Annotated in this window: 53 protein-coding genes (1 of these 53 running past the window's edge); 35 read left to right on the top strand and 18 right to left on the bottom strand. The window is 48.0% G+C overall.

Translation table 11 applies throughout. The features are described 5' to 3' along the window. The 3 genes in view from BCT27_RS10060 to BCT27_RS10050 are tightly spaced (at most 53 nt apart) and all read left to right on the top strand, a layout consistent with a single transcriptional unit that may run on beyond the window. Positions 1–980, top strand: the end of a protein-coding gene (locus BCT27_RS10060) for a DUF6519 domain-containing protein (protein ID WP_102395712.1). Its footprint begins 2,452 nt before the window's first position; the window shows 980 of its 3,432 coding nt (coding positions 2,453–3,432); its start codon lies beyond the left edge, outside the window; it ends in the stop codon at positions 978–980. 14 nt (positions 981–994) lie between these two features. Then, positions 995–1,420, top strand: a complete 426-nt coding sequence (locus BCT27_RS10055) for a hypothetical protein (protein ID WP_102395711.1) — start codon at positions 995–997, stop codon at positions 1,418–1,420. A 53-nt stretch (positions 1,421–1,473) separates the two neighbouring features. Then, positions 1,474–3,726, top strand: a complete 2,253-nt coding sequence (locus BCT27_RS10050) for an eCIS core domain-containing protein (RefSeq protein ID WP_102395710.1) — start codon at positions 1,474–1,476, stop codon at positions 3,724–3,726. 352 nt (positions 3,727–4,078) lie between these two features. Here BCT27_RS10050 and BCT27_RS10045 read toward each other — a convergent pair whose 3' ends face one another. Then, positions 4,079–5,014: a LysR family transcriptional regulator gene (locus BCT27_RS10045; protein ID WP_102319289.1), complete on the bottom strand. Its 936-nt coding sequence runs from the start codon at positions 5,012–5,014 to the stop codon at positions 4,079–4,081. A gap of 421 nt (positions 5,015–5,435) precedes the next feature. On the opposite strand from BCT27_RS10045, the gene dctP reads away from it, so the two are divergent. The 4 genes from dctP to BCT27_RS10025 are packed head-to-tail and all read left to right on the top strand — an operon-like array spanning position 5,436 to position 9,138. Further along, a complete protein-coding gene (gene dctP, locus BCT27_RS10040) occupies positions 5,436–6,440 on the top strand; it encodes a TRAP transporter substrate-binding protein DctP (RefSeq protein WP_074924862.1) in 1,005 nt (334 codons plus the stop codon). Between the two features lie 30 nt (positions 6,441–6,470). Continuing rightward, positions 6,471–7,043: a TRAP transporter small permease gene (locus BCT27_RS10035; RefSeq protein WP_102395709.1), complete on the top strand. Its 573-nt coding sequence runs from the start codon at positions 6,471–6,473 to the stop codon at positions 7,041–7,043. 11 nt (positions 7,044–7,054) lie between these two features. After that, the gene (locus tag BCT27_RS10030) at positions 7,055–8,356 is read left to right on the top strand and encodes a TRAP transporter large permease (RefSeq protein ID WP_017009916.1); all 1,302 of its coding nucleotides are present in this window, start codon (positions 7,055–7,057) and stop codon (positions 8,354–8,356) included. Between the two features lie 5 nt (positions 8,357–8,361). After that, complete coding sequence (locus BCT27_RS10025; protein ID WP_102395708.1) at positions 8,362–9,138, top strand: alpha/beta fold hydrolase; 777 nt, start codon at positions 8,362–8,364, stop codon at positions 9,136–9,138. Positions 9,139–9,267: 129 nt separating this feature from the next. Here the strand turns inward: BCT27_RS10025 and BCT27_RS10020 are convergent, their stop codons facing one another. Together BCT27_RS10020 and BCT27_RS10015 are read right to left on the bottom strand one after the other, a co-directional pair. Next, on the bottom strand, positions 9,268–10,167 hold the full coding sequence (locus BCT27_RS10020) for a homocysteine S-methyltransferase family protein (protein ID WP_102395707.1): 900 nt from the start codon (positions 10,165–10,167) through the stop codon (positions 9,268–9,270). A 191-nt stretch (positions 10,168–10,358) separates the two neighbouring features. Next, positions 10,359–11,261 (bottom strand): LysR family transcriptional regulator, encoded by a 903-nt coding sequence (locus BCT27_RS10015; protein WP_102309533.1) that lies wholly within the window; start codon positions 11,259–11,261, stop codon positions 10,359–10,361. Between the two features lie 154 nt (positions 11,262–11,415). Here BCT27_RS10015 and cuyA point away from each other — a divergent pair, with 154 nt between their 5' ends. The 7 genes from cuyA (at position 11,416) to cuyB (ending at position 19,015) form a co-directional block, all read left to right on the top strand. Then, the gene (cuyA, locus tag BCT27_RS10010) at positions 11,416–12,426 is read left to right on the top strand and encodes a D-cysteate sulfo-lyase (RefSeq protein WP_102319293.1); all 1,011 of its coding nucleotides are present in this window, start codon (positions 11,416–11,418) and stop codon (positions 12,424–12,426) included. Positions 12,427–12,648: 222 nt separating this feature from the next. Next, complete coding sequence (gene hisD / locus BCT27_RS10005) at positions 12,649–13,965, top strand: histidinol dehydrogenase (RefSeq protein WP_102395706.1); 1,317 nt, start codon at positions 12,649–12,651, stop codon at positions 13,963–13,965. Between the two features lie 51 nt (positions 13,966–14,016). Further along, entirely contained in the window at positions 14,017–15,201 is a 1,185-nt protein-coding gene (locus BCT27_RS10000) for a DegT/DnrJ/EryC1/StrS family aminotransferase (RefSeq protein WP_241908552.1), read from the top strand. Between the two features lie 106 nt (positions 15,202–15,307). After that, positions 15,308–16,291, top strand: a complete 984-nt coding sequence (locus tag BCT27_RS09995; protein ID WP_102395704.1) for a TRAP transporter substrate-binding protein — start codon at positions 15,308–15,310, stop codon at positions 16,289–16,291. Positions 16,292–16,359: 68 nt separating this feature from the next. After that, positions 16,360–16,866, top strand: coding sequence for a TRAP transporter small permease (locus BCT27_RS09990; protein WP_102391671.1), 507 nt, complete (start codon positions 16,360–16,362; stop codon positions 16,864–16,866). Between the two features lie 108 nt (positions 16,867–16,974). Beyond that, positions 16,975–18,255: a TRAP transporter large permease gene (locus BCT27_RS09985; RefSeq protein ID WP_017009925.1), complete on the top strand. Its 1,281-nt coding sequence runs from the start codon at positions 16,975–16,977 to the stop codon at positions 18,253–18,255. A 46-nt stretch (positions 18,256–18,301) separates the two neighbouring features. Beyond that, complete coding sequence (gene cuyB, locus BCT27_RS09980; RefSeq protein ID WP_102395703.1) at positions 18,302–19,015, top strand: cysteate racemase; 714 nt, start codon at positions 18,302–18,304, stop codon at positions 19,013–19,015. 118 nt (positions 19,016–19,133) lie between these two features. Here the strand turns inward: cuyB and BCT27_RS09975 are convergent, their stop codons facing one another. After that, positions 19,134–19,745, bottom strand: coding sequence for a TetR/AcrR family transcriptional regulator (locus BCT27_RS09975; protein ID WP_102395702.1), 612 nt, complete (start codon positions 19,743–19,745; stop codon positions 19,134–19,136). Between the two features lie 248 nt (positions 19,746–19,993). Between BCT27_RS09975 and BCT27_RS09970 the strand changes: the two genes are divergently transcribed. Both BCT27_RS09970 and BCT27_RS09965 read left to right on the top strand, forming a co-directional pair. Continuing rightward, positions 19,994–21,016: an MBL fold metallo-hydrolase gene (locus BCT27_RS09970; protein WP_102395701.1), complete on the top strand. Its 1,023-nt coding sequence runs from the start codon at positions 19,994–19,996 to the stop codon at positions 21,014–21,016. 124 nt (positions 21,017–21,140) lie between these two features. Then, positions 21,141–21,524: a DUF5329 family protein gene (locus BCT27_RS09965; protein WP_102395700.1), complete on the top strand. Its 384-nt coding sequence runs from the start codon at positions 21,141–21,143 to the stop codon at positions 21,522–21,524. A gap of 109 nt (positions 21,525–21,633) precedes the next feature. On the opposite strand, the gene BCT27_RS09960 is transcribed toward BCT27_RS09965, so the two are convergent. The 6 genes from BCT27_RS09960 to BCT27_RS25965 form a co-directional block, all read right to left on the bottom strand. Then, a complete protein-coding gene (locus BCT27_RS09960; protein WP_241905204.1) occupies positions 21,634–21,966 on the bottom strand; it encodes a hypothetical protein in 333 nt (110 codons plus the stop codon). 255 nt (positions 21,967–22,221) lie between these two features. After that, positions 22,222–23,484: an MFS transporter gene (locus BCT27_RS09955; protein ID WP_102395699.1), complete on the bottom strand. Its 1,263-nt coding sequence runs from the start codon at positions 23,482–23,484 to the stop codon at positions 22,222–22,224. A gap of 28 nt (positions 23,485–23,512) precedes the next feature. Next, a complete protein-coding gene (locus tag BCT27_RS09950; RefSeq protein WP_102395698.1) occupies positions 23,513–24,193 on the bottom strand; it encodes a LysE family translocator in 681 nt (226 codons plus the stop codon). 8 nt (positions 24,194–24,201) lie between these two features. Beyond that, a complete protein-coding gene (locus BCT27_RS09945; RefSeq protein ID WP_102395697.1) occupies positions 24,202–25,554 on the bottom strand; it encodes a JmjC domain-containing protein in 1,353 nt (450 codons plus the stop codon). Next, positions 25,544–26,314, bottom strand: coding sequence for a hypothetical protein (locus tag BCT27_RS09940; RefSeq protein WP_102395696.1), 771 nt, complete (start codon positions 26,312–26,314; stop codon positions 25,544–25,546). The genes BCT27_RS09945 and BCT27_RS09940 overlap by 11 nt, the downstream gene beginning before the upstream one ends. A gap of 96 nt (positions 26,315–26,410) precedes the next feature. Then, complete coding sequence (locus BCT27_RS25965; protein ID WP_017015440.1) at positions 26,411–26,539, bottom strand: hypothetical protein; 129 nt, start codon at positions 26,537–26,539, stop codon at positions 26,411–26,413. A 762-nt stretch (positions 26,540–27,301) separates the two neighbouring features. Between BCT27_RS25965 and BCT27_RS09930 the strand changes: the two genes are divergently transcribed. Further along, positions 27,302–27,643, top strand: coding sequence for a DUF5713 family protein (locus BCT27_RS09930; RefSeq protein ID WP_102395694.1), 342 nt, complete (start codon positions 27,302–27,304; stop codon positions 27,641–27,643). A 522-nt stretch (positions 27,644–28,165) separates the two neighbouring features. Beyond that, a complete protein-coding gene (locus BCT27_RS09915; protein ID WP_102395693.1) occupies positions 28,166–28,768 on the top strand; it encodes a flavin reductase family protein in 603 nt (200 codons plus the stop codon). A gap of 93 nt (positions 28,769–28,861) precedes the next feature. Here BCT27_RS09915 and BCT27_RS09910 read toward each other — a convergent pair whose 3' ends face one another. Together BCT27_RS09910 and BCT27_RS09905 are read right to left on the bottom strand one after the other, a co-directional pair. Next, positions 28,862–29,566, bottom strand: a complete 705-nt coding sequence (locus tag BCT27_RS09910) for a calcium-binding protein (protein ID WP_102391679.1) — start codon at positions 29,564–29,566, stop codon at positions 28,862–28,864. 408 nt (positions 29,567–29,974) lie between these two features. Next, positions 29,975–31,003 (bottom strand): SDR family oxidoreductase, encoded by a 1,029-nt coding sequence (locus BCT27_RS09905; protein WP_102319311.1) that lies wholly within the window; start codon positions 31,001–31,003, stop codon positions 29,975–29,977. A 97-nt stretch (positions 31,004–31,100) separates the two neighbouring features. On the opposite strand from BCT27_RS09905, the gene BCT27_RS09900 reads away from it, so the two are divergent. The 3 genes from BCT27_RS09900 (at position 31,101) to BCT27_RS09890 (ending at position 33,152) form a co-directional block, all read left to right on the top strand. After that, positions 31,101–31,709, top strand: coding sequence for a TetR/AcrR family transcriptional regulator (locus BCT27_RS09900; protein WP_241908551.1), 609 nt, complete (start codon positions 31,101–31,103; stop codon positions 31,707–31,709). A 185-nt stretch (positions 31,710–31,894) separates the two neighbouring features. Then, positions 31,895–32,293: a VOC family protein gene (locus BCT27_RS09895; RefSeq protein WP_102395691.1), complete on the top strand. Its 399-nt coding sequence runs from the start codon at positions 31,895–31,897 to the stop codon at positions 32,291–32,293. A gap of 85 nt (positions 32,294–32,378) precedes the next feature. Further along, positions 32,379–33,152, top strand: a complete 774-nt coding sequence (locus BCT27_RS09890; protein ID WP_102395690.1) for a nuclear transport factor 2 family protein — start codon at positions 32,379–32,381, stop codon at positions 33,150–33,152. 59 nt (positions 33,153–33,211) lie between these two features. On the opposite strand, the gene BCT27_RS09885 is transcribed toward BCT27_RS09890, so the two are convergent. The 4 genes from BCT27_RS09885 to BCT27_RS09870 all read right to left on the bottom strand — a co-directional run bounded on the left by BCT27_RS09885 (position 33,212) and on the right by BCT27_RS09870 (position 37,195). Next, complete coding sequence (locus BCT27_RS09885) at positions 33,212–34,366, bottom strand: DUF5666 domain-containing protein (RefSeq protein ID WP_102395689.1); 1,155 nt, start codon at positions 34,364–34,366, stop codon at positions 33,212–33,214. A 232-nt stretch (positions 34,367–34,598) separates the two neighbouring features. Beyond that, positions 34,599–34,907, bottom strand: coding sequence for a DUF6506 family protein (locus tag BCT27_RS09880; RefSeq protein ID WP_102395688.1), 309 nt, complete (start codon positions 34,905–34,907; stop codon positions 34,599–34,601). Further along, a complete protein-coding gene (locus BCT27_RS09875; RefSeq protein ID WP_102395687.1) occupies positions 34,904–35,770 on the bottom strand; it encodes an alpha/beta hydrolase in 867 nt (288 codons plus the stop codon). Before BCT27_RS09875 ends, BCT27_RS09880 begins: the two co-directional genes overlap by 4 nt. Positions 35,771–35,809: 39 nt before the next feature. Further along, on the bottom strand, positions 35,810–37,195 hold the full coding sequence (locus BCT27_RS09870; RefSeq protein ID WP_102395686.1) for a multicopper oxidase family protein: 1,386 nt from the start codon (positions 37,193–37,195) through the stop codon (positions 35,810–35,812). Positions 37,196–37,410: 215 nt separating this feature from the next. On the opposite strand from BCT27_RS09870, the gene BCT27_RS09865 reads away from it, so the two are divergent. Then, complete coding sequence (locus BCT27_RS09865; protein WP_102318015.1) at positions 37,411–38,673, top strand: mechanosensitive ion channel family protein; 1,263 nt, start codon at positions 37,411–37,413, stop codon at positions 38,671–38,673. Between the two features lie 209 nt (positions 38,674–38,882). Beyond that, on the top strand, positions 38,883–39,074 hold the full coding sequence (locus BCT27_RS09860; protein WP_102395685.1) for a hypothetical protein: 192 nt from the start codon (positions 38,883–38,885) through the stop codon (positions 39,072–39,074). 53 nt (positions 39,075–39,127) lie between these two features. On the opposite strand, the gene BCT27_RS09855 is transcribed toward BCT27_RS09860, so the two are convergent. Beyond that, the gene (locus BCT27_RS09855; protein WP_102395684.1) at positions 39,128–39,544 is read right to left on the bottom strand and encodes a GNAT family N-acetyltransferase; all 417 of its coding nucleotides are present in this window, start codon (positions 39,542–39,544) and stop codon (positions 39,128–39,130) included. Between the two features lie 291 nt (positions 39,545–39,835). Between BCT27_RS09855 and BCT27_RS09850 the strand changes: the two genes are divergently transcribed. From BCT27_RS09850 to BCT27_RS09830, 5 genes are all read left to right on the top strand, one after another. After that, positions 39,836–40,276 carry a GNAT family N-acetyltransferase gene (locus BCT27_RS09850; RefSeq protein WP_102395683.1) on the top strand — a complete coding sequence of 147 codons (441 nt, stop codon included), beginning with the start codon at positions 39,836–39,838 and terminating at the stop codon, positions 40,274–40,276. A 189-nt stretch (positions 40,277–40,465) separates the two neighbouring features. Then, entirely contained in the window at positions 40,466–43,228 is a 2,763-nt protein-coding gene (locus BCT27_RS09845) for a DUF2339 domain-containing protein (protein WP_102395682.1), read from the top strand. A gap of 241 nt (positions 43,229–43,469) precedes the next feature. After that, positions 43,470–43,754, top strand: coding sequence for a hypothetical protein (locus BCT27_RS09840; RefSeq protein ID WP_102318010.1), 285 nt, complete (start codon positions 43,470–43,472; stop codon positions 43,752–43,754). 225 nt (positions 43,755–43,979) lie between these two features. After that, entirely contained in the window at positions 43,980–45,356 is a 1,377-nt protein-coding gene (locus BCT27_RS09835) for an MATE family efflux transporter (protein WP_102395681.1), read from the top strand. Positions 45,357–45,516: 160 nt separating this feature from the next. Continuing rightward, entirely contained in the window at positions 45,517–46,284 is a 768-nt protein-coding gene (locus tag BCT27_RS09830) for an IclR family transcriptional regulator (RefSeq protein WP_102395680.1), read from the top strand. Between the two features lie 84 nt (positions 46,285–46,368). Here the strand turns inward: BCT27_RS09830 and BCT27_RS09825 are convergent, their stop codons facing one another. Next, complete coding sequence (locus tag BCT27_RS09825; protein WP_102395679.1) at positions 46,369–47,982, bottom strand: GMC family oxidoreductase; 1,614 nt, start codon at positions 47,980–47,982, stop codon at positions 46,369–46,371. A gap of 430 nt (positions 47,983–48,412) precedes the next feature. On the opposite strand from BCT27_RS09825, the gene BCT27_RS09820 reads away from it, so the two are divergent. The 7 genes from BCT27_RS09820 to BCT27_RS09790 all read left to right on the top strand — a co-directional run bounded on the left by BCT27_RS09820 (position 48,413) and on the right by BCT27_RS09790 (position 57,530). Further along, positions 48,413–49,576: a TRAP transporter substrate-binding protein gene (locus BCT27_RS09820; RefSeq protein ID WP_102395678.1), complete on the top strand. Its 1,164-nt coding sequence runs from the start codon at positions 48,413–48,415 to the stop codon at positions 49,574–49,576. A gap of 90 nt (positions 49,577–49,666) precedes the next feature. Next, positions 49,667–50,194 (top strand): TRAP transporter small permease, encoded by a 528-nt coding sequence (locus BCT27_RS09815; protein ID WP_017018031.1) that lies wholly within the window; start codon positions 49,667–49,669, stop codon positions 50,192–50,194. Between the two features lie 9 nt (positions 50,195–50,203). Beyond that, complete coding sequence (locus BCT27_RS09810) at positions 50,204–51,493, top strand: TRAP transporter large permease (RefSeq protein WP_102259383.1); 1,290 nt, start codon at positions 50,204–50,206, stop codon at positions 51,491–51,493. Positions 51,494–51,748: 255 nt separating this feature from the next. After that, entirely contained in the window at positions 51,749–53,053 is a 1,305-nt protein-coding gene (locus BCT27_RS09805) for a solute carrier family 23 protein (RefSeq protein WP_102395677.1), read from the top strand. A 236-nt stretch (positions 53,054–53,289) separates the two neighbouring features. After that, positions 53,290–54,657, top strand: a complete 1,368-nt coding sequence (gene guaD, locus BCT27_RS09800; RefSeq protein ID WP_102395676.1) for a guanine deaminase — start codon at positions 53,290–53,292, stop codon at positions 54,655–54,657. Between the two features lie 206 nt (positions 54,658–54,863). Further along, the gene (locus BCT27_RS25835; RefSeq protein ID WP_241908549.1) at positions 54,864–56,237 is read left to right on the top strand and encodes a helix-turn-helix domain-containing protein; all 1,374 of its coding nucleotides are present in this window, start codon (positions 54,864–54,866) and stop codon (positions 56,235–56,237) included. 462 nt (positions 56,238–56,699) lie between these two features. Further along, entirely contained in the window at positions 56,700–57,530 is an 831-nt protein-coding gene (locus tag BCT27_RS09790; RefSeq protein WP_102395675.1) for a DUF6602 domain-containing protein, read from the top strand. The last annotated feature ends 141 nt before the right edge of the window (positions 57,531–57,671 follow it).

Genomic DNA, 57,671 nt, shown 5'->3' with positions numbered 1-57,671 from the left:
AAGTATCCGCACTGCGCGTTTTGAACAACATTTTTGCAGGGCAGGCTGGCGATGAAGTCGGCGTGACAGCGTCAGAATGTATTGGCGTAAACATCGAAGGAAATACCTTTACCCAATGCAGCATTTCGGTGTTTGGTAGCCAATGTGAAGACATTCAAGTGCAAACCAACCACATCACAGAGGGTGGCGCGGCGATCATGTGCGAACGGTGTGTCCGTTTGGACGTGCTCAATAATCACATCAACAATTGCAGCCATGGCGGCATCGTGGTGGTGCTTTGTGTGATGCGCGCCGCCATCATCGGCAATCGCTTGAACTATGTTGGCGTGCAGGGCGATGGCATGTTTGCATCGTCGATCGTTTGCGTGTTTCACCTGGGTGAGAGCCACATTGAATCCAATGAAGTGCTAAACACGGGCGTCAATAAAGAGGGCGAGGTTAATGCCGAGAGAACGATCGGCATTGGCGCTGTGTTTGTGTTGGAAGCCAGAGTTGAAGGCAATCTGGTGTCTTACTCGGATTTGCTGACGCGAGAACGCATCGAAGATGATCGCGCCTTGTTGATGCAAGGGCTGGTGGAGTGGGCGTTTTTCTTTGGTGACAGTGCGCTTCGTATCGGCTATTCGGCACAGATCAACAACAACAAGTTTCTCGGTCGTGGCAGTGATACCGTCGTTGAGATCTTGTCTCGCGGCATCATCGACAACCTCAATATTCGCTTTGAACGGGTGTTCTTCAGCAACAACTATGTCGAGCACGTGGGTTTCGTGAGAGGCGAAGTTGGGCAGCATGCCACGGTCGTGCTTTCCGGATTCCGCGCCTCCGTCATGGGCAATCAAGTGAAGGCCCAAACCCGTTTCCTCCCGTCTTTTGACTTCAACAACATGCAAGGGCCTTTCATCGGCAATATCACCACTGGCCGTGTCGAAGGCCACAACGAATTCCCTGTGCCAGAAAACGCATTTAATCAGCAGGTTTGAGTTAGGAGTTTCCCATGGCAAAAGCACAAGATCTTTTAAAGAAGCACTTCTCTTTGGTGTCTGACCTGCAGAAAGTGAATCGCCCCTTGGGGGAGAAAAACCCCATCGGGCGCACCAAGGCCAATGCCGAAGCGCAACGAAGCCGTTTAGAGCGCCGAATCGCAGAGTTAGAAAAACAGCGTGAGGTGTTCAACCGCAACATTGATGAATCCATCAAGCGTGAGCAAGAACAGCTTGATGAAATTCGTAAGTTTGAAGACATGGTGACTGAACCCCAACAGAACAAAGAACAAGACAAACCTAAGCCAGCACCGAAGCCGTCACCCAAACCATCGCCTAAACCAAGGGTGAAAAACGTGGCAACAAAAACGACGCCAACACGTCGTCGAGCATCGACAACCAAAGGCAATACAACAAAGGGATCAACGCCGAAAAAATAGCAGGTAAGGGTGAGCGTTAGAGTTCGAGGTAGAGGTAGGAAAAGGATGTAACCATGCCAGAATTGATGTCTTCTCAGGCAAAAGCAACGTCCACGAAGACTGACACACGCGGCAAAGGCTTTGCGCTGACCCGACAACCAACTCTAGATAGGGGAGATGGGGGATTTGCCAAATCGGCATCTCCCATTTTGGATCGGCAAATGCGCAGTGGTGAAAATGCGTTGTCTATGCCCACAAATGTGCCGACAACGGTTTTCACATTGCAACCGCCTGATGCGCCTCGTCAATTGCCTGGAGGCAGTGACACACGACCAATGGGAATGGGGCGTGTGATCAAACGTTTTACTTCGCCATCGACAAGCCAGATGCCACCATCAGCGACTCCGCCCGCCATTCCTCACTCCGTCTCATCTGCCATTGGCGGTTGGGGGAACGCACTACTCAGTGCAGGTGCTGAGGCGCGAACTGCAACAACACCGCCAGTATCATCACCTGCGCTTCCTCATAGTCTAAATCGATTGGGATTAGAAAGTGGCGCTCCCATTCCAAGCGACATTCGACAGCCATTTGAGCAGTCATACGGGTATGACTTATCGCCAATTCGCATTCATCAGAGTGCGGCGGCGCGTCAATCTCTAAAAGCACTGAATACCGTCGCCTTCACGCTCAATGACCATATTGTTATGGATAGCCGTCTCGATCTTCGCAATCCCGCGGGTCAGCATGTGTTGGGGCACGAGCTGGCACATACGGTGCAAGGTCGATTAGGTTCCGGTGCGTCCGCTGGGGATATGCGCATCAGTCAGCCATTCTGGCATTCAGAACGCGAAGCTGAGTCCGCCGTGAATTCAGCGTTAACAGGGAAAAAGTACACAATTCGCCAAGGCGTTGACCAAGATCTCCATCAAGTTGCACCATGGCTAATTTTGGCTGGCATCGGCCTTGCTGCTGGCTTGGTTACTTGGGCTGTATCAGACAGCCCGGAAGAGAATCGCGCACGACATGCGGCTGGGGAAGACGACCCTTCGCGAAGCCTTTGGTCGCTGGTTCCGATTTATGGGTCAGTTCAACAGATAAGAGAAGCAGAGACGTATTTCCAACGCGTATTGGGTGTTGGATTTTTAATGCTAGACATGGCGACATTAGGTTCCGCGGGTGTTGCCGCGCGAGCAATGATACGTGCACCAGCCGCTTTGGTGAGAACAGCTTTTCAACGTCAGGGAACAACGCTAGTGGTGCGAGAAGGCGGGGAACTTGCAACTGAAGTTGCGTTGCGCGAAGCAGGTGAGACGTTCGCCAGAGAAGGCGGTGCGGTATTTGCCACACGCGCCGCAGCAACCGCTGAAATGAAAGCGGCGCTGCAACGTGGGGCGATGTTGTTGGTGACGGAAGGTGGCTTGAACCATGCCGTCATGTACGCGCGCAATGCTGCCGGACAGCTACTCAAAATTCACGGTGGCCCAATACGCCTATTGTTCGGCGTCGCGCCGAGGGAATTGACAGAACGCGCGGCCGCAAGCATTGGTTCTCGCGCCAATGCCTATGTGGTTATTGAAGCCGCAGAAGCGGCAATTGATATTGAAAAAGCCACCTCAATTGTTGAGCGTGGCGCCCCAGCGATCGTCCGTTGGTTGCAAGGCAATCCAACCAGTTGCGGCATATTACAAGGCGCATTACTCGAAGCGTCAGAGTTGTCAGCTGAGACACTCGCGCGGTTAATGCCAGCGAATGCGGTATCGGGGAGATTGGTGCCGATTACTATCATGGATCACATGGCTCAATCGGGCGCGGGATTAAGATTGGTGGAAGGCGGCATGACAAACATAATCGGAGGTACACTGGTTCAAGAATCAATGCTGTTAGCGGGTGGGACACTTCCCGCGATCACCTCTTCAGTGACGTCTTCAATCATGCACCTTTTATTGACCCCAGATGCGGGTGGCGGTGGCGGTGCAAGAACGCCGTCAGCGCCAGTCAGTGTAAGTGGAGGAACGCCGCAAATCATAACCGTTGAAGATGTGCCTCAATCGCAGATAGATACCACGGTCGATGTGTTTGTGGATGTACTTTCGGATGCCGATACCCAAGGTTATCGGCGTGTTGTCTTTACCTTACGCAGAACGGCCAGTGAACTTTCTCCAGGGTTTGAGAAGCTAGAGCGAGGCTCGCCGATGAGCCCTCAAGGTGAAGAGCTGCGCAGTGTTCTGCCGTTTTTTGTTGGTCGTGCTGCGCGTGAGCCTATAGGTGAATACCAAATCATCGCGACTCGAACGTCAGTGGGATGGGGGATATCGTATGGTCAATAAAGACTTCACGCGTGAGTACAAGTACGAGGTAAACGTAAAAAAATCGCTTAAAGCAACAGCAAGAAAATGAGAGAAAACGCTTTCTCGAAGAAAGAAAAAGAGGGCGAGGTGCCCTCTGATTGCCGAAAAGAGTAAGGTTATGCAGCGTCACCTTATCGTAGGCTAAGGGATAGTAAGTTCAACACCAGTCATGTTTAGGAGGAGCTAACAACCTAAACAGCGTTGACGTTCACTGGGTGGAAGCAAGACCAGTTGCTTTCCCTTTAAACCTAGTCGTTTCTTTAGCAGTAAACCAATGCCAAGTTTTTTGGTCATTATTCCGATTCGGCATAGCATGCGGTTTTGCTTGGGATTAGTGAGAACCCTGAGATTGAATTTTCAGATCATCACTGTGCGTTTGTCCCATCTGCTTTGAAATTCTCACGATGGATTTGGCCACAGCATTGTCTGGTTCGCGGTAATAAAGGCGGATTTGAAACGGAATATGCCAGCGTTCTTCCCCTGCCATTTGAAGTTCATCTCGTCTGAGTTCGTCTTTCACAAACGAATAAGGAAGCCAAGCGACGCCGTAGCCACCTAAGGCCATAGACTTTAGTGTGTGAGCAAAAGGATTTTCGTATCGTCGATTGAGGTATCCGACCTCTTTAGAGAGAAGTTGGTCGAGCGCTTTTCCAAATAAAGATTGATGTGTGTAAGCAACAAGAGGAATGGGGTCGTTTTCACTGCCAGGTAAGGTATATTTCGGCGCACCGTTGATAGAAGCAGACACGGGAACCAGCGTTTCTATGCCTATGATGGTGCTGTTAAATCTGTCTGGATCAATAGACAATCCGAGTTGTTCATGGGTATAGCAGAGTAAGTAATCCACGCTGCCTTGAGCGAAGAGGTCGATACAGTCTGCCAGTCGGTCTGACGACAAACGCACGTAGACAGGCCCGACTGTTTTTTCGACGTTCTTCATCCATGTCATAAACAGTGTTTGCACGATGGAGTTTTGCGCTGCGACGGAAATTTCATTGCTGGCTGTTTTCTTTAATGAGCGGGCAGATTCTCTTGCCATGTACAGGCGATTCAATATTTCTTCGGCATCCGTGACGAACGCGCGGCCTTGTTCTGTAAGTTCAAGTTGTTGCGACTCGCGGTTTACCAAATCCGTGCCTACCCATTGTTCAAGCGCCCGTATACGCCGACTAAACGCGGGCTGGGTAACAAATCGCTCTCGCGCAGCAGATGTGAAACTACTGGATTGCGCAAGGCAAACAAAATCTTCTAAGAGCTTAAAATCCAAGCGTCTTCTCCATATTGTGTGCATCCAAATTGCTGAGTAGGGCACGTATCCAACCAATCCATGTTGAAAGCGTTTTCATATCTGCCCTTCTTTAAAACTAACAAAGTGAATAAAACTGCATGGGCTTATGAATAAGAAAAACGGCAATCATTGAATATTTCTGTTCTTTTCAAACAGCGATATGGAGTAACTGATTAATATTTAATCGAAAAAGTCTGGAAATTAAAAAACGGAATGTCAGCCAAACGAATTGGCATGACGCACACAGGGGGATCCTGACCATGCTTAATATGACGTTTTTGTTGATTGTGTTTTCCCCTAAACACTCGAACATGACGACGTTAAAACGCATTGCCTCGTTGCTTCCCCAACACTTCACAGCAGCGAGGCAAAACAAGAAAGCGTGACAAGGAGCTGTTGTATGAAATTCCCGATCAAGACCAACGCATTAAAGCTTTCCCTAATAACTTGCGCACTCATGAGTGCCATGCCAATGGCGGTTAGCGCTGCCGAAACCATTCGCCTTTCCACCTATGTCAACGAATCTGATATTCGCTATGAGGGCTTCAAAAAATTCGCTGAACTTGCTGCAGCAAAAAGTAACGGTGATTTGAAGGTGCAGATTTTCCCTTCGGGCACCTTGCACGGTTGGAGTGAAGGTGTGGATGCGGTGCAAGGCGGTGTCTCTGACATCAGTTGGATACCGGCAGATAAACGCTTGCCATGTTACCGTGTCACGTCTTTGTATCCTGTGGCGATTGATTTAGAAAAGCAGGTCGAACTCGATGATACCTACGCGTCATTGATCGAGGCCGAGGCTGCGAAAGCTGATCTCATTCCTTTGATCAATTCCAACTACTCCTATGACCAAGAATGGTGGTTTGAAGACGCCGTAACCGATATCGGGAAGCTCGACGGTAAATTGGTGCGTTCGATTGGCCCATTGGTCAGCATGATGATTGAAACATGGGGCGGTAAGCCTGTGTTTGTCGCACCAAAAGAGGTATTCCAATCGGCAGAACGTGGTGTGGTTGATGGTATCAACATGGGTGTTGCGACATACAGCTCGTGGAAGCTTTGGTCTGTGATGCCGCATATGGTTAACGCCAACATGTTCTATGGCAACATCATCTACATGATGAACAAAGACAAGTTTGATGACTTGAGTCCGGCCAACCAAAAAGCCCTCAAAGAAGCCGCCACCGAAGCCGAAGCATGGCTCAAACCTCGTTATGAAGGCTGGGTGGATGAGCGTGTCGGTAATGCTGTGATGGCGAACGGCGGTTCAGCGGTGTCAATGTCGGAAGACCGTACGGGCGAATTGCTTGAAGGTATCGTGGCGAAATGGACACCGGAAGTGAATAACGCGTGTGGCGTTCCGCTTGCCGATAACATTCGTAGCCTGTTTGCAAAACACTCTGAATAGCGGCGTGAAGGATAAACAGGGAGCGTTTGTATGAACAAAAAGCTGTTCGACACACTCCGCCATATTTCACTGGTGCTGCTCTATGCTGGAGCAGCCGTGATTTTGGTGCAGGCGGCTTGGATAAGTTATGGCGTGGTCGTGCGTTATGTTTTCAATTCGCCTGACGGCATGGTCACCGAGGCGACGGCGCTACTCTTGGTGCCTGTTGCGTTCATGGGTGTCTCTTTTGCCTTGCTGAATGATTCGTACCCCAAAGTCACTTTGGTGCGAGACAAACTACCTCCGCACATTCAGTTCTGGGTCGATAAATTCAATATGTTTGTGATGCTGATCATTGGCTTGTTCTTCCTAGCTGCGTCTGGGAAAGCCATGTTCAAATCCTTCAGTTCCGGCGCGGCATCTGAAATTCTCCTGTGGCCTCGCTTTTACTTTTGGATCCCCGTGGTCATTGCTCTGTTGAGCTTTTCCATTACGGCATTTTGTCTCTTGGTGGCAGGCCGCCATGACCAAGGTACGCCATCTCTTCAAGACAAATCGCCTCCGCAAGATAAGCCGTCATCAAATGATGACGTGAATTCGATAGAACCCGCCGAGAAACACTAAAAGGACGCATTATGGAATGGTACGTCGTAGGGCTAGGAATGCTGGGATTGTTGATGGGTTTTATCCTGATAGGGTTGCCGATCCCATTCGCATTGGCTGCCGCTTCAATCCCTTTTTTACTCGATATATTAAGCTTCAAATCCACCTTGGTCACCGCAGAGCTCAAGCTGTGGGGGGTATGGTTTGATTACATTTTGTTGGCTGTGCCACTGTTTGTTTTCCTTGGAGAACTGATAGGGCGATCCAGCATTGGTCCCAACCTTTACTGGTTCATGCACAGCAAATTACCCATTCGTGGTGCAGCGGCATACGGCAGTATTGGCGCGTGTGCTGGCTTTGGTGCTGTGTGTGGTTCAAGCATGGTGGGTGCGCTCACCATTGGTGGTGTCGCCTTGCCGGAAATGCTCAAGCTCGGGTATGGCAAGCGCTTATCCAGTGGGGTGCTGGCGGCGGGTGGCACATTGAGTGTGTTGTTACCACCCAGTTTGATATTGCTGTTTTATGGCATCGTGACTGACCAATCCATCGGTGCCTTGTTTATTGCTGGTGTGTTACCCGGATTGTTGCTGGTGACCATGTTCTTTGTGATCATCCTGATTTGGGGAAAAGTGCGCCCCATCGACATTCCTGGTCAAGAGAATGTAACGCCGATCCCTTGGCTATTGGCACTGTCTGCCATTTTGCCTGTCATGGTGATTGGCTTGGTGATCACCATTTCCATCTATGCAGGTATTGCCACGCCGACGGAAGCAGCCGGTATCTCTGCCATGTTTACCTTAGTGTTGGCGTATTTCTTTGGCGGATTACGTATGCCGGGATTGCTTCATGCTTTGCGCTCTACCATGCAAACCATGGGTTATTTGGGGTTACTCTTGTCGTCGGGCGTGCTGTTTGGTTTTGTGATGACCTATCACCAAATTCCGCAACAGTTCACCCAATTGTTTGTCGAAATGAACCTCTCTCCGTATGCCGTGCTCGCGTTGATAGTGGTGTTCTACGTCATTCTCGGCATGTTCCTAGAACCCGTTTCCATGACCTTCATTACCTTGCCAACCTTATATCCGCTGGTGTCGGCCGCGGGGTTTGATTTGGTTTGGTTTGGGGTGGTTTACACCATCACCATGGAAATTGCGGTGCTCACACCCCCCGTGGGGTTAAACCTCTTTGTGATACAAAACCTCGCCCGTGACGAGGTGACCATTGGTGACGTCATTATTGGCTGCTTACCGTTTATTGCTGCGCTCCTTATCTTGTTAGCTGTGTTGGTGGGTTTACCCGATACCGCACTTTGGCTACCTGAATTGATGGAATAAAAACTATGAATTGCTTGCGAGTTGGCTCTGGCCCAACACTGGTGTTGGTACATGGCTTTTTGAGTGGATTAGCGTATTGGGAAAAACAGATTGAGCTGTTTTCATCGTCGTTCGATGTGGTGGCTATGGATTTACCCGGCTACAACGGAAAAGCCGACGAGGTTGGGCTCGACAGTGTCGAAGGATTTGCTTGTTATGTGTTGAATCGATTGGATGCGATGGGCATTGAGAAGTTTCACTTGATGGGGCATTCCATGGGCGGGATGATTGCGCAAGAAGTGGCGATCATGGCACCAGAACGTGTCGTCGGTTTAGTGCTTTATGCCACCGGTCCCGTTGGTAGTTTGCCGGGACGGTTTGAGTCTATTGAGCAAAGTATCGAGCGCGCCCAAACACAAGGCACAAAGCAAGTGGCGTTTGATACCGTCAGAACCTGGTTCTCTGATGGCGAAGACGATCCTGATTTCAAGGAAGGGATTGAGCTGGCAAACATGGTGCAAACCCAGACTTATGTTAACGGGTTGCTAGCCATGGCAGGCTGGCGCGCCTTGGAGAGATTAGATCAGATAGAAGCGAAAACCTTGGTGCTTTGGCCGGACAGTGATCGATCCTATTTGTGGCCGCAGCCAGAATCGCTCTGGCAAGGCATCGCAGACGCGAACTTAGCGGTTGTGCCACAAGCCGCTCACAACACACACCTTGAGAAGACCCATATCTTCAATATGCTGGTGGTGGATTTCCTCAAGAGTGAAAAAGTGAAGCTAAGGCAGAAGGCGTTTTAGAGAACCGAGAGTAGAGACTAGAGTTTCGAGATTTGAGAGTAGAGAAAGAGCAGAGGGTGATAGCGTGATGTAGGGTCATCCCGCTATCTTTTTCTCGTATCTCGTATCTCGTATCTCGCGATCTAAGACTTACTTCCTTAATCCATCAAGACGCTCAATGTGCTCTGGATAAATCGCACAACAACCGCCGACGACGTTTGAGCCTGCATCCAGCCAGGTTTGCACGAACTCGGCGTATTCCTCCGAAGACAGATCTCGCACTGTAGTCAGGGTGTTATTGGCTTCATGCGCATTTTGGATCACGGTGAAACCGTTAGCGTACGCGCCGAGCGACATGTTCGCAGTTAATGCGTCGATATTGTGTTTCGCGACTTCGATCGCGCCGAGCATGACTTCAGGCTGAGAGCAGTTAAACAAGATGCCATCGGCATTCAATTCGCAAACACGTTGAACGGCATCTTCTACTGGCTCACCTGAGCGCAAACGCGGGATGTCTGTGTCCGACTCTAACAGCGAAAAGGCGAAGAATGCGGGTTTGTTTGAACGCTCAAGCGCCGCAAACATGGTGTTGAATTCCGCAATCGAACCGATGGTTTCGGCAATCCAGAAATCAACGTGTGCTTCTTGTGCATCGATAAGCGTATTCAAGATCGGCATGGCTTTTTCAGCATCAAACAAATCAGGACGATATGAACCCAACACAGGGGGAATACATCCAGCGACTTTTACCTTGCCGATATCTTCTGTGTGGGGAGCGCTTTTTTGTACCGCCGCACGGGCGATTTTGGCGGCTTTTTCTGCCAATGCTGCACCTTGAGATTGGTACAGTTCGTCACCCAAATGGAAGGGCACACAGGCGTAGCTATTGACCGTGATGACATCGCACCCGGCTTCAATGAAATTTTTGTGGGCTTGAGACACAAACTCTGGGGCTTCAATCAGCGCTTGAGCGCTCCAAAGTGGTTGAGAAAATGGCGCGCCAATTCGCTGCAACTCTCGGCCCATGCCGCCATCCAATAGAACAAACATTGCTTACATCCTTTTACGTCACACGGTGCTGGAATTGCTATCCGCCGATCGATCTGGCGATATCGAATCTGATTTGATCGAATTTGACTCTATCAAATCTGGCTCTATCAAATCTGACAAGGGGCATTACATTTCTTGCAGGCCCATTTTCGAGCAAGATTACCTTGTGAGACGGCTGAGATAAAGCAGATTTATTGCTGTCCATAGAGCTCTGCCAAATAGAACCAAAATCGAGTCACTTCGGGCTTCACATTGTGCCTATTTCTATAGAGTAAAATCCTAAGATCTATCGGTGTTAACTTGTCATCGATAAGAACTAACTTTCCATCTTCCAACTCCTGTTGAATCAAGCTTGACGGCAGCCAAGTGGCACCAAATCCCTGAACTGCCATGGCCTTTAATCCTTCCGCCATTTCATTCTCACACACCACCTGATAGCGATAATGGGAAGGCAGCAGATTGAGTGCTTGTTCTTTAATGAGTTCGCCGAGGTAAGTGTCATCAGGAAAGGCCAATAATCGACACGGCTCATTCACATCAAGTCGGTGCATCGGATCGCCGTGTTCATTGGGTGCAGAAACCGCGACTAAAGTGTCACGCCCAACTTGAATACAAAGCTGATTCTTTTTGTGTTGTGGTGTGTTGAGTGAATTAGACGAAAACGTGAGTAGGAAATCCCCATTGCCCGCCATAAACATTTCATTGAGTGAATGAAGGTTTCCCGGCACCAATTTGACCATTGCATTATCCACGAGGGGGCTCAGGGTTTGAATCCAACTTGGAAAGAAAGAAATGGCGGTGGAGTGTTGAGACAGAAATACCAAGGAGCTGGCATTTTTTTGTTCGTGCAGCTGGTCGCGGACGTCGTGAATATCGTTCGCGATGCGTTTAGCATTTTCAACGAAGCTATCGCCCGCCTCCGTTAAGCGGGTGGGTAACGTATCTCTATTTACCAATGTCACCCCTAGCCAATTTTCGAGCGATCGAATCCGTCGACTAAATGCTGGTTGCGTCACATAGCGTGCTTCTGCGGCTTTTGAAAAACTGCCGTGCTCAGACAGCGCGATGAAATCGAGTAACCATTTTATTTCCATGAATCCAACCTGTTAGCGTCCTGCTCATTGAGATATGCAAAAAAGTAACTGCCGCTTGTTCAATATACGTATTGGCGAGGTTTGCTTCTGTCCTACAGGATTATTGTTGCAAATATGTTGCCTGCTCGTTTACTCAATTTAGGGACAAAACACTATGCACTTATCTCGCTTTCCTCGACTTCAATTTGCTCACCTTTCAACGCCACTTGAGCCAATGACGCGCTTATCTGAAGCGCTGGGTGGTCCAACACTTTGGATAAAACGTGACGACTGCACCGGCCTTGCTGGTGGCGGTAACAAAACACGTAAGTTGGAATTCTTAATGGCAGATGCCATTGCGGCAGGGGCTGACACCATCATCACCCAAGGTGCGACGCAATCTAACCATGCACGCCAAACCGCGGCCATTGCGACTAAGTGCGGCATGGATTGCAAAATTTTGCTTGAAGATCGCACCAGCTCGGACGATCCGGATTACGTGTTGAACGGCAACGTCATGTTGAACCAACTGTTTGGAGCAACCTTAGCGAAATACCCCGGCGGCACAGACATGAATGCGGCGATGGAAGATGTGGCTGCGACACTGCGTGCGGAAGGAAAGACGCCATACATTATCCCAGGTGGTGGTTCGAACCCGATTGGTGCGCTGGGTTATGTCAATTGTGCATTGGAGCTTCTCACTCAAGCCAATGACATGGCGTTACGCATTGACCACTTGGTGCATGCGACAGGATCTGCAGGCACACAAGCGGGCTTGGTAACAGGTTTAGTGGCGACAAACAGTCAAATTCCGCTGCTTGGCATAGGTGTTCGTGTACCGCAAGAACAGCAAGAAGCGAACGTGTTCGCGTTGGCAGAACGCACCTGCGATTTGTTGGGCATTCCCGGCACGGTTAAGCGTGAAGACGTGCGCGCGAACTGTAACTACGTGGGCGAAGGCTACGGCATTCCAGCTGAAAGCACGATTGAAGCGATCAATATGTTTGCCAAGTACGAAGGCATTTTGCTTGATCCGGTTTACTCGGGCAAAGGCGGCGCAGGCCTGATTGATTTGATTCGTAATGGCACATTCAAGAAAGGCGAAAACGTTGTGTTCCTTCACACAGGTGGCGGCCAAGCACTGCCGGGATATCGCGATGCCTTTGGGTTTGATAGCTACTGCTAACCCGTTTTGATTCTGGTGATGTAATCGGAAACACAATTCGCACAACCAAAAACAGACATGTCGCTAAAGATGCTTAGAACAAAGATCACTACCCAAACAAGCGATATGTGAACCCAAGATGAGTCGGTGATTGAGGTAAATCACGCATCGTCACTGACTCTGTTTACCTTCGTTGGAATGGACACTCAGCCAACGTTGTTTAGAGAGAAGAAAGGTACAGCCATGGAAATGCTAAAACGTGCGGAACGCGAAGCAGAGGTTCAAACCGATGATGAGCGCATTCAACATGTCGTGAAAGAAATTCTTGCAAAAATCCGTCGCGAAGGCACCAGTGCCGTTGAGCAATATGCCAAACAGTTTGATAACTGGCAGGGCGACTTCGTCTTGTCTGATGAAAAGAGAGCCGCGCTGATTGCCTCTGTGCCTCAGCGTGTGAAAGACGACATCGATTTTGCACACCGTCAGGTACGCCGTTTTGCTGAAGCACAGCGTGCCAGTTTGACCGAATTTGAAATCCAAAGTGAGAACGGCGTGCAGTTGAGCCAGCGCGTCATTCCTGTGGATTGCGCAGGGTGTTACATACCGGGCGGGCGTTATGCTCATGCAGCATCTGCCATCATGAGTGTCGCGACGGCAAAAGCGGCAGGTGTGCCTACCGTGATTGCGTGTTCACCACCACGTGGCGACAGCATCAATGCTGCTGTGGTGTACGCCATGGACGTTGCAGGCGCTGACATCATTTTGGAAATGGGCGGCGTGCATGCCATCGCGACCATGGCCTTTGGCCTGTATACCGGACAATCCGCTGACATTTTGGTGGGGCCGGGCAATGCATATGTGGCGGAAGCGAAGCGATTACTGTTCGGCGAGGTTGGCATTGATGTGTTTGCAGGACCAACGGAATCTGCCGTGATTGCAGATGACACCGCTGACCCGATGACTATCGCCGTCGATTTGGTGTCTCAAGCCGAGCATGGTCCGAATTCCCCGGTCTGGCTGTTCACCACAAGCCGAGAGATTGGTGAGAAAGTCATTGAGATCATTCCTAGCGTGATTGCCGACATGCCAAACGCCGATGTGTGTGAGGCTGCGTGGCGCGATCATGGTGTCGTTATCTTGTGTGAAGACCGCGAAGAAATGGCCAACGTCAGCGACGAGTGGGCGTGTGAACACGTTCAAGTGCAAGCGGCGGATCTTCCTTGGTGGAAAGGGCGACTGCGTAACTACGGCTCGCTGTTCCTTGGCGAAGGCAGCACGGTGACACACGGCGATAAATGCGCAGGCACCAACCACATATTGCCAACCAAAAAAGCGGCACGTTACAGCGGCGGTTTGAACGTGCAGAAATTCCTGAAGATCCTCACCACCCAAGAACTCAGTGCAGACGCGAACATGACGTTCAGCACCGCGGGTTCGCGTATTTCTCGTACCGAAGGCATGGAAGGGCATGCACGTGCATGTGATTGGCGCTTAACCAAGTATTTCCCCGATACCGAATGGGACTTCGATGTCTATCAACAAGCGCGTTACGACTCATGATTCAAGGTTGGGGTGACCAATATGGTCATCGCTGGAGGCAGGTGAATGTTGATGTTTAAGAAATCCTTTACGCAGCAAATGCCGATCCCCGAAGGGGCGATTGCAAGCGCAGTAGAAGTGATGCGTACAGGCCGTCTTCATCGATATAACACGCTGGATGGCGAGTTAAGCGAAACGGATTTGCTCGAAAAGCAATTCGCGGACTATTTAGACGTGAAGTATTGCCTGAGCTGCGCATCTGGCGGGTATGCCATTTACATCGCCCTGTTATGTGTGGGCGTGAAAGCGGGTGAGAAGGTGTTGTGTAATGCCTTCACCTTGGCACCTGTGCCTGGTGCAATCACCAATGCGGGTGGTGAACCTGTATTGGTGGAAACCACGGCGGACTTAACAATTGATCTGAATGATTTAGCACGCAAAGCGTCTCAACCCGAGGTGCGGTACTTACTGCTTTCACATATGCGTGGGCACGTGGCTGATATGAATGCCATTGTGGATATTTGTGATAGTTACGGCGTCACATTAATCGAAGATTGCGCGCATACCATGGGCGCAAAGTGGCGCGGAAAAGCGAGCGGTACGTTTGGCAAGGTGGCGTGCTTTAGCGCGCAGACGTATAAGCATATCAACTCGGGCGAGGGCGGTTTTCTCGTCACGAATGACGACGGTGTGATGGCGAAAGCCATTATCTACTCAGGCTCATACATGCTGTTTGATCAACATCCCACGTTGCCGCCAAAAGAATGGTTTGATGAAGTGGCGTGTTCAACACCGAACTATAGCGGCCGAATGGATAACCTGCGTGCTGCGATCTTACGCCCGCAACTGGCACGATTAGACAGACAATGTAAGCGCTGGAACTCTTTGTATGCGGCGATGGAAGAAGCCCTCTCATGGCTCCCAGGCGTGGTATTGACGAAGCGTTCTGATGACGAAGCTTTCGTAGGGAGCTCCATTCAATTTTCATTTCCTGATTTGCCCGCGGAACATTTCCCCGCCTTTGTCAGAGGCTGCCAAAGACGTGGCGTCGCGTTGAAATGGGTCGGAGCGCCAGAACCGTCGGGCTACAGCAGCAAATTTAACCACTGGCAATATTTAGCACCACCTACACCCTTGCCGCAGACCGAGAAGGTGCTTTCAACCTTAATCGATATGCGCATTCCACTGACATTTGAAGAAAGCGATGCGGAAGTTATCGCCCAAATCATTTCCGATGTTCTGAAACAAACACAGTAAATCGAACCAAGGCAACACACTAATCAATGACACACGCGGTGCAGCGCCGCGATGTGCAGGGATGCCATTCATTCACGGATGTTTTTCACGAAAAGAGGTAAAGGATATGACGCTTAAAAAATGGACCAAATATCTCGCTATTTCCTGTCTTGCTCTTCCAGTGCTTGTCAGCGCCAAAACCATGAAAGTCGGTATGGGTGACCCTATCAACTCAGACCAAGGTGCGTATGCCACGCGCTTTAAAGAGTTGGTAGAGTTTTATTCAGGTGGTGATATTAAAGTAAAACTCTATCCAAACGGTGCGTTGGGCAGTGAAACGGAAATGGTGCAAAACGCGCGCCTCGGCTCGCTCGACATGGCGCTGATTGGCATTGGTAACTTAACGCCGTTTTCGAAAGAACTCGGCGCGTTAACCATGCCATACCTGATCACCAATTCATCCGATGCCGTGAAGATCACCACGGGTGAACTTGGCGCATATTGGGCGGAATTGGCAAAGAAAGAGGCGGGTGTCGATATTCTGGGGTGGACTTACTCTAACTTCCGTCACCTCACGAATTCCAAGCGTCCTGTTAAAAACATGGAAGACGTAAAAGGCCTAAAAATTCGCGTACCTCAAAACAGCATCATGCTGAAATCGTGGGAAGTGTTTGGCGCAAACCCGATTGCCATGGCATGGACGGAAACCTTCACTGCACTGCAACAGAAAGTGGTTGATGGCCAAGACAACCCTTACATCGTGAACAACACCATGAAGTTCTACGAAGTGCAACCCTACCTCACCGAAGTGCATCACCAGTACTCTCTTCAACCTTTAGTGATGGGTGCACGTACGTTTGGGAAACTGAAACCTGAGCAACAAGAAATCCTCCTGAAAGCCGGTCTTGAAGCGCAGCAATACGCCCTTGTATTCCAGATGACAGAAGCAGAAAACGCGAAGCAAAACATGATTGCTAACGGCGTTGAAGTGTTCACGTTGGAAGATGAAGACAAATGGATTAAAGCGGCAAAAGAGCAAGTTTGGCCTGAGTTCTATGACGACATTGGCGGCAAAGCCAGCTTCGACAATGTGCTAGAGAAAATGCAGTGATTGAGCATTTGAACTAGCGATAATTCAGAAACAACAGGGGCGGTAACGCCCCTGAATAGGACTGGCTTATGCTCTCATTTTTCAAGAAGTTGGATAAGTTCGAAAGCTATGCGTGCCAAGCCTTACTGTGTTTGTTCGTTACGCTTTTGTTCTTTCAAGTGATATTGCGTGTGGTGTTCAACTACGGCATCCCTTGGAGTGAAGAACTGTCCCGATTCGCCTTTGTGTGGTTCGTGTTCCTTGGCGCATCTTATGCAGCAAGGCTTTCCGCTCACAACCGCGTGACATTCCATCTGAAATGGCTACCGCACCGTGTTCGCGTTGGTGTGGAACTGTTCGCTGATGTTCTGTGGATCATCTTCAACACCCTCATGACGATTAAAAGCATCGAAGTGATTGAAAGTTTGATGGAATTTACCTTCCTTTCACCCGCACTCGAATGGTCAATGGCCTTCCTGTATTTCATTTTCCCCATTTCCTTCACCTTGACGTCCATTCGGATCATTCAGGTGAACTACATGAAGTTGGTCATGGGTGTGGAGTTCCACGACGTGGATGACGTGAAAGTAGATTAAACAGGCTCACTCATTGAGCGCCGCAATCGGGCTTTTGTGGGGAGATGTCGCGTATTGATTCTTCCACTAAACATGCTCGTGTTGCCATCAATATGAAAGGAGCCATTCATGGCAGCTTCTGTTGTACTTTTTAGTTCTTTCTTTGGGCTTTTGCTGATTGGCGCGCCCATTGTTATCGCACTGGGTGGCTCTGCCATGCTGGTGTATCTCCTCTCTGGTGAAGATTACGTTTCACTGGTACAAACCGCATGGAATGCGGTTGATTCTTTCCCCATCATGGCATTGCCTGCGTTCATTTTGTCCGGCGCGCTCATGCAAGCCTCGGGCATTTCCCGTCGACTCGTGCATATTGCGGAATTGTTGGCTGGGCCAATGGCGGGGGGGTTAGGCTTTTCTGCCATCTTGGCGAGTATGTTCTTCGGCGCGATTTCCGGCTCCGGCCCTGCAACCACCGCCGCGGTGGGTATGTTGATGATCCCTGCGTTAGCGGATAAAGGTTACAACAAAGGCTACGCCGCAGCGCTGACCGCCTCATCGGGCGGGTTAGGGGTGGTGATTCCGCCGAGTATTCCTATGGTGATTTACGGCGTCACGGCCAGTGAGTCTATTGGGAAGCTGTTCATTGCAGGGGTGATCCCCGGCGTGATGTTGGCAGGTGGTTTGATGATTGCAAACTACATGATCAGCAAGAAAAACGGTTATGTCGGCGCATCAGAAACCCAACCCGGTGAACTGGGCAAAGCCTGCAAGGATGGCATTTGGTCGATCCTCGCGCCGTTGGTGATTCTTGGCGGTATTTACTCCGGTTTGTTCACGCCCACTGAAGCTGCCGTCGTGTCCGTTTTCTACACCTTGTTCGTTGGTAAATTCATTCACCGTGAGCTTACTTTGGACGGTTTAAAGGAATCATTGAGTTCGACCACATGGCTGACAGGCCGCGTGTTGATCATCATGTTTGCTGCTACGGCGTTTGGACGCATTCTGGTCGAGAACGATACGCCTGCGGCTATCGCCAGTTCATTGTTGGCGCTGACAGACAGCTTGGCGCTGATTTGGCTGGTGGTGATTTTGTTCCTGATTCTGATCGGCATGTTCATGGAAACCTTGGCGACCATCATGATCGTCACACCAGTGCTGTTGCCTGTGATGGTGCAATTGGGGGTTGATCCTATTCACTTTGGCGTGGTCTTGGTGTGTTGCTGCGAAATTGGCTTTTCGACACCGCCGCTCGGCGAGAACATGTTTATCAGTTCCAGTATTGCCAAGGTCACCATTGAGGAGATATCGGTAAAAGCACTGCCGTTTGTGCTTATTGAGGTTTTGGTGGTCTTCTTAATGAGTTATTTCCCCGACACCGTGCTGTGGCTGCCCAGCTTGATGGGGTATTAGCGCGAGTTGAGGCGGTAAACAGTGCAATCTAACGGCATAGAGAGGAATGGAAACAGTGAAAGAAACTGAACAAACTGTTGGTATTCTCGGTGGTATGGGGCCTGATGCCACCGTCGATCTGATGCAACGCATCATCAACGCTACCCCAGCGACAGATGATGCCGACCATATTCGATTGCTGGTGGATAACGATCCCAAAGTGCCATCGAGGATCAAAGCCTTGATCGAGAAAACAGGTGAATCTCCAGGCCCATACATGGCGCAAATGGCGCGGGGGCTTGAAGCCTCTGGCGCTGATTTTCTGATCATTCCCTGCAATACCGCCCACAAATATCTTGATGATGTGGTTAACGCAGTAGATGTGCCTGTGGTGAATCTCTTAGACATCGCCGCTGCGCACGTGAAACAAACATTGCCCCACGCCACCCGTGTCGGCTTGTTAGCTTCCACGGCGGTAAAGATCACGGACTTGTATGTGCCAGCCTGTCATGAGCAAGGGCTAGAGGTGTTGTTCCCAGAACCTGTTTGGCAAGATGGCGTAATGTCGTTAATTCGCGCGGTCAAAGCTAATGCGGGGACGAGCTCCATGTGCCGTGTATTGAATATCGCCGCCGAATCCCTCCGTGAACAAGGTGCGGATTGCATCTTGATCGCCTGCACGGAACTGTCTGTGGTGTCGAACCACCTAGAAACACCACTGCCTGTGTTTGATGCGGCTCAAATACTGGCAGAGCATGTGGTGGAAAAGGTGAAAGGCTAATGCTCAGAGAGGTCAAAGGAACGAAAGGCTAAAGCGGGTAAAAATTAAAGGGGGATAAAGGCTAAAGGGGGTAAAGGTTAAAGGAGATAAAGGGCAGAGGCGAGTTAAGCCTCGTCCATCATTTTCTGTAATGACTCAGAAAGAAGGTCGCCGTATTACGGGCTAGCTTCAGCCCTTCTTCTTCGCTGATAGGCTGACATGCACCGATAAGCTGCGGCCAAAAAGCACTGCCTTTAATCAGATTATGAAGTTGAGAGCGCGCTTGTTCGATGTTATCCATCGTTAGCGTGCTTTTTTCTTGTTGAGCAACTAACCAAGCGTGCAATGCCGTGTCTTCTTTCGACATGTTTTTCATTTGTTCTTGCAGGGCATCGGGTTGAAACAAGAAGTGACCGATAGCGACTTTTGCCATATCGAGATATTCGGGTTTCGAGAAGACAAGGATCTCTTGATAGAGCAGGGTGGTGAGCTGTTCTTCGAGTGGTTGCTGGGCAAGCTCTTCTAGTGCATCGGCGGTGATGGTGCTTTTCCAAAGCACTGATAACAGCTCCATCACTAGCGCTTCTTTCGATGCGAAGTGATTATATACGGTACGTTTGGACACATTTGCCAGTGCCGCGAGCTTATCCATGCTGGTGTTCTGCACACCATATTCATGAAAGGCTTGTCTTGCCGCACGAAGGATCGCTTCGCGTTTTAATTCACTGCGTGTCTTTTTCTTTTCTATCATCACGTTAGTCGCCAACACCTAGATTAATCGAATCTATTTTACACTAACCGGTTTACTTTTCATTCTATAATTGTAAACTACACCGAGTAGTTTACAATTTATTTCATCATTTCTTGTTTTTGTAATGACGACGTTCTCTCACTCATCGAAACAGCGTGGACGGTATGCAGAATCCAATTTTAAAACGCCAAATGGTTAAGAAATCACTTTTTAGCGCCCGTTTGTTAACCGTAGTAGGAGCGATCACAATGAGCAGTTCATTAACGTCATGTTCAGCACCAGAACAAGAAACCCAGCGCTATCCCGATAAGTTTGTAAATAGCGATCCAGCCCTCAAGGCGCCGGATAACGTGTTTGAAATCATCAAAGCATATTTCACGGCAGAGCGTAAAAACCCAACACCGACGTTTGCATTGCCCGTACACAGCATTACGGCAGAGCAATTGTTGAATGAAGAAAGTGATGTGGTTTACCGTTTGGGCCACTCCAGTGTGATCATGAAACTGGATGGAAAGCTTGTGATGGCAGACCCCGTGTTCAGCGAACGTGCATCCCCCGTGCAGTTTTTAGGGCCGAAGCGTTTTCACGACACACCGATCACGCTAGAAGCACTGCCTGATATTGATGTGGTGGTGATCAGTCATGACCATTACGATCACCTCGATAAGCATTCTGTGAAAACCTTGGCCAGCAAAGTCGGTATGTTCTTGGTGCCACTGAAAGTGGGGCAGGTTATGCGTGATTGGGGTGTGTCTGCGGAAAAAATCACTGAGCTAGATTGGTGGGAATCAAAAACAGTGAATGGCATTGCTTACACATTAACGCCGACGCAGCATTTTTCTGGTCGCGGTTTGACCGATCGTGACTCGACGTTGTGGGGGAGTTGGGTGATTAAATCCTCTGAGAACAACGTCTATTTCAGTGGTGACTCTGGCTACTTTAAAGGCTTTAAGGAGATTGGTGAGCGCTTCGGTCCGTTTGATCTGACCATGATTGAAACTGGCGCTTACAATACCTTGTGGTCGCACATCCACATGTTCCCTGAACAAAGCGTACAGGCTCACATTGACCTTAAAGGCAAAGTGATGATGCCCATTCACAACAGTACGTTTGATTTATCTATGCACGATTGGGACGAGCCGTTGGAGAAATCACTGCGCATCGCCACCGAAAGAGGTGTGACTTTGGTGAGCCCTGAAATTGGTCAGCGTCTAGAAGTGGGTGAAGCCATGCCGGTTGTTAACTGGTGGAACAATGCGTTGGAAGAGTAACTGGGCGTTGGCAGAGTAACTGGGCGTTGGCAGAGTCATTGGGCAGCGCAGCTGTGTATTGATGAGACCGTATATCAATGACACAGTGTATTGATGAGACAGCGTATGAGGGGGAGTAATGAGAATGAATGCCGCAAAAGGGTTTAAGCGAATCTTGTTACTTTCTTTTGTCGTCGCGGGCGCAATGCAAGGCGCGTTTGCCGCGACAACAACTGAGCGTATTGAAAACGATGTTATTTACCTTATCAGCCACATGGAAAAGGCTGATTGTACCTTTGTACGAAATGGTAAAACGTATACCAATCTTGAGGCTGCTGAACACCTTCTCAATAAGTGGGACTATGCCAAAGACGACATAACATCGACGGCGATGTTCATTGATGAGGTCGCTTCAAAAAGTTGGTTTACGGGTAAGGCGTACAAAGTGCAATGCGGTGGGGAAGTGGTCACGAGTCAGGTTTGGCTAACGGAGAAACTTGCTGAGAAAACACCCGTAGAACAGGATTGATCCAACGACCTAAAAGACAACTTATGGGCAGTTGGTAAGCGCGAGCGGCGGGAACATAAAAGCATGTGCATGTTGATGGTTAGCTTCCATGTTCCCAAAGCGTCACGAACTAGGATTTAACAGTATCAGCGGCGCCTTTGTTTCCGACAAACATGAGCGTAATACAGACAACAGCGTAAAGCGTGCCAATTGGCCAGAACAATAAGGTGATGGCGCAGAAAATGCCCGCTGGCAGCTTCTTATCACCAAATGCTCCCCAACAACCCAATCCTCCAATGACTAAGCCTGCGACACCAAACGCTGAGAAGAGTGCGCCCCCTGCATTAATGCCTTCGGATGCAAAAACGCTGTTGAATAATTCCCCTCCGCCAATAAACAGTATGCCAGAGAGTACCGTGAGTACGCCGCCCAATCCTAAAAGTACGCGCAAAAACATGTTCATATTTTTATAATCCATTGTGTTTAGTTATTTTCCCTTTTTGCTTTTTCAAAGGCTGACGATCTTTTACCGAAGAAATAGCACATTGCTCAATGAGCAATAACTGCACCAAATAGGAAAATTACTAACACATTGAACAATAGGGAGTATTTACTCAGTTGGCATTTTGGCAGGTGAATAGTTGCTTAAATACTGGCGAAAAATTGCCTTATCGGGCAATAAGTTGCTTCGATATAAGACGAATGCCTCAATAAATAGTCACAACTGTAAGGGTATCTTTTCCGCACGTTTTAGCATGAAACCAAGGGCGAGTAACGTAAATACAGTAACGATGCCGACCAAGCTCCATGCCCATGATAATCCAATGCTTTCAATGGCAAATCCCATTAACAACGGGCACAGCGCAATGCCTGCATTGTTTGCGATAACAGAGAATGACACATACCGACCTAGGTGAGAGTCTGGCACCAATTCGCAAAGGTAAGCATCGCCATTCGTTACTTCGAGGATTTCACTTGCAGTGATGATCAATATCGCGAAACCCATTACCAATAAGGTCGGCATAAACCCAATCATCACATACCCAGCACCGTAGCCGCATATAGCAAGCATGAGGTTTTTAATGGGGTGTGTTTTGGCCGTGAGCGAGGTGAGTACTGTCGTTAAGCCGAGCACGGCGAATGCGTTGATCATGAGTATGAGGCCGTAATATCGTGCGCCATCATCTGCAAAGCTTTCCGCCATCTGTAATGGCAGCGTAAACGTGATTTGGGCATAGCAAAAACTGACGCAGATATTGACTGCCAAGAACAACGCGATTTGTGTTTTATCTGGCTTGCTGACGTTATCTTGCGCGTCATGTTCAGTGGAGCGTTCAATCGCCTCTTGGGATGTTTTGTTGTCAGCCTTGGGCTTTCTTCCGGTGTTTTTTTTGATGAGCGATGCGAGCAAATAGGCGGCAATGAGCGTGGTGGCTGCATCGCCCCAATAGAGCCATTGGTAGAAATCGAGTAAAAGAAAACCGGCGATCAACGGGCCAACGGCGTGACCCACATTGAACGCGAGATAAGACAAAGAAAGGGCGTAGCGTTTAGATTCGCTGGTTGTTGAACACAGCGACAATAAGGCAGCGCGCATAGCGGGTCGCATAATGCCCAGCGCTAAGCTGGAGAGCGCGATAAAGATGATAGACAGAACATCGTGCGCGAACAGCCCAGCAATAATCACGCAGACCGCAGAAAAGGCCTCGCTGATTGCCATCAGTGCAAGACGGTTAAATGTATCCGCGAGATAGCCACCTAACACACTGCCAAGCATCCCCCCTATGGAGACGATGAAAACCATCATTCCCGCGTCAGCGGGCGAAAGCGAGAGTTTCTGGGTCAAAATCAGCGCATAAACGGGCAACACAAAGGTACCGCCCGCAATGATGAATCGCGCAAAGGCGATCATCCAAATGGCACGATCAAGCGCCAGATAGGGTTGGAAGTGGCGAAGAAAACCGGCGTCGTTTTTATTCATGTCGGCTCATGAGAGGTCGAATGCCATCTCAGCGCGATGACAACAAGACATTGAGCCCCAAGCCGCCTAACAAGGTGCCTGAAATGGCATTCACCATGTTCATAAGTCGGCGGTTTTGATTGAATTTCGCCAATGACACGGACACCATCACCGTCAGGAAAGAGAACCAGCAAATCGCGATCACCGCGTGAATGGTCACCAGCGAATATGCTGCGAAGAATGACACGTTGCTTGCATCAATAAATTGCGGAAACGCAGCAATATAAAACAGGGAGACTTTCGGGTTAAAAGCATTGGTGACTAGGCCTTCGATATACCAAGTCGCTTTTTGTTTAAGTGAGAAGGAAGGTAGAGAAAGAGGAGTATGTTCTGACCGTTGAATTGAATCGGTTTCGCTAATTTCTTCGCGCGCTGTCTGTTTCTCGAACAGCTTTTTCAAGCATTTCACGCCAAGAAAAATCAGGTAGCTTCCGCCTGCAACCTTTATCCAGCCGTACAAAAGGGGCGACTGCATAATAAGCAGGGACAAGCCAAACACGGTGAGCGTGCCGTGCACATAAAAGGCGGTGGCGATGCCTGCAACATTGTAATAGCCAGAAATGCGCCCAAAGCTCGGCACGTTTTTGATGATCAGCAAGCCGTTTGGGCCAGGGGAAACCACCATCAAGCCAACGACCATGGCGAAAAGTAAACTGTTAGACCAATCCATGTATGTGTTTATCCTTGCTTACGATGTGACACTTTTTCCTTTGCCACGGCGAAATTGCTTTTATCAACCATGCATTCAGGGCAAACCCAATCATCAGGTAAATCAGTGAAAGGAAGGGCATGATCCGAATCGTCGTATTGATAACCACATACTGAGCATTCATGAATCATGTCCTTTTCCTTTTTGATGATGACAAGTTGATGGTCCATCAATGCGTGAATGGCTTCTACATCGAAAATGTATCCATCCGCTTCTACTTCTTCTTCTAGCTCTGCCAGCGAAAAAGAATCCATTCGATTGAGTAATGTCAGTACCCACTGGTGTTCAGGGTCGATATCAATGCTGCCACTGGCGAAGAAAATACGCAGGTTGTCTGGATCAAGCATCAAGAACTGATTTCTGCCGATTTCGAGGCGCGTTGTGTAAGACACTTCCTCAGGCGTGTTTCGCAGTGACTGTTCGAGGCTAATTGGTGCAGGTGGCTGCTCTTGAATGAAAGGGATGACATGTTGTTCAAACAGGGAGCTTGCAAGGCTGGGGTCATCGCGAAACGCTTGGGCAATGTTTTCCAGTGAGTTTGCCATCACCTTTGAGATATGTTCACCAAATTGGGCGTCATGGCAGTTTACGGCTTGTCGTAATTGTTCGGTATAGGGGTGGAGTGTTTCAGAAAATGTCACGAACAAATCACGGTTACGAAGGTTGAGCGTGGAGAAGGTAAAGTGCAGCGAATTGTCATCCAATGCGACCGCCTTGTGACCTGTCCCGCGCGGAATGTAGAGCACATTTCCCGGCTCTAAAATGCAATCGGTTAATCGGTCGCATTCTGTGAGAAGCGTATTCGGACGATAGGTTTCCCCTTCATAGGGTCGATAGGCGCTACGCGATTCGACCATCCAATGTTTGCTGCCTTCGAGCTGCACGATGTACACGTCCTGATCGTCGTAGTGTATATCCAACGCTTCTCCGCGCGCAGGCGTCCAATACGCATTGCAATTGGTGGGGCATAAATACTGTTGGCTAAGCAATCGGCAGATATTGGCAACCACTGGTAGTTTCTGTTGCAAATCATTCAAGACCAGGGTGTAGCCACCTTTGAACGCATCGACCAACATGGCATCAGACGGTGGTTGCTGCGACAGGGTGGGATCAGCATTGTCCTTTTTGGCAATGCGAATGTCTCCCCATTCGTGCAGGTAGGTTTGTATCAGGTGGTCCAGCGAGAAACCGTTAATCAAGGTGTTTATCAGTAAAGGATTGGCGGTGCTAAACACGTAGGGATGCTTATCGAAATATTGACGATAAAATTCATCCACCGACGGGATACCAAGAATATTGGAATGGGTGCACTTAAAGTTCAATGTCTTCTCTTTCTAGTTCGATTTTGGTTAGTTCATTGAAATCACAAAGGCGGTCTTCGAACATCTGGTAGAAGAAATCCTTATTGTTTCCACGCGACGCGTAATCTTCAAAAATCTCAGCGGAATAGTTGATGTGTTTGGCTTCATCTTGGATGAGGGAATCAGAAAACTTTTTTAGTCTAGCGTGGCTTTCTTCTGGGGCGTGTTTCAGTAATGCATCTCGTACCATATATTGCAGCACCAATGCCCGAATTTCTGTTATATGCACTTGCACCAGTTCGTTGATGGACTCTAATTCAAAGAATCGTTCTTCTTCAGGGACTTTGGCGATGTCAGGGTGCTGGTTCGGCGTGAATTTTGGTTGCATGTCATCAATTTTGGATAGGGTGTCCTGATCCAAATCGAGGCCGGGATACACCAAATTCAACATTGAAATGAACATGGTGGAATGCCGCGACTCATCCAGCGCATGTTGTCGAACGCGGCGGGCATATTCGTCATTATCGAGCTTGTTGGAAAAGTTCCAGATTTGTTGCGCGCCATACCCTTCAAGGCAAGAATTGGCGACTAGTTGGTTAGCGAACCATTCACCGTCATCCGAAAGCTCAGCGTAACGCTTTGCGAAAATTGATTTGGCGAAAACAGGCTGATGGGTATCAAATGCGTGCTTTAGGATCGCGTTGTAGAGCGGGTATTGTCTCGCCTGAACATGCTTGAGTTCACCGAGAACGTTAGATGCAAGGTTAGATGAACGAGCCATAATCGTTTCCCTTTCTTGTCAATCAGTCGGCAGGATCAACAACGAAAAAAGGCAGCGGGCCCTGCTGCCTGAGTCAGTCAATTAAGTAATAGAGACTTACTTTTTCTCTTTGCTAAAAGAGTGGTTTCTGATGGTGAATGCACTCGGTGCGGCTTTGTTGAAAGAGTGGTTACGAATGGTGAACGCACTTGGTTGTTTCACATTGACCTGAGTATTTATCTTCATCGTTCTTTCCTTTTTGATGGATATAGATCTTTGAGGAATGCGCTAATGCGCGTTACTTGACCAAGTGGTAAAGAACTTTGCTGAGTTTGTTGCCAATAACAATTTGGACAGATCAATATTGTGATATTGCTTCAGACCTTTTTGTCTGCAAAATCAGGCATAAAAATGTGGCATAGAAAGTTTCATAGACGCTAAAGCCCTTATAAAACGTGGCCTGTAGAGGATGATGCCTTTTATAGGGTTCTGTTCTGTATATGCTTAAAGCGCATAACATTCCCTTTGTTATTAACAGACTAGCTAACAAACTCGATAACAATTTCGTTACGCCTATCTACGAACCCTGCGTATTGACCGTAATCGATTCCGTTGATCAAAATCATCTTTCCATTCAAAAGGCGGTTTTTTACCATTTTTAGGGGTTTTTCTGCCTTTTGACCACTTTGTTAATAATGGACATTCACGCTGACCCTAACGCGTGGATAAACCAATGCTCAGTACTAAGTGGCTGGAGCTTTACCGTTACATCAATACTCACGTCGATACGCTTCCGGCAGAGCGCCTGTTTCTTGAACACTTATTCCTTTGCTATTTTCACAGCAATTGAAAAATACCGTGCGTGGGATACTTAATTGGGATGAGAGCATGGAGATATGCGGGTTTTACAAAATCAGTCTCATTGTCAGCGCATTTGGATTCAAGGAGTTAAGGCATAATTAATGGAGAATGACTTGGTGAAAAAACAGCTGATAAGGAAGTCTTTTTATGTCTATATCAAATGAAAAACTGAAGGCATTTCAGTTCTTGCCTGAGATGTATCGCGATAGCTATTTCCCCAATTTCTTAGTCGACAAGATCAAAGCGATTTTGATCGAGTTGTGCCAACGCATAGAGAGCAATAACCCGCAAAGTTCAAGTGACTTGTTGGTCTTAACGCACGCCGCGACCGAGAGGATTAATGCACTTCAAGAAGAATTTGAAGACAATGATAGCGATTTGGAAACCGCCGCTAGAGAAGACATGGCTGAGAGCTTTGAATTTATCATAAGATCATACGGCTTTTTTGATGTTGATATTGAAGACGTTATTGCGCCAAGGGAGTGGTAGTGTGGGCGAGCTAATCTTTGAGCTTGTTTTACCGACCATCGGATGATTTATCGTATTTCTATTGGTAGAGTTGCTTTTTCAAATCATCTTCTACTTTACTGGTTACCCGATCGTCAAGATGCTTACGCTTGGCGCCTACCCAAAAGTAATGGGTGAATCTGAAGGCTCTGATAATGTCACAAGTATAATCGGCCTTATGGTGTGGCTTGCTCTCATTGTGGTTTTCATAGCTTGATTAAAACCGTGCCTTTGCTGATTAGAATGAAATGAAAAGAATCCTTTTTCTGTGCAGTAAAAACAGACTGAGAAGTCCCACAGCAGAAGCGGTGAGTGGACGCTCTGAGAGCCTCCCTTCGGGCGAGTTTACTGACGCCATGCTCGGTGTTGTCCCTTTTTGATGGAGCTCACTACATCGGCAAAGGGGCGCCTTGATCATAATGTCAGTAAAGCTCGCTGAATCCGGCATCTTCATGCTACTTGGGTATATGATGTTAACGTTAAGGATAACGTGACGGAAAATGTATGATTTTTAATGTTTCTGAATTAGAAAACCAAGCTAAATATCGCCTGCTCAATGGCGGAGTGACCCCGCGTCCTATCGCCTGGATCAGCACGCGATCTCGTGACAATGTTGACAATATTGCGCCGTATTCTTTCTTTACGGTGGCAAGTTGCAACCCGCCTGTCTTGCTTTATACGCAAATTACGCAAAGAAATGGCATCGATAAAGACACGCTAAAAAATCTCAATGAAACCGGTGAATGTGTCGTTAACATCGTCAATGAAGGCTTGCTTGAGAAAATGAACCAAACCAGTGCGAGTATCGATCGCCAGGAGAGTGAATTTACACATGCTCAGCTTGAAAGCTGCCCAAGTGCGACCGTTTCGCCGCTCTCTGTGAAAGACTCTCCCGTGCGTTATGAGTGTACGCTGCGTGACATTATCTCTGTCAGTGATCTTCCAACAGGGGGGACAGTCATTCTGTTAGATGTGACATCAATTTATGTGCGGGATGATTTGTATAAAGACGGCGTCATTGATCAACAGGATATTGATGTGGTTGGTAAGTTGGGAAGTGATTGGTTCAGTTTACCTTCTGAAAAAATTGAGTTGCTTCGTCCATGACTGAACTTGCACGGTTCAAGCGCACAAAAAGGGAGCCCTGCAGTGCTCCCTTTTCGGATGAAGACCTTCGCTTATGGTCTTCGTACTGTGTGATTAAACCAGCTCACAGCCTGTAACGAAATCGATGTCACACGTGTTAAATTTGCCCCACTGGTTTTGAAGCTGAATAGAGGTACCATCGCAGAAATCTAGCGTGACACATCCCCATGATTGGCTGACCGAAATTTGGCTCATAGAAGTCGCAAGGGAGTCGTCAATTTGGATCTTATCGCCGCACCAACCATTGAAGTCAGTGATGACGTCGCAGCCATCATTCTTATCGAAGAAGAAAACATCTTTGCCTAGGCCACCGGTGAGTACATCATTGCCTTGACCACCATGCAATATGTCGTTGCCCCATCCACCGTCGAGCTTATCCTTACCACTACCGCCAACTAAAATATCATCGCCGCATTCGCCGTAAAGTTTGTCATGGCCGTTACCGCCGTAAAGCTTGTCATTGCCCCAGCCGCCATAGAGGTGGTCGTTACCTTGGCCGCCTTTGATGATGTCATTATCATTGCCGCCATAAAGTTTGTCGTCGCCACAACCACCGTCTATGTAGTCACAACCGTTACCACCTTTGATCAGATCACCATCATTGCTTCCGATAATCTTATCGTTACCAGAACCACCATCAATGAGGCATTCATTGCCATATGCAACAATATAGTCATCACCACCTTTTCCATACAGCCAATCTACGTTGCAATCACTGATGATGGTGTCGTCGCAAGATGTTCCATGTTTTATCGTCATTTGATTTTCCTTTAGTTCACAGAATTGATGTTTTTCGCACCCTACAGCTCCAAAGGCAGAGAAAATATGACAGAAAAAATGGACAATACAATTGGTATGCTGACACTAATAGACCTAATAACAGTATGTTTATTATGTCTTCTCAAATGTGCGGTAAAATTGTTGTCAAAAATTAACCATGTCTGAAATAGTGGTCATGTGGCTTTAATGTAGACAGGCAAAATACGTTAATCTAGGGGGCGGGGGCGATTTAGCAGCGTTGGATCGAGATACTCAAAGGACGCTTTGTTGTATGGATATGGCTGATGCGAACGTGTCTAAACAAGTGTACATGATAAGACGATAGCACCTGCTTGTTCGCAAGCGCCACGCCTTATGAGTGAACTAACATCGAAGAGAATAGGGTGTTTATTGGCTTTGAATTAACGATACGGCTTTGGCGGTATCTTGGATGGATTGTTTTACTGAGCGAGGCGTCCAATCAAACAGCGAACGTGTTGCTGCATTATCCGCACTTAAATTCATGCCTAGCATCCCCAGCATGCCTTTTGCTTCTCGATCGAACAATGACATAAACCGAAGGAAGAAATCTGGCGCGATACGCGTGCTTGGCCCCTTGTAGCCTTCGTCTTTTAATATTTGCGCCATTTCCGCAAAACTACTTGGTGCTGAGCCTGCCGCTAGAATGCGCTTGCCGTTTGCCTTAGGGGTGATCATGGCTTGAACATGGAGCACTGCGAGATCACGGACATCCACCATCGGAAAGGCGATGTTTGGTACAAGAGGAAGTTTGCCGTTCAGCATTTGATCAACAATGGTCATTGTTTGACCTGTGATGTTCATGCCTAAAGGCGGCCCGAAGACGCCGCCAGGGTTTACGGTAACGAACTCCATTGCGTTAGATTTTGGCAATTTTTTCATGAAGTCCCAAGCTGCACGCTCTGCGAGCGTTTTACTTTTTGTGTAGGTGCTGATGGCACTTGAGCTGGAATCCGTCCAGTCACTTGGGCCGAATGTGCCCGTTTTCATGCTGCCCATCATTGCCACGATGGAGCTTGTTAATACGACGCGTTTTACGCCAGCGTTTTCACCCGCACGAAGCGCACGCAGCGAGCCTTCAACGGCGGGTGTGATCATTTCTTCTTCTGTTTTCGGGTTCGCGATCGTGAATGGTGACGCGATGTGCATGATGTAATCACACCCTTCAGCCGCTTCGTTCCAACCTTGGTCTGCTGTGAGGTCGAGTTGCACAAACGTAAGGTGTCGAGTATCAACGGAGGCTGCTGCAAGTGTAATCAGCACTTCGTCAGCTTTCTTCATGTCACGAATTGAACCACGTACCTCAAACCCCTGATTTAACAGTTCTTTGGCGCAATGCAATCCGATAAAACCTGATATCCCCGTGACTAAAACTCTCTCTCTTGTGTTGTGCGACATGTTACGCTTCCTCATTGATTGTTTATTTAAGTACCATGCGGTACATTAAGTAATCAAAAACGTCATGTCAACATTAAATACCAGTTGGTACTTATTAATGAGTATAGATTCAGTTAAAGCGCCGAGAGGCCGACCAAAAACGTTAAATAGGAATCATATCCTTGAGATTGCGATGCTCGCTTATTGGCAAAGCGGTGCGCGTGACGTGTCGATAAACGAAATCTGTCGACAAGCCAATGTGTCCAAACCTGGCTTATACCGTGAGTTTGGTAACGAAGATGGCTTGATGACAGCGGTGCTGCTTGCCTATCTAAAAGCGGTGCTCATACCACTGTTGGAAATACTTCAAAGTGAACGCCCATTTCATCAGGTATTAGATGAATTGGTGACGTTCATTGCGGAAGATCCATCTGAACAACAGGTGCCTAAAGGGTGTTTGATGGTGAAGATGCGTGAATCTAGCATGCTGCTAGGGCAGGAGACCCAGTCACAGATAGCGAAGTCCCATAAAGAGATCTTGGGAATGTATGAAGCTTGGATTCAACGCTGCAAAGATAATGGGAGTTTCCGCTCTGATATGACCTCAACGTTTGCTGCGGTTTATATTGATGCCCAGCTCACAAACGCCTTAGCGCAGCTCGCAAGAGGTGACGACAGAGCCATGGTGAAAAGTATTTTGGAAACGTCGCTGTCCGTATTTCGTTGAACACGCTATATGCACCACCTCCATGAACAGCCGAACAGTTTAGGCGCGTTGGGGTATATACACTGTGTTTTATCCTTTGCTCTCAAAGACTAAACAGAAAGTTAGCGGTCGCTAATGGATAATGATTTCTGCTTCGCGAAGGTGGTAGCAAGAAACGTCAATTGTGGAAGAAGTGCGGAGATAACATGAAAGAAATAACACGTATAAATCATGCAGGCCTGCGGGTTCGTGATCTTGGCATCACACGTGAATTCTATGAAAAGTTAGGGTTCGTTTTTATCGTAGGGCCTATTGGGCCAGAACCTGTCGCTGTGATGGAGCACCCAGCAGGTATTAATATTAACTTCATTCTTAATGCGTCAGCCGATGCATCTGAGAAGAATATCCTCTCTGATATGCCAGTCAAACACACTGGGTTTACTCACTTTGCATTAGAAATCACAGATGTCGAAGGTGTGAAAAGTACGCTGGCCGACCACAATATTCCAATCACTGAAACCATCAATTTACCTGATGGTACAGAATTCTTCTTTATACGAGATCCTGACGGCAACGTGATTGAATTTCACAAACCTGCGCCATAGTTGTCTATGCCCTTTTAGGGACGGACATGCCAGTGCTTAGCGCTATGTAAACATCGATAAACAATAAAACATCAGGATGTGTTGAATGAACCAGAAACTCGAAAATGCAAAAGCGCTCTACATTGAAGGGATCAGGGACGGTCATGCGCGTCAGGCCGTTGAAAAATATACCGGTGATCGCTATACCCAGCACTCAACAGGTGTGAAAGATGGTGCGGCAGGTTTTATCGAATTCTTTGAACCTTTCCTTGAAAGAAACCCGATTCGACACATTGAAATTGTGCGTGGTTTTGCCGATGGACAGCACGTGTTCATGCAAGCGTACCAAAGCTTGAATAATGGTGAGTACAAATGGGTCACCATGGATTTTTTCGACACAGATGCGAATGACAAAATCATTGAGCACTGGGATGTGATTGCAGAATACGTGGGTGAAACTGCATCAGGGCGCACTCAGGTTGATGGTGCAACGGAGATTACTGACACCGGCGACACGGCAACAAACAAAGCGCTGGTGCGTGCGATGATCGAAGATTTGCTGATGCCAAATGGCAACCTTGATAAAGCCGACGAGTATATCGCTCAGGATTATATCCAACACAGTGTGGATATCGCTGATGGTCGTGATGCGTTGGTAGGTATGCTGACATCGTCTGAGCGTGCGCTTTGGTATCAAGAAATCGTGTTGTTGATTGGCTGCGGTGATTTTGTGGCAACGCTAAGTAGAAGCACGGTGGATGGTCAAGAATACGCCCAAACGGATTTGTTCCGCGTGGAAAATGGCAAGGTGGCGGAACACTGGGATGCCTCAGAACCCGTTCCCGCTGCAGAAGAATTGGCGAACAGCGGTAAATTTTAAATAGCAATAACCCGCCATAAAGGCGGGTTATTTTTATCTACGCAGATACGTAAGGTAGATTAATCGTTGCAGTTGTCTTCTCGCGAAATCTCGCGAGCGATGCGTTTACCGTCGATGATGATGCCTTCAACTTCGATACATTCACCGCTTAAATTATCGAAATCAATGCGGTGTTCGTATTCGGTATTAGCATCAGTCACGATGGCTTTGCCATTGATGGTGAACGAAAGGGTGTCGCTATCAATGTCAGTAACGAAGCCTTCTTCTTCAAACTCGAATTTATCCCAATCGATATCAAAATCGAAATCGTCTTCAAATTCGATTTCTTTGGCGTACACAGCGTTGCCTTGGTTGCGAATCTCTACTTCGACCAACGCACCAGCTATAAGGTTGTTTTTGTTGCCATCGTCAAACTCAGTGGTTGAACGAACAGCAATACGGCCACGGTAGTTCAGTTCGAATTCACTTTTATCTTTCGCAACCCACGTCACGATACCTTCGATTTCGCCGTCATTTGGGAAATCGTTGTAGGTTTTAATGGTGATACGGCTTGAGATAAGCTCGCCATTACTTTCATCATATTGGCCTTGAACTTCAACCCACATGCCATCAGCTAGCGTGCGTTTGTCTTCAACGATCTGTGGATCAAATGAGATTGTTAGAGATTGACCAATTTTGAATGATTGGCTGTTCATGTCTAACGCTGACACACGGCCTTCCGCCACCATTTCGCCATCAAGCGGGTCTTGCAGGAACTTCACCACAGACAATACTTTGTAACCCGCGTTTGCGGTTGGCATTGATGACACCATGACCCAATCGTTGTTGACGATGGTAGTCGAAAGACGTGGGAACTTGAGATTAACGCCAGCAATAGAGAAGGTACTGTTTAGGCGGTTAATATTCTCAATTTGACCTATAAAGGTTGGCTCTAGCTCAACACTGCTGTTGGTTGCGCGAGATTGATTACTGACCTTTACCATCATATTGGGTTCGAGTGTCAGCATGTCTTGATCAAACGTTTGGCCTTTAAAAGAGGCTGACGTTGCTTGATATGTGTAGCCGTTGACGGTCACTGTCGTTGCAGACACGCTATCAATTGTTCCTTCAATCGCAGAAGGCGCAGCTTGTGCTGATGAATCACTTCCGCCATCGCTGCCACCACAGCCAAACAATGCAAAAGTTACCATTGAAAGAAAAGCATATCGTTTCATTTTATAAGCCTTAAAAAGTGATGCTGCTTAATGAGCGGCAGGAATTTACCATAATTCCTTAGTGTGATCTTCATCACCTTTGTCAGCTTTCTGTCAATTTGTACATTGTTCTTGGTTTGTGACTAATTTCCTGGTGTTTTAGTGTGTTTTTTCGCCAGGCTGTGAGAGGTGAGAGGTGAGAGGTGAGAGGTGAGAGGTGAGAGGTGAGAGGTGAGAGGTTAGAGGTTAGAGGTTAAGCCGAGGGCGATGAGAGAAACGATGTGAGCTTTTGCTGTTCAGTATCGCTAAAGAAGACATAGCCAATCGGCACATGCGTGTTTACCTCTGCAATCAAGTGTTCGGCACTTTCTTTGCCAAACCCGCCACACAGTTCGATTACCTCTATGCCAGATTCGACAAAATCACGCGCCGCTGAAATGGCTTCTTCGTCTGTTGAAACGCCCACAACCTTGGTAAAGAAAAAGCCCGAATCCAATGTGCTGTGGTGAGTATCTGGCGTGTAGTTTTCACCTTTTACGATAAAACCGTACTTTTTAATCACGGCGTGCTCCTTTTTGGCGGGGGCGGGTCGAGGTGCTCAGCAAGAAATGACAGCACGGTGGTTTCGTATTGCTCGGTATTGAACTGATGCAAATCAACATGTGCAGCACCTTCCATCACATTGAGGTATTTCGGTTCGGGCGCATTGTCAAAAAGCATAAGGGCTTCGTATAAGAAGGTTCTTTTGTCCTTGTCACCTTGTATGAAGAGCACCGGCGCATCGAGATGTTTCACAGCCTTGGAGGGTTGAAGTTGATGAAGCTCCACGCCCAGTCGAAGCGGGATTTGTTCGTATAGAAGGGGAGCCAACGCGGAGGGAAAATGACGGCTGTAAATCGCAAGGCGATTCTCGACGGCCTGCTCAATGCTGGAATAGACAGACTCTAAGATATAGGCGTCTACCGGAACGGCGCGCTCTCCCAATATTGCCGCTGCGCCACCAAGGGAAACACCCAGCGCCGCGACCTGTTGGCAGGCTTTGGTTTCTTTTAAATAGCGCACTGCAGTATGCGCGTTGTGCGATTCGAGATACCCATAGGAGAGATGTTCTCCGGGAGTTTCTCCGTGCGCTTGAAAATCAATGGCGAGCGCCGCGTATCCGTGTTTGGTGAGAAACTTGGCGCGTTCTACCATGTCACGTTTTGAACCGCGATTCCCGTGTAAAAGCAACACGCAGGCTTTGCGGACTTCTACAGGGAAATACCACGCGCTGATGGTCTCTATCGTGACGTTTTCCGCCGTTGGCGCATCCGCTGGGAGATGCACCGTTTGATTTGCTGGCGATGAAAGCTTGGAGCCTAACAGCCAGAAGGCACCGAACATGACGGCAAAAATCAGACAGAGTAAAATGCCGACGTTTTTCACATTAATCTCTCTATGCGTTTCGCGGACTGTGCCATTGCGTTAGACAACCTCTATGTACCCCATAAGTCCGGTTTTCATGTGTTCAATCACGTGGCAGTGATACATCCATTTTCCAGGATTGTCCGCAACAAATGCCGCTTTCGCGCTGCCATTCTTTCCCAGTAACACAGTATCAGTATGGAAAGGCTCATCCAGTTTTTTTCCGTCAAGTTCCAACACGGTAAAGGTATGACCATGAAGATGGATAGGGTGGTGATATTGCGTGACGTTTTTCAAATCAAAGATATACGTCTTCCCCAGCTCTAGTGTTGCAAGCGGGGCGGGAATGGAGTTCTTGGTCATGCCTTCCCATGCGCGTTTATTCATCAGCCAAAACTTGGTGTCGACATTGCCGTTTTTTTTGGTCGGCGAAATTGCACCTTCCCACTCAAACACGAAATCCATTTCTGTCGCGTTCTTTAAATCTAGATCAGGCACAGGATTCAAGGGCAGAGCAGGCAGTGGTGCAGGGGAGGTAATCTCGGAAGCGACAGATTCAAAGGTGCACAAAGGGAAAGGAAAGCGGCCTTTCATGTATTGCACGTAGACTTTTTCACCTTGTTTGGGCGCATGTAACGCAAGATCTAGGCGCATTCCTGGGCTGATTTTATGTTGCTCAAGAGGGTAAGGCGTTTTGATTGGATTGCCGTCGATGGCCACTACCCAGGCTTCTGCGCCTTTTACGGTTATGGGGTAAGTGAGGGTGTTATCTACGTTTGCTATTCGTAAACGTGTTGTCGCGTTTTCCTTCAGTGAATAAATGGGTTCGTGCTTTCCGTTTACAGTTCCCCATTCACCGGGTGTGCCCATTCTCGCGCTATAACGCGGGATCATCAGCTTCTTCCATTGACCTTGTTGGTCAAGGTGCCAGTGTTTGAGGATTAGCGTGTGTTCTTCTTCGAATACCACGGGCTCGGCTTCTTCCACGATGATTGCGCCAACCAATCCTTTGCCCAGTTGCACCACGCTGTTTACGTGCGGGTGATACCAGAACGTGCCTGCATCCGGAGGGGTGAAGCTATATACAAAGGTCTCACCTGGCATGATCGGTGGTTGGCTGAGAAATGGCACACCGTCCATCTCGATGGGAATGCGCAGGCCATGCCAATGGATAGTGGTAGGTTCTTTGAGTTTGTTGGTGAAAATGATGGTGACGGGCTCACCCTGTCGGCAACGTAACGTGGGCGCAGGTATTTGGCCGTCAAACCCCAAAACATCGGTTTGAAAGCCATCAACGATCTCTGCCGTTGCTTCTTCCGCGGTCAGTTCATAAATCCAACCTTCTTTGTCGCTTTTGCGTGTGTTGGCGAGCGAAAGTGTTGGCAGTGCAAAGTAAGAAGAAATAGCGGCACTCGCTTGCAACAGCCTACGACGGCGAAAATCCATGTTCATTTTCCCTATGTCCTTAATCTGCTTCTCACGCTATCACAGAAAGGCAATTGATTTTGTTGATGCATTAAAACAAATGAGAACTATTTACGCATTAAGGGGGTGAGCGTATTTCTAAACGGAGCAGGGTGCACCACTGTATCAATATTGCCTCATTGCGTTGCGATGAAGCCTATTAGGCTTTGTGGAATGAGTCGTGAGGGAGCGCAATAATGCTAGACCATTCTGTTCGAGAGTATGTGGCTGAAAAATTGGCTGCGATGGGTTTAAACAGTGATCCCTATGGCAATGAGCCGACATTGATTTTTATCGTCGCAGCGGTTGGTGTTGCGCTCATTAGTTACCTCATTGTACATCGCGTGATCGTACGCTCTGTGAACATTGTGCTGAGTCGAACCAATGAAATTTGGGGGTCAAACTTGGCAAAGCATGAGGTGCTGGAAAAAATCGCACTCCTTGTGCCGCTCATGATTTTGGAGCTCCTGGTTCCCCCCATTATTAGTCAGCATCCGCTGGTGGCAACCGTCACTGACCGCATTTTGAGCGTGATGGTGTTGGTGATGTTCATTTGGACGATCTTCGCACTTCTTGATGCACTCAATGACATAGCTACCGCCAAAGGCATTACACGCAGAATGCCCATAAAGAGCTTCGTGCAGTTGATAAAGCTGTTCCTGTTTTTTGTTGGGATAGTGGTGTCTATTTCCATTCTTGCTGATGAATCGCCCATTATCTTCTTGAGTGGTTTAGGTGTGGCCACGGGTTTGGTGATGTTGGTGTTCAAAGACACCATCTTAGGCTTTGTCGCAGGGATTCAGTTATCTGCAAACCGCATGGTGAGTTTGAACGATTGGATTGAGATGGATGATTTTGGTGCGAGTGGCTCGGTAGAAGAAATTTCTCTCACCACGGTTAAGGTGCGTAATTTCGACAATACCGTGTCGATGCTGCCAGCCTATGCTTTAGTGCAAAACGCATTTATCAATTGGCAGGGGATGTCTGATTCCGGTGGGCGTCGGATCATGCGTGCGATAAACATCGATCAAACCTCCATTCGTTTTATGGAAGACGCCGAAATTGAATCACTGAAAGAGATCCGCATTTTGCGGGAATATCTGTTCGAGAGAACCAAAGAGATTAGTGAGTTTAACGAGAACATAGATGATATTCCCCATGTGGCGAACACGCGTCACATGACAAATATCGGTGTTTTCCGTGCGTACCTAACCACTTACCTGCGTTCTCATAAAGATATTCACCCCTATATGTTGTTCATGGTGCGCCAACTGGCGCCTACGGCAGAGGGTCTGCCTTTGCAAATCTATGCATTTACGAACAGTACCGATTGGGTGTTCTATGAAGGGGTGCAAGCTGACATCTTTGACCATATTTATTCGATCATGCCGATATTTGGTTTACGCCCATTTCAAGCGTTTGGTGGCAGCGATGCCAGTAAGATTGGCACAGGTGGATGAGGGTTTCTTAACCATAAACTGTCACATAAATGAGAGTTTCGCGCATTAACCGTGTTGAACGTGGCGAAAAGTGCAAAGAGGCTGTAAACATTTTCTGATGTTGCCGTTCTAATAAGTAACAGCGGCACAACTAAAAAGTCACCATGTCTTTTGGTGGTGTTTGACGCACTAACTGAATGTAGGAAAATTGAAGAATCGAAGGGCAGACCATGAAGCTGAAACGTTATCGTCCGAATGACAACGCAGATGCAGTATTGGAAACAAAAGTCATCGATGGCGTTTACGTCATGGAGCGACGCCGTCCGTCAGAACGTCGTAAACAACGCCGTAAGTTTGCGGGCTATGATCGCCGAGCAGCGGCAGATCGTCGTCATCTTCGCGGTATTGATGAGTTTGTTTAAAGGCTCATCGGCCTGTTAGCAAACTCATCCACTTATCTTGTTTTTCCTGCCTCTCACGCCCACACAAAGTGATGCGCGATGGTTTTGAACTCTTCGCGTTGATAGAAAATGTGCGCTTTAAAGCGTTGGATTTCTGAATCAACGTGGATTTGCTTGCAACCATGCTCTGCAGCGTGGTGTTTAAGCCACGCCATTAATACGTTTCCCACCCCTTGCGAGCGATGGTTTTCGTTTGTCACCAAATCATCGATATAAATATGTTTTCCCCACGCGAGACTTTCACGCACTTCAAAACCCACGACGGCCAGCACAATGTTGTCTGACTTAACATAGGCGAGTTGATAGCCACTTTGCTGTTGTCTTTTAACTTGTGCGGCGAGTGCGTCTTGCGAGAAATGGGGGCGAAGCTGAGTGAGTACATCCAGTACCTGAGCGCGATCAGCGTTGTCTTCGAAAAACGTAACGTCCATGGTGGCCTCGATAAGAATGGGCAATTTGAAGAGGGGTGCTGTCGGGCATTTGGTGGTATCGGCACCAGTTGTAGGGTACGCCCGACAGCATGTTTGATGCAGCGAGATTATCACCTAACTTTATGAAATCCAGTGAAATAACGCACACTATAAGTGTGTATGTTCATATTTTTGCGGTGGACGACTGTTTCGAAATAGACGTATTGACGGCATGGTCAATATGGTGTTGTTTCTATTACATATTTACGCCATATTGATCACACTATGAGGGATTGCTGGGGGAAATGAGACATGGAAATTAAACCAATCAGTTGGCAAGAGGCGCTTCCTTTGCGGCATCAAGTGCTTTGGCCGAATGAACCGCCAGCGTTTTCGAAAGTGGAAGGCGACGAAGATGCTTTGCACTACGGGGCATTTCTCGATGGAGAAATTGTTTGCGTGGCATCGATACACTTTTCGTCTGAATTCACTGATGCACACAATAAGACCCAAAATGCCCGATTGAGGAAATTCGCCACCTCACAAGCACATCAAGGGCAGGGAATTGGCTCGTTGATGTTGAAAAGGATACTGACCGATTTGAAACAGGAAGGGGTGAGTATCTTTTGGTGTGACGCGAGGGAAACGGCGATGGGTCTCTATGAGAGGTTCGGCATGCATGCAGAAGGCGAGCGGTTTTATAAAGGTGACATCCCCTATTTTCGAATGAGCAAGAACGTTGAGAATGCCTAGGTCATGAAAATCCGTCACAACCGAGGAGGGAATGGCGTGAAAGCGTGCAAAAAAAATGTGGGTTGCTCCTTAGGTTTGTAAGCTTATTGATACTAATAGAAAAAGCCTTCTGCTGTTTCGGAAACACCGCCTTCTTTTGCGATAGCATGTCGCGTGTATGCAAGGGAATGTGTTTTAGGGAGAAGGTCGTTGTTAGCGTTTATTTCGTGTGTTTTGGCTATCGTTGCCATTTTGGTTGCCATAAAAGCGTCAAACCGTACGTTTCGATTGGAAAAGGAACTGTCGGATCTTAAAGCGACGCTGCAAGATGCTAAATTGTCCGACGCCTCGAATGCGCCTGTAAGTTCCCCTCGTGCAAGTACATCGACTTCAAAAGCGATCAATCCTGACGCTGTTGTCGCTGAGAGCAGAGAGACGCCTAGCGATGAATCGTTACGCCAAGCTCAATACAAACACCAGCAAACAATACCTTCCCACTATCAAGCCGTTAAACCTTCATCACTTAACGTTGCGTCTGTTGCGCATTCTGCTGCGAAGGCTCCATCTTCACTGCTTTCTGATGCCGCCAACCTTTCTAAAGAGCGTGCTTCAACAAACACCCTGAATGATCTTGATACTGTCTTCGATCGTGGGCTGAGAAAACTGGTTTCGAGTTTTAAAGAAAACTGGCTGGTCTGGGTGGGCGCCATTGCCATGCTCATCGGCGGCGGATACTTGGTTCAAGTTATCGGAAGTCGCATCGAATTCTCCCCAGTAATGCGTGTCGCTATCGCCTTTACGCTTTCCGCACTCACCATCGCTGTTGGGGAGTGGTTTCACCGAAGAGAACAAAAAGACGAAACCCGAGGGAAAAGGGCGTCAAGTTTCTCGTATGTGCCTGCGGCAATCACAGGGACGGGTTTAACGGGCATCTATTGCACTGTCATCTTCGCCTTTGTTGTTTACCAAATGCTCGCTCCAACCACCTCGTTGGTGATTCTCGCGACGGCGGCATTTTCGAGTCTTGCTTTATCACTGCGCCAAGGCCCTTTAATGGCGGTACTTGGGCTTGTTGGGGGCTATTCGGCACCGTTGTGGATTGGCGGTACTGATCCGAATTACTTCTTGCTTGGTGGCTATATTGCAGCGATCACGTTAGCGGGAACCGTGTTAATGCAACAGGCTAAGCAAGCATGGTTAGCACCAAGTATTGCTGTGCCGCATTTGCTTTGGATGGTGATCTTGATTGAGGCCGTGCCACAAGCCCAGTTGTTTATGTGGCTGTCTGTATTCCTGACCTTCACACTCTATGTGTTGTTTGCTGTCCCGCGATTGGGCTGGTTGCTTGATGTCCGTTATCGTCATGGCCAAACCACGTTAACCCATCATCCTGTTGTGATGTCGATAGCGACGGTGTTGTTGCTGTTTTGGTCAACAGAGCAATTTGATGTTATGTCTGGCATCGAGATGCTGTATCTCTATGGATTTTTGATGGTTACGCTTTGGCTACCTGCGCTGAGAATGGGCATTGCCCCTAGAATCTTCCAAGGTGTGTCCGTGGTCGTTGCTGTGTCACTGCTGATACTGTCTTTTAGTATGAAGGCGTTTGATTGGTGGTTGTCTGATCGGGAGATTTTGATGTGTTTAGGGGTCAGCACCATGCTGGTTGCCTTACGCACAGTCGCACAGTATTTAGGCGGCGATCGTTCTGTTCCATCACGGGTTTTATTGGTTGTTCTCGCTCCGATCATGACGATACTTATGCTCGGGTATGTTGACGTGCTGATGGCTGAACAATTGGTTTTCTGGAGCATGTTTACTGCTTTGGTCGCGGGTTTGTATGTGCAAATCGGCATGAGAGTACCTGCATTAACCGAGGATGTCTCAGCCTGTGTGCATGGCATGTTCGTGGCGTTATCGTTTGTCTGGTTTGACGATGCAACACTGACGTTCGCGATTTCTGCGCAAGTGGCGGTGATGGCGTTACAAGCGCAATATGGCATTTTCCGTCCTGCCTATTGGGCGATAAAAGTGGCGATGAGTTTGCTGGTGGTTCGGCTTACGCTCCTGCCGTTCATTCCTGATTGGCAGCCACAAGATGGAGGTAATTGGAGTTGGGTGCTTCTCAGCTACTTGCCTTCGTTAGCGCTTCTTGCATACGCAAGGGTCGTGCTGCGCAATACCCAAGCAGACATTGCTAACTGGTTTGAAGGGGCATTCTTGCATGTGTTCCTTGTAGCCTTGTTTACGCAGACTAACTACTGGCTGACGGGTAGTTATGGGTATGTCACGGATATCGATTTCACTTCTTCGATTGTGTATGCAAACCAAGCCCTTGTGATGGCGCTTGTTTACGGTTATCGCAGTCAATTTGCTGATAAGCTATCACTGCTGTATCGCGGATATGGCCACCTGTTGTTACTGGCATTTGTCGCGTTTGAAGTGCTGTTTAACACCAAGGAATCACCGTTGATTCATGACCATGTACTGGCCAGTGAATGGCCGGTATTTAACATGCTCACATTGGGGTGGTTGCTGCCTGCGGCAGTGCTGTTTGGCGCGTATTTCTATCGATTGAGTGCGTTGCAAATTTCTACACGCATTTATGCTGGAACAGGTCTAGCCTTGGCGGGAATTTGGTTGGGCATGTCGATTCGCCATTTCTGGCAACCATCGTCCATGACTATCTTCCATTCAACCAGCATGGCTGAACTGTTCAGTTATTCGGTTGCGGGTCTCGTGGTTGGCGGTGTGTTGACTTGGGCTGGTGTGACACGTCAAGCATTGCACGTTCAGCGTGTTGGTCTTGCTTTGTTGGCGTGCGTGGCGGTGAAAGTGTTCTTGTGGGATGTCAGTTCGTTGGATGGTTTTTGGCGAGCGATCAGTTTCCTTGGCTTAGGTGCATCGTTGATCGGGTTGGGATGGCTTTTCCAAAAATTAAACAAATCGGTCTCTGAGAAGCCCGTAATGTAATGTTTAGAATCGTAAAAGAAACTGTGTATGTAATGTAACCACGAATGGCGTGCCTATGCCTGTGATTGATGGGAATGGTTGGCTATACTTTCGCCATTTATGTGTCCACATCTCGTCTCATGAATTTACTGTTTGAAACAAAATGCAGTGGTCTTATCCTGTCGAAGTGCTGACGAAAATGCCAAGATGAATCTCGCATCCCATTGAGCATAATGAACTCATTCATCCTTAGGAGAAACGAATGCAGATGAAGCGCTTCTTAAGATCTATGAATCAAAAATTGGCTGGAAAGTTGAAACAATCCAGTGAATTTAGAGAAAGGATGTGGATCGTGAATGTGCGTGAAAGCACGTTGAAGAACGAGGCGTTTGTCGTCAGCGAAGATAGCTTTTCTGAGCCGATGCAATGGATGAAGCGCCAAAACTATTCTGAGTACATGATCGATGAACTCAACCAGCTCAGGCTCTCCCAATCTATCAATTTCACTGTCGGTAATGCTGAGCACTGCATACTCCGAGTGAAGTAACGGTGCCTTTCTCCTTTGACGCGCGGAGTTTGGTCGTCTCACATACCGCGTGGTGCTCGTAACACATTCATACAAAACGGGCGACCATCACTCGTCTGATATCGTTCCTATCTAAAACGCATTTCTTCGCCAGCAAACCTCCTTGTTTGGTAGGGACACCTGCGCGCTGTGTAGTGAACATCTGCGCAATATTGGATTGCTAATTGTTCTAATGTCGGGGGTCGCTTGACAGTACTTTCTCAAATTTATCAGCATTCTAAGGGGGACTTCCTCCGAAAGCTCTTCACCATAGCGCTGCCCATTACGCTTCAAAGTATTTTCTTCGCCAGCAAAGGGCTGGTGGATGTGATGATGATGGGGCAGTTAAGTGAAACCGACATTGCAGCCATCGGTGTTTCAAGCCGTGCATTGTTTGTGGTGACGATTCTGATTGGCGGGGTTACCACAGGCGGTGCTTTGTTAACGGCACAATATTGGGGCGCGGAAAACAAAAAAGGTGTACGAGAAAGCGTGGCGTTGGCATGGGTTACAGCCCTTGCGGCCGCGTTCATGATTGTCGGGATGTTCACCGCAATGCCTGAGTACATCATGATGTTGGCCACGGATTCAGCGGCGGTTATTGCACTTGGCAGTGACTATTTGATGATCACATCCTTCAGTATGTTGTCGTTGGCGTACATCAGCAGCGTGGCGGCGGGTTTACGATCAGTTCACGAACCCATGGTGAGTACCTTGTTCAGCGCTCTGGGTATTGTGTTGAATGTGCTCTTTAACTGGGTGCTGATCTTTGGCCATTGGGGATTTCCTGCATTGGGGATTCAAGGTGCCGCGATCGGTACGCTAGCCGCGAGCATGATTGAAGCTGCTGCACTCTATGTTTACTTACGATTCAAAACCCATCTGTTGTCTTTCAACATGTCGGATGTTATCAGCGTGATGACCAAAGAGCGTATTCGACAGTTTTTGTCTCTTTCTCTGCCGACCACGTTTAATTTTTTGGCATGGGCGGGTGGGTTGTTCGCGTATACCGCGATCATGGGGAAAACAGGCGAAGCGGGTCTTGTTGCGTTGTCTGTAATGACGCCGATTGAGTCAATCTCCTTGAGTTTGTTGGTGGGTATCGCCAATGCATCAGCGGTGCTCGTTGGCAACCAACTTGGCGCTAAACGGTTTGATGCTGTCTATTATCAAGCCATGACAATGGTCGTTGTCGCTGTTGTCGTGACCATGATGGCATCCCTTGTTCTCTTCGCGCTGAGAGATCCCATTCTGAATCTGTTCACCGTGTTAGAAGGGGAAACCCGTGCACTGACAGAGATCTTCTTTGTCATTTTATGTGTGGGAAACATTCTGCGTTCTTTACCGACAGTGCTTGTGGTTGGTGTGCTTAGAGCGGGTGGTGATGTGAAGTTTTGTCTGTATCAAGACATGTTCACGCAATGGTTTTTTGGCATACCTCTCGCGGCGATTGGGGCGATATGGTTCGGATTTCCGCCTCAATGGGTGTTCGCCATGTTCTTCCTTGAAGCTGTCTTTAAATGGGTGTCTTGTACCTATCGCCTTCGTTCACGGAAATGGATGAAGAACTTGATTGATGCGTAATGCACACGGGAGTAATACAATTTTGCGGGTATTCAGGACTCAATGTCTCAATTAATGGAAAAGAGTTGGCGATCTTAATACATGCTTAATAAAATCAAGATACTTTAATGTTTCATTTCTCACGTTCCTATAAAGAACAAATGACAAACGGAAGGGTAGAATGAAGGAAACACAATCAACGCTTATTCGTGGCTTTCATATCCTTGAAAAGATCGTGAAGGCAGACAAGCCGCTCTCCAGTGTTTATCTTGCAGAAGAGTTGGATCTACCGAAACAAACCGTTCATCGTATCGCGCAACAACTAGAAGAGGAGGGGTTATTGCAGCGGGAGCTTGATGGTAAACGTTTTACTGCCGGTCCCCGATTGAGGAGCCTTGCTAGAGACACGTTAAAGAATTCCTCTATTAATGTGCATCGCTATACCATTCTTAAAGAGCTGTCTGATGAAATCGGGGAGACCTGCAACCTGACCATTCTGGACGGCTATGAAATTTTATATTTAGAACGTGTCGAAACGAACTGGCCTTATCGTATTCACTTACCTGTCGGCACACACTATCCGCTGCATTGCACCGCATCGGGTAAATTGTTTCTTTCAGACATGAAACCGACCGCACGAAAGCGCTTGTTGAAAAGTATGTCGTTAACACGTGAAACAGCGCAAACCATCACGGATATCGATCAGTTGGAAACTCATTTAGCGAAGATCGCCGAAGATGGGGTCGGGATGGATTCAGGCGAATTCCTTGATGACATGGTCGCGCTTGCTGTTCCTGTGATTGATAACGACAACCGTGTTGCGTTCACGGTGGCCGTTCATGCCCCTTCAACTCGAAAAACGACAGAAGAGTTGCGGCAGTATTTGCCGTTACTTCGCCGCGCTGCCCAGCGTTTAGCGTTAGCAGAATTCGGTATTACTGACGAGTAATCGGCAATGTCGGTATTCGGGTCAATCACCTGGTTACCGGCATCGCCATTTTCTGTGTTCGTAGATAGCGCTATTCGTTAAACGCTAATGCGCAACGTTGTTGTCTTCCAAAATCATTTCCGACGCCTTCTCCGCGATCATAATGGTTGGCGCATTGGTGTTCCCAGAGGCGATGACTGGCATGATCGATGCGTCGACAACGCGTAAATTCTTCACCCCATAAACCTGCAGTCTTGGGTTCACGACTGCCATGTCATCAATGCCCATTTTACAGGTACTTGTAGGGTGATAAATGGTTTGGCTGTATTCCCTCGCCGCGACCAGCAATTCCTCGTCGGTTTGGTATTTATCGCCTGGTACATATTCACTCAATATATGCTCTGAAAGCGGTGGCGTGCTGGCGATATTTCGGGCCACTTTTATCGCATTGATGATCACTGTATGGTCGCGTTCATCTGACAGATAACAGGGTTGAATCGCGGGATGTGCGAGGGGATCTGTCGAGGTGATTTTTACACTTCCTCGGCTGTAAGGACGAAGCTGACACACCGACGCGGTAAATGCAGAGAAAGGGTGTACGCCATCGCCCGGCTTATCTGCACTCAGAGGTTGCATGTGAAATTGAATATCTGGCCGTGTGAGATGGGAGGAAGATTGGGTGAAAATAGTCACTTGGCTTGCTGCCAACGTCAGTGGTCCAGTGCGATTAAAGAGATACTGCAGCGCCACCATCGCCCGTTTTACCAAGCTGTTTAATTCATCATTGAGCGTTCGTTCGCTGGTTTTAAATACCAATCGGACTTGCAGGTGATCTTGCAAGTTTTCACCGACGCCCGCTAAGTCATGCTGCACAGGAATATTGAGCTCATTGAGCAAAGAAGAAGGGCCAATCCCTGAGAGTTGAAGCAGTTGCGGCGAACCAATCGCCCCCGCGCTTAATATGACTTCGCGACTTGCCAGTATTTGCCGTTTTTCGTTGTCCTTGATCACTTCAACACCCACGGCAGTTTTATCTTCAAACAACACCTTTGATACATGGTGGCGGGTGAGAACATCCAGGTTTTCTCGTTGTTTAGCAGGGCGTAAAAAGGATTTTGCCGTACTCCAGCGAAAGCCCTTGTACGCAGTCTGTTGGAAGTAACCCACGCCTTCTTGCACTTCACCATTGCAGTCAGGGTTATAGGGGATGCCTAGCTTGATCGCTGAGTTGATAAAATGGTCTGCAATGGGGCGACGCAGTCGTAAATCACTGACCTTTTGTGGCCCGTTTACCCCATGAAAATCATCTGATCCACGTTCTTGGTCTTCCGATTTTTTGAAATAGGGCAGTATTTCTTGGTAAGACCAACCTTGATTCCCCAATGCCGCCCAATGGTCGTAATCTTCTGCTTGTCCACGAACATACAACAGACCGTTGAGTGCGCTAGACCCCCCTAACACTTTTCCTCTTGGCCACTGCAATTGGCGCGAATTAATGCCCGGATCAGGCTCAGTGACATAACACCAATCCGTTTTTGGGTTATGCATGGTCTTGAAATACCCCACTGGAATATGCAACCAGGGATTGTTGTCTTTGCCGCCTGCTTCTATCAATAACACGCGAATGGAAGGATTTTCGGACAAACGATTGGCAAGTACACACCCCGCAGAGCCAGCACCCACAACAATAAAATCGTAATGATTTGAAGATAGTCCCATCTTTTTCACTCTCCCTCACTGTCTACCGATGCCGTGAAAAGAAGGCGGCATTCGCTCAAAAATATCTGAAATCAGAAAATCTCAAACCTTGAAATATGAGACTAATGATCTCGATTTTTATAGTCAAGGCTTGAATTTTGATTTTTCTATGCCATAAATGGAATGTTCCGGTTCGAAAATTAACCAATCATTAACATTTTGGTGGCTGGGGAGTGAGTATGAATGACGGACAAATTTATCGACTGAACGTTGGATTGCTTGGATTTCAGAGCGCGATGAGTGAACACAGACCGCTCTGTCTGAGAACGCAAATGTAGGCATGCCAGCGTAAACGTTTGAGCGAAAGCCAACACAAAGGAGTGCGAGCATGAGCAAAAATCGGGAGATACTCACGAGAAGGGATTTTATGAAGGTGTCCGCCCATTTTGGGATGACATCAACCCTGATCGCCGCGGGAGCATTGGGAGCAGGAGCCACCGTGTCTACGCTGGCGAGAGCCGCCGAAAATACGCAAAAGGAACGCTATTCTGCGCCGCCTAAGTTCCAACTTAAGTTTGGGGCATCGGGTTTTAACGAGAAAAACCTCAACATTCAAAAATCAGCACAGCTTTTTTTCGCCAGAGACCTTGAACAACGGACAAACGGCGCGATTCGCGTTGAGTTTATTGGTAGCAACCAAATCTGTGGGCAAACCAACTGTGTGAAGAAAACGCAGCAGGGCATTGTCGACATGTATTCGGCGTCGACCCAAAACTCCGCAGGGGGGGCACCGTATCTCAATGTGCTGGATTACGCCTACATGTTCCCATCCCGTGCGTCGCAGTTTCACTTTTTCTACAGTAAGAAAAGCGAAGCCTTGTTTAGAGAGCCCCTCCGCCAGCGTCATAAATTGCAATTCTTGTTTACCCACTGTGAGTTACGAGGCATTCAACTTGGCTTGAAATGGAAAGATAAGCCTTTGGTGACGTCCATCGATCAACTTGCGGGAACAAAAAACCGTGTAACGGGCACGCAACTCGGGCGAATCGCCATGCAGTTGATGAACCTCAACCCCGTACCGATCGCTTGGGAGGAAACGTTGGATGGCTTGAAACAGGGTTTGATCGACGGTGCTGAAACATGGATGGGCGCGGTGGCATACGCCGGTATGGCACCCGTGGTATCACAATGTGTTGATCTCAAGTTCTTCTCTGGCACAGAACACACGGCAATGAGTTTGCCTGTGTTCGATAAGCTGGGCTCAGATCTTCAAGACGATGTGATGGAGTCAGCGTATGTCGCGCAGATCTTCACGCAAGGCATGAATGAGGCTGCGCTTACTGACATTGTCGGTGCGACGAACCCACCACGACCGGGCACCATTTTTGCGGAAAACAATACCCGTGTTGCGACTTTGTCTGACGCTGAGCTGCGCAAAGCCGAAGAAATGTGTTCGCCAGAGTTCAACCCCGAACCTTGGGAACAGTGGCGCGATCGCTTAAACAAGTGGTCGGGTGGTCACGATACCTACCAAGAAATCTACGACATTGCGCGAGAAATTCCTCGCGACACCGAAGTTGTCAATGTGCCGCCACAACGCTGGTGGACAAGCTAAATATCGTCGTGCAGCGCCTGTTTGCTGATGTGAAAACGCATCCGCAAACGGGCCTGCGCGTATCTTTATTCAATGATCTGTGAGGTCAGCATGAAACCGCTACATACCTTGCTCAAATGGTTAGATGAAAACACGGAAAAGGTCATCATCTTGATCACCTATTCAAGTATGGCTGGCATTATTTTCGTAGAGGTTGTTCGGCGGTTTTTGTTCAACCAACAAGTGCCATGGAGCACCACTGTGCCCGTGCTGCTTTTCCTCTGGGTTACCTGGTTCGGTGCCTCATACAACATTAAGAAACGTACACATTTAGCCTTAACAGAAATTCGTGCGCGACTCTCTTATCGCCTTCAGTTTTGTTGTCTGGTGCTAGATGCGGTGCTTTGGATTGCCTTTGCTGGCATCGTGATTTATCACGCCACCAATCAAACCTATATAGCGTATGACAACTTCGCGATCGTAGGGGGGACGGATGATGTCATGGAATGGTGGTTCTATCTCGCAACACCGCTTGCATGGATACTTATCGTGATCCGCGTGCTGCAAAACTTGGCCAAGGACATTAAGCAATATCAACGTAAAGAGCCGTTTGTGCTTCAAGCGTCGTTACTGGATTAGGAGCAGAATATGGAAGACGGCACACTTATCACGCTGATCTCTCTTGGCGTAACACTGCTTTTTATTATCGGCGTTCCCATTTTTCTTGTGATTGGTTTTTGGGTTGTTGGTTGTAGCTTGGTCATTGATTTTACCCTTGCCAACATTGGCGTGACCTTGTTTGAAGGGCTAAATTTCTTTGGCTTATTGGCGCTGCCGCTGTTCATTATGACGGGGGATTTGATCAACGCTGCTGGCATTGCCAAACGCATGTCAGATTTTGCTTACTCTATATTAGGGTGGGTGAGAGGTGGCTTGGGCATGGCGACCATTGGTGCGTGCGGCATGTTCGCGGCCATTTCCGGTTCGAATGCGGGTACAACAGCGACGATCGGTTCCATCATGCAACCCGAAATGGCGAAGAACAATTACGATGAACGTTTCGCTGCTGCCACCGCTGCGGCAGGAGGCACGGTGGGGATCATCATCCCGCCGAGTATCATCTTCATTGTTTATGGCTTTTTGCTGGATCTCTCCATCAGTGATTTGTTCGTCGGTGGCATGCTGCCTGGCTTACTCATGGTGATTGCCATGCAGTTGGCGTGTTATGTCGTTTGTAAGAAGAACGGTTGGGGCAATCTCATCAAGTTTGAACCCAAGCGTATTCTGAAAACGGGCTTGAAAGCTTACCTTGGCATCATTGCTATCGGCATTGTGATATACGGCATTTATTCTGGTGCGTTTTCTCCCACAGAAGCGGCAGGTGTGACGGTTGGTTTTTGCTTGATTGCGGGCGTACTCATCACGCGCCAAATCAAACTGCGTGAGCTGCCAAACATCTTGCTACGCTCAGGGCAAATTACGGGCATGCTAGCGCCATTGATTGCGGTGTCTGTTGTGATGCAGCAGTTGCTTTCCCTATTGGGTGCGGGTGAAGTGGTGCGCGGATGGATGTCAGCGATTGGTGATCCCACTTTTGTGTTGATTGCCTGCATGATGTTAGTGCTGTTGGCGGGAACGGTATTAGAAAGCCTGCCAAACACCATCATTCTTGCGCCCATCCTTGCGCCAATTGCTTACAGCGTGGGGGTCGATCCTATCCACTTTGCAGTGATCTTCTTGGTGGGTGATGCCATTGGTTTTATCACGCCGCCTTATGGGTTGAACCTCTATGTCGCCAGCGGAATAACGGGAATACCGTATTTCACCATTGTGAAATATGTACTGCCGTATCTGTTTGCACTCATGGTCGCGTGGATGATCATTGCCTTCTGGCCGCCACTTTCGACTTATTTGGTGCAGTTCTCGGCAGTGGGTTAGCCTTAAGCTCGACACATACGTTCAATATTAGCCACCAATAAGCAAACGTTTGCCTATTGGTGGTTTTGCTGTATTATGCGCGCACTTTTCAGCTGTTGCGCGGTTAACATCTTGTTATAACGCGGTTTCGTAGTTGGAAATACTGGCAGGCTCAGGATGAGTAGTGTGGGTGTATGACACCTTATTCATCAGAGCATGTGCGGATGAATATCGTCCGGTTGTCATCATTTACTGTCCATTTCTTGCTAGCGAATCATGAAAAATACAACGCTTACTAATATCGACGAAAAGATCTCCATTCCGACGTCTTTTTCCCTTGGGGCACAACATGTGCTGGCGATGGATCTTTACATCGTGCCTATTATTCTCGCCGGTCTTTTGTCTCTTTCCGTTTCAGACACCTCTTCTTTGATTCAAATGACCTTCATTGTGGCGGGTATCGCGACCATTATTCAGTCTGGCTTACTACTGAAAATGCCCGTGATGCAGGGGCCTTCCTACATTCCCATCGGCGCAATCGCGGCGATTGGCAAAACCATGGGCATGGGCGCGGTGTACGGGGCTATGATCCCAGTGGCGATATTTGTCGCGCTGTTGGGTAAACCTGCCAACCTGTTTAGCAAGTTGGTGAAGCGTTTTGTCCCACCAATTGTGGGCGGAACGGTCATCATCGTGGTGGGTATTTCTCTGTTGCCTGTGGCATTCAATGGGATCTACTCAGGCGAGCGCCCAACCGAAAATATCGTGATCGCGCTGACCAGCATGGTGTCCTTGTCATCGTTCATCTTACTGGGGTGCTTCTTTAAATCACTTCACTGGCTACGTTTAGCGTCCGTGATTGGTGCGATTGTCATTGGTACCTTAGTCGCTGCGTTTTATGGCATGGCGGATTTCTCTGCCGTGGGTTCGTCATCGTGGCTACAACTGCCAACGCTATTGCCGTTTGGTGAATTGACGTTCGATCCAATGGCCATTCTGACCATGCTATTCATTTCCATGATTGTGCTGGTGGAAACCACAGGCACATGGTGCGCAGTCAGTGCTGTTACAGGTGTCGACCTCAACGATGAACGCCTGAACCGTGGCGCAACCGGTGAAGCCGCGGGTAATTTTGTGTGTTCATTGCTTGGTGGCAGCCCAGTCACTGGCTATTCAACCAATGCTGGCATTATTGCGGTGACAGGGGTGTCGTCTCGCCGTGCCATTATTGCCGGTGGCGTGATCCTTTTAATTCTCGGTTTGGTGCCGAAATTGACCAGCTTGATTGCGTCTGTCCCTCATGCGGTGATTTCTGGCATTTTCTCCGTCATTTGTGTGGTGATTGCGATGAACGGTTTCCGTGTTATCCAACACATTCAATTGAACGAGCGCAACATGCTGGTGGTGGGTTTGCCTATCATGTTGTCGTTGGGCGCAGTATTGATGCCTCGTGAGTTGGTGTATGCATTGCCAGAAATGGCGGGCTACTTGGTGAACTCAGGCATTGCAATCGGTGCGCTCGCTGCGGTGATCTTGAACTTTGTTTTGCCTAGCACCCAAAACGAATTGGAAAACGCATAACAAGTAGAAAATTAACGCACTATAACTTACTGGTTTGGGTATGCTTGTAACATGGAATGATTTTAAAAGGGCTCGCTTTGGCGGGGCCTTGGCTGTTTATGTCATTAATATTCCGTGACATAACTGATTTGAGCTTTGTGCTCAACAAAATGCGCTCTCGAAAGCCGATACGCTTGGTTACTCAGCTTTCGTAACAAGCAAACAAACAACTAAGCACTCGAAATAAGAAAAAAATTATGATTGATTTCAACGCTCTTCGTTTTGCCTTGCTGGCTGATACTTTCCATTGCCCTGTTAAAGGCGAATTTGAATTCAACGTCGATTTTCTGATCTTGGTGAATCACCAAGGTGATATCGCCGACACAGTGAAAGCCGATGATACACGCCATGCAGACATGGTGGTTGCACTGCGTGAGGCGGGCAAATTAGAGGTGCTACCAAAAGGCCAATACTTGATGCCAGGGTTGGTGGATCTGCATTGTCATGCACCGCAATGGCCGCAAGCAGGTAAGGGGCTGGATCTGCCGCTATTTGATTGGCTTCAGAATTACACGTTCCCACTTGAAAACCGTTATGCCGACAACGCATTCGCCGCAAACATTTACCAAGATGTAAGCCGCACCTTGTTGGCAAACGGCACAACCAGCGCGGTTTACTTCGCCTCGATTCACCGCGAATCCACGGAAGTGCTCGCGCAATCGTGTTTGGCACTGGGTCAGCGTGCGTTCGTGGGCAAGGTCAACATGGACAACCAAGAACAGTGTCCTGATTTCTACCGTGAAAGCAGTGTTGAACAAGCGCTTTACGAGACTGAACTGTTCGTGAATAACGTGCACGGCTTGGCGGGCAATGAAGGCGGCTTGGTGAAGCCGGTTATTACGCCCCGTTTTGTTCCAAGCTGCACCGACCCTATGCTGAAAGGCTTAGGCGAATTGGTTCAGAAATATGACCTTCACATGCAAACCCATTGTTCAGAGAGCGACTGGGCGCGTGACTACAGCATTGAATGTTATGGCATGAGTGACATTGCGATTTATGCAGAAGCAGGGCTGTTGAACAACAAATCGGTATTGGCGCATTCGATCTTTATCGACGAAAAAGACATCGCGATGTTGAACCAGTTCGGTGCTGGTATCGGTCATTGTCCGTTGTCGAACATGTATTTTGCCAATGCCGCCATGCAAACCCGTGAGTTGTTAGATGCCAATGTGCGTGTGGGTTTAGGCAGCGACATTGCAGGTGCGCCGTCTCCATCAATCTTCCGTGCGTGTTTTGATGCGGTAACACATTCTCGTGTGCGTGAAGACGGTGTGGATTGTCATCTACCCGCCGACAAACGCGGTGTGTCAGGCTCACGCATTAGCTACTTGGAATCTTTCTGGATGGCAACCAACGGTGGTGGTCAGGTATTGAATGAAAAGATCGGTGTGTTTGCATCGGACTATCACTTCGACGCCATTGTGGTTTCGCCAGACAGTGAACGCGGTAACCTGCGCGTATGGCCTGAAATGGATTCGCCGCGCGATATCCTTGAGAAGATCATTTCACTCTCTCAAACAGACAACATCAGCAAAGTTTGGGTGCAAGGCAAACAAGTGCGCTAAGGCTTTTATCATCGCATTGATATGGAAAGACAGCCCGCTCATTCAGCGGGCTTTTTATGCGCCAAGTTTTGTGCAGCAAGCTCTACGTTCACAAGAGCCATTCACGAGAACCTGTTCGCAGAAATCTTATGTCGATTGCCAGTAACCGCATTAAATATAATGACTTGGGGTAGATTTGCTGCATCGCAATGGATGATGGACGCAACATGAACACGATTTTATCGGTGATCGCTCTGATTGAGGATTCGCTGCCAGAGACTTTGCGTGTCGAGCAGATTGCAGCGCGCAGTGGCTATTCACGCTGGCACTTACAACGTCAATTCAAGCGCGCAACCGGGATGAGCATTAGTCAATATCAACGCCACCGTTTGCTCAGTCTCGCCGCCGAAAAAATTGCGACCACGGAACATCGTATTCTCGACATCGCCATTGAATTTGGTTTTGAATCTCAAGAAGCCTTTGCCCGTGCATTCAAACGATTCGCGATGGTTGCCCCAAAAAACATCCGACAGCAACCCATGTGGGCAAAGCGATTGTCACTGGCAGAGATGGATAAGACGGCGCTAGAACGATTAAGCCTGCTGAATCAGTCTGACATTCGATTCGACACCCAGCCTGCTTCCCGTTGGGCGTGTTCCGCAATTCGCATTGATTCGATTGACCGCGACGCGACCGTGATTGATGAGCGGATTGAAGCGGGTTTTATCCACTTGCGTCAGCAGGTGAGCCTGGATGCGAACCAAGGGGCGTTACATTTCACGCGATGTCGAATACTCGAGTTCTCAGAACACAACCAATATGCCAGCGGGTCGTTTCCTTTGGCGATAGGTTTTCAGGTGGATGATGACTTTGTTATTCCTGACTCCTTGTTTGAAGCGATTGTGCCTGAACGTCACATTGGCTCCATTGACGTACCTTCAACGGAATACATTGAAGCGGTGTATTTTCATCTCGGTATTCGATTAAAAGAAGAGCATCACTTACGCTTTGGCCCTTTGCCCTATTGCTGGGGAACAAGTGACACGGGATTAACATTTAGCTTTGCCGTCGAGCCCTTTGATGTCGCCAAACAGCCGCTCACGCACGTTGATGCCTTTCCCGTCAGCGTCATCTCACTAAACCTGATCGACATTCCCGTCTCGCGGCATTCGCTACCAAAAGAAAAGCATGCAGGCACGCGGCGCATCGCGTCAGTGTTTGACGCATTCCCGTCATGGACACACCTCATCGCAAATAACGAAGAGGGCATGATGGTGTTTGGCGACCCTTCGGCGCATTACGACGCACAATTTGATGTGTTCTTTGCGGGTTTAGAGAAAAGCCTCCAACAGGCAGAACTTCCGCCTGACTACCATTCAATGAGCATTGAAGGCTGCTACCTTGTCTCTACTTGGAAAGGGGAAAACCTTTCTGATATCGACAGCGACATTGAACGTTTTTATCACTACTTAAATCGCCATTCCGAATTCTATTATTCTGCTGGGCCAGAAATCATCCGAGATGTAAAGGTGGTGAACACAGTTGATGTTCACTCCGTGTCTTTTGAATTGTTAACGCCCATTCGATCGCGACAGCGGTAGTACCTTCACGACTAATTGCCTGAACATTAATCACTTGGTCTCCCGCGCGATCAAAATCAAGTATTGCTTTATGCACTTCGTGGTACATTCCCGCCGGATATCTTAGACAGTGATGGCGTGTTGTATGCCGATATGCGAAGGGCGGTATTACCCATACGTGAGTTGGCGTTCCGACCCCTGAGTGCTTGAATCGTTTCAAAAAGATCGAATTTTTCTTTTGCATAATGCCTGCGTAAAAACGCAGTAGAGTGCATATGGTGAAAATTTGTACGTTTTAGTGCGGGACGCCCGATTTTGTCATTTAGGTCAAAGTTAAAATGTTTTAATTGATTGATTTTAATGGACTACCTTGTTGACGTGCAGCGCTGGATGCGGGCTAGTCGGGCGTCCCGCTTTTGGACTAAACGGGCAAGTTGCACGCTAATAAGTTGTTATGCGGATCAATATACATCGGAGTTAATTATGCCATTACCTTTCATTGAGTCTGTTATTACTTCCCTGAATAGAGAAGTATTAGAGAGGCTTGAACTATCCAGATCTATAAGTCACCCTGGTGAAAGTGGTAGAGCTAGAGAACAAATAATTACCAATTATTTAATTGGTATACTTCCTAAAAATGTTAAAATTGGCACTGGCTTTGTCATTGATGCTCAAGGGGGAGTGAGCAATCAAATTGATATTGTTATTTATCGCGATGATTACCATTCTGTTCTAGAAATTGGAAATATCAAACATTTCATGGTCGAATCTGTTCTTGCGGTAGTAGAAGTAAAAGCATCCATTAAAGATGCAAAAACACTTCAGTCGGCAATTAAAAACATACAGTCTGTCAAAAAGCTTGACCGTTCCAACAATGGGACAAACATAGTTCTTCCTAGAGGAAGAAAGTTGGATACCAAAAACTTCCAACATCAAATATTTGGTGCCATCATCACAGAAAACTCTCTTTCAACAAGTTCATTGAAAAAAGAGTTTATAGGTTTTTATAGCTCAAATCTCGATATGAGAGTTTGGCCGAATATGTATGTCGACATTCGTGGTTCATCGGTTCGCTACATAAAGGAAGGGTTTGGAGTAACTTCTGTTCCCTCAGAGGCGTGGGGGTTAATAATTTCTGACCCTGAAGCTGAAAATTATACTCCTCCTTTACTAGAAATAACATTTGAACTATTAAACTTCATTCGTGTTGCTCCGTTAGTTGACTATAACCCATGTGACTATTTTTATGGGACAGTCGGCGAAGCAAAGGAAGCTGTACAGTTTCCCAAAGTAATACTTAATTCAAGTAGGTAAAATCCGCATAACAAACTGTTTAAGAGTGATTCGCAACGCGTGGCATTTTCACCATGCGTTCTTTTCAGTGATTAAGGTGGTATGCGGGAGCTTCGGTATTGCGTTGCTCACACCTTAACAGGGCTACATGGATCCCCCCGT

This window comes from Enterovibrio norvegicus, assembly GCF_002876705.1.
GTDB classification, from domain to species: Bacteria; Pseudomonadota; Gammaproteobacteria; order Enterobacterales; family Vibrionaceae; genus Enterovibrio; species Enterovibrio norvegicus_B.
Note: the sequence above shows the minus strand (reverse complement) of the source record. Positions and strands in the feature narration are given on the sequence as shown.

What these genes read in the sequence shown, in the direction of transcription:
- BCT27_RS09870 (WP_102395686.1), bottom strand. Translation starts at nt 37,195, where the DNA reads ATGGATTTTCGCCGTCGTAGGCTGTTGCAAGCGAGTGCCGCTATTTCT.
- BCT27_RS09915 (WP_102395693.1), top strand. Translation starts at nt 28,166, where the DNA reads ATGATTTTTAATGTTTCTGAATTAGAAAACCAAGCTAAATATCGCCTG.
- BCT27_RS09820 (WP_102395678.1), top strand. Translation starts at nt 48,413, where the DNA reads ATGACATCAACCCTGATCGCCGCGGGAGCATTGGGAGCAGGAGCCACC.
- BCT27_RS09960 (WP_241905204.1), bottom strand. Translation starts at nt 21,966, where the DNA reads ATGAACATGTTTTTGCGCGTACTTTTAGGATTGGGCGGCGTACTCACG.
- hisD (WP_102395706.1), top strand. Translation starts at nt 12,649, where the DNA reads ATGGAAATGCTAAAACGTGCGGAACGCGAAGCAGAGGTTCAAACCGAT.
- BCT27_RS10055 (WP_102395711.1), top strand. Translation starts at nt 995, where the DNA reads ATGGCAAAAGCACAAGATCTTTTAAAGAAGCACTTCTCTTTGGTGTCT.
- BCT27_RS09890 (WP_102395690.1), top strand. Translation starts at nt 32,379, where the DNA reads ATGAACCAGAAACTCGAAAATGCAAAAGCGCTCTACATTGAAGGGATC.
- BCT27_RS10030 (WP_017009916.1), top strand. Translation starts at nt 7,055, where the DNA reads ATGGAATGGTACGTCGTAGGGCTAGGAATGCTGGGATTGTTGATGGGT.
- BCT27_RS09930 (WP_102395694.1), top strand. Translation starts at nt 27,302, where the DNA reads ATGTCTATATCAAATGAAAAACTGAAGGCATTTCAGTTCTTGCCTGAG.
- BCT27_RS09905 (WP_102319311.1), bottom strand. Translation starts at nt 31,003, where the DNA reads ATGTCGCACAACACAAGAGAGAGAGTTTTAGTCACGGGGATATCAGGT.
- cuyB (WP_102395703.1), top strand. Translation starts at nt 18,302, where the DNA reads ATGGAAACAGTGAAAGAAACTGAACAAACTGTTGGTATTCTCGGTGGT.
- BCT27_RS10000 (WP_241908552.1), top strand. Translation starts at nt 14,017, where the DNA reads ATGTTTAAGAAATCCTTTACGCAGCAAATGCCGATCCCCGAAGGGGCG.
- BCT27_RS09815 (WP_017018031.1), top strand. Translation starts at nt 49,667, where the DNA reads ATGAAACCGCTACATACCTTGCTCAAATGGTTAGATGAAAACACGGAA.
- BCT27_RS09790 (WP_102395675.1), top strand. Translation starts at nt 56,700, where the DNA reads ATGCCATTACCTTTCATTGAGTCTGTTATTACTTCCCTGAATAGAGAA.
- guaD (WP_102395676.1), top strand. Translation starts at nt 53,290, where the DNA reads ATGATTGATTTCAACGCTCTTCGTTTTGCCTTGCTGGCTGATACTTTC.
- BCT27_RS09855 (WP_102395684.1), bottom strand. Translation starts at nt 39,544, where the DNA reads ATGGACGTTACGTTTTTCGAAGACAACGCTGATCGCGCTCAGGTACTG.
- BCT27_RS09955 (WP_102395699.1), bottom strand. Translation starts at nt 23,484, where the DNA reads ATGAATAAAAACGACGCCGGTTTTCTTCGCCACTTCCAACCCTATCTG.
- BCT27_RS09885 (WP_102395689.1), bottom strand. Translation starts at nt 34,366, where the DNA reads ATGAAACGATATGCTTTTCTTTCAATGGTAACTTTTGCATTGTTTGGC.
- BCT27_RS09985 (WP_017009925.1), top strand. Translation starts at nt 16,975, where the DNA reads ATGGCAGCTTCTGTTGTACTTTTTAGTTCTTTCTTTGGGCTTTTGCTG.
- BCT27_RS09805 (WP_102395677.1), top strand. Translation starts at nt 51,749, where the DNA reads ATGAAAAATACAACGCTTACTAATATCGACGAAAAGATCTCCATTCCG.
- BCT27_RS10050 (WP_102395710.1), top strand. Translation starts at nt 1,474, where the DNA reads ATGCCAGAATTGATGTCTTCTCAGGCAAAAGCAACGTCCACGAAGACT.
- BCT27_RS09970 (WP_102395701.1), top strand. Translation starts at nt 19,994, where the DNA reads ATGAGCAGTTCATTAACGTCATGTTCAGCACCAGAACAAGAAACCCAG.
- BCT27_RS09840 (WP_102318010.1), top strand. Translation starts at nt 43,470, where the DNA reads ATGCAGATGAAGCGCTTCTTAAGATCTATGAATCAAAAATTGGCTGGA.
- BCT27_RS10015 (WP_102309533.1), bottom strand. Translation starts at nt 11,261, where the DNA reads ATGGAAATAAAATGGTTACTCGATTTCATCGCGCTGTCTGAGCACGGC.
- BCT27_RS09995 (WP_102395704.1), top strand. Translation starts at nt 15,308, where the DNA reads ATGACGCTTAAAAAATGGACCAAATATCTCGCTATTTCCTGTCTTGCT.
- cuyA (WP_102319293.1), top strand. Translation starts at nt 11,416, where the DNA reads ATGCACTTATCTCGCTTTCCTCGACTTCAATTTGCTCACCTTTCAACG.
- BCT27_RS09860 (WP_102395685.1), top strand. Translation starts at nt 38,883, where the DNA reads ATGAAGCTGAAACGTTATCGTCCGAATGACAACGCAGATGCAGTATTG.
- BCT27_RS09910 (WP_102391679.1), bottom strand. Translation starts at nt 29,566, where the DNA reads ATGACGATAAAACATGGAACATCTTGCGACGACACCATCATCAGTGAT.
- dctP (WP_074924862.1), top strand. Translation starts at nt 5,436, where the DNA reads ATGAAATTCCCGATCAAGACCAACGCATTAAAGCTTTCCCTAATAACT.
- BCT27_RS09940 (WP_102395696.1), bottom strand. Translation starts at nt 26,314, where the DNA reads ATGGCTCGTTCATCTAACCTTGCATCTAACGTTCTCGGTGAACTCAAG.
- BCT27_RS09900 (WP_241908551.1), top strand. Translation starts at nt 31,101, where the DNA reads ATGAGTATAGATTCAGTTAAAGCGCCGAGAGGCCGACCAAAAACGTTA.
- BCT27_RS09965 (WP_102395700.1), top strand. Translation starts at nt 21,141, where the DNA reads ATGAATGCCGCAAAAGGGTTTAAGCGAATCTTGTTACTTTCTTTTGTC.
- BCT27_RS09990 (WP_102391671.1), top strand. Translation starts at nt 16,360, where the DNA reads ATGCTCTCATTTTTCAAGAAGTTGGATAAGTTCGAAAGCTATGCGTGC.
- BCT27_RS09810 (WP_102259383.1), top strand. Translation starts at nt 50,204, where the DNA reads ATGGAAGACGGCACACTTATCACGCTGATCTCTCTTGGCGTAACACTG.
- BCT27_RS09895 (WP_102395691.1), top strand. Translation starts at nt 31,895, where the DNA reads ATGAAAGAAATAACACGTATAAATCATGCAGGCCTGCGGGTTCGTGAT.
- BCT27_RS09950 (WP_102395698.1), bottom strand. Translation starts at nt 24,193, where the DNA reads ATGGATTGGTCTAACAGTTTACTTTTCGCCATGGTCGTTGGCTTGATG.
- BCT27_RS09825 (WP_102395679.1), bottom strand. Translation starts at nt 47,982, where the DNA reads ATGGGACTATCTTCAAATCATTACGATTTTATTGTTGTGGGTGCTGGC.
- BCT27_RS25965 (WP_017015440.1), bottom strand. Translation starts at nt 26,539, where the DNA reads ATGAAGATAAATACTCAGGTCAATGTGAAACAACCAAGTGCGTTCACC.
- BCT27_RS10020 (WP_102395707.1), bottom strand. Translation starts at nt 10,167, where the DNA reads ATGTTTGTTCTATTGGATGGCGGCATGGGCCGAGAGTTGCAGCGAATT.
- BCT27_RS09865 (WP_102318015.1), top strand. Translation starts at nt 37,411, where the DNA reads ATGCTAGACCATTCTGTTCGAGAGTATGTGGCTGAAAAATTGGCTGCG.
- BCT27_RS10035 (WP_102395709.1), top strand. Translation starts at nt 6,471, where the DNA reads ATGAACAAAAAGCTGTTCGACACACTCCGCCATATTTCACTGGTGCTG.
- BCT27_RS09975 (WP_102395702.1), bottom strand. Translation starts at nt 19,745, where the DNA reads ATGATAGAAAAGAAAAAGACACGCAGTGAATTAAAACGCGAAGCGATC.
- BCT27_RS09830 (WP_102395680.1), top strand. Translation starts at nt 45,517, where the DNA reads ATGAAGGAAACACAATCAACGCTTATTCGTGGCTTTCATATCCTTGAA.
- BCT27_RS10025 (WP_102395708.1), top strand. Translation starts at nt 8,362, where the DNA reads ATGAATTGCTTGCGAGTTGGCTCTGGCCCAACACTGGTGTTGGTACAT.
- BCT27_RS09850 (WP_102395683.1), top strand. Translation starts at nt 39,836, where the DNA reads ATGGAAATTAAACCAATCAGTTGGCAAGAGGCGCTTCCTTTGCGGCAT.
- BCT27_RS25835 (WP_241908549.1), top strand. Translation starts at nt 54,864, where the DNA reads ATGAACACGATTTTATCGGTGATCGCTCTGATTGAGGATTCGCTGCCA.